49 protein-coding genes and 1 pseudogene (1 of these 50 running past the window's edge) are annotated in these 56,645 nt (G+C 71.6%); 31 read left to right on the forward strand and 19 right to left on the reverse strand.

Annotation, left to right across the window (positions count from 1 at the left end; translation table 11 throughout):
- Window positions 1-147 precede the first annotated feature (147 nt).
- The 5 genes from MTQ01_RS11205 (at window position 148) to MTQ01_RS11225 (ending at window position 4,915) form a co-directional block, all read left to right on the forward strand.
- The gene (locus tag MTQ01_RS11205; protein ID WP_247489253.1) at window positions 148-1,320 is read left to right on the forward strand and encodes an acetoin utilization protein AcuC; all 1,173 of its coding nucleotides are present in this window, start codon (window positions 148-150) and stop codon (window positions 1,318-1,320) included.
- Window positions 1,321-2,058: 738 nt separating this feature from the next.
- Window positions 2,059-2,268 carry a helix-turn-helix domain-containing protein gene (locus MTQ01_RS11210; protein WP_155540548.1) on the forward strand — a complete coding sequence of 70 codons (210 nt, stop codon included), beginning with the start codon at window positions 2,059-2,061 and terminating at the stop codon, window positions 2,266-2,268.
- Window positions 2,269-2,389: 121 nt separating this feature from the next.
- On the forward strand, window positions 2,390-2,488 hold the full coding sequence (locus MTQ01_RS11215) for a 30S ribosomal protein bS22 (protein ID WP_003948845.1): 99 nt from the start codon (window positions 2,390-2,392) through the stop codon (window positions 2,486-2,488).
- 299 nt (window positions 2,489-2,787) lie between these two features.
- Window positions 2,788-3,822, forward strand: coding sequence for an NAD-dependent epimerase/dehydratase family protein (locus MTQ01_RS11220; RefSeq protein WP_247489255.1), 1,035 nt, complete (start codon window positions 2,788-2,790; stop codon window positions 3,820-3,822).
- Complete coding sequence (locus MTQ01_RS11225; protein WP_247489257.1) at window positions 3,815-4,915, forward strand: lysophospholipid acyltransferase family protein; 1,101 nt, start codon at window positions 3,815-3,817, stop codon at window positions 4,913-4,915. The genes MTQ01_RS11220 and MTQ01_RS11225 overlap by 8 nt, the downstream gene beginning before the upstream one ends.
- 189 nt (window positions 4,916-5,104) lie before the next feature.
- On the opposite strand, the gene MTQ01_RS11230 is transcribed toward MTQ01_RS11225, so the two are convergent.
- The 3 genes from MTQ01_RS11230 to MTQ01_RS11240 form a co-directional block, all read right to left on the reverse strand.
- Window positions 5,105-6,352: a DUF5667 domain-containing protein gene (locus tag MTQ01_RS11230; RefSeq protein ID WP_247489258.1), complete on the reverse strand. Its 1,248-nt coding sequence runs from the start codon at window positions 6,350-6,352 to the stop codon at window positions 5,105-5,107.
- Window positions 6,353-6,861: 509 nt separating this feature from the next.
- Entirely contained in the window at window positions 6,862-7,713 is an 852-nt protein-coding gene (locus MTQ01_RS11235) for an ECF subfamily RNA polymerase sigma factor, BldN family (RefSeq protein WP_247489260.1), read from the reverse strand.
- Window positions 7,714-8,215: 502 nt separating this feature from the next.
- Window positions 8,216-9,238 (reverse strand): HAD family phosphatase, encoded by a 1,023-nt coding sequence (locus tag MTQ01_RS11240; RefSeq protein ID WP_247489262.1) that lies wholly within the window; start codon window positions 9,236-9,238, stop codon window positions 8,216-8,218.
- Window positions 9,239-9,317: 79 nt separating this feature from the next.
- On the opposite strand from MTQ01_RS11240, the gene MTQ01_RS11245 reads away from it, so the two are divergent.
- From MTQ01_RS11245 to hemB, 6 genes are all read left to right on the forward strand, one after another.
- Window positions 9,318-9,554, forward strand: coding sequence for a glutaredoxin family protein (locus tag MTQ01_RS11245; protein WP_247489264.1), 237 nt, complete (start codon window positions 9,318-9,320; stop codon window positions 9,552-9,554).
- 256 nt (window positions 9,555-9,810) lie between these two features.
- Window positions 9,811-10,671, forward strand: coding sequence for a redox-sensing transcriptional repressor Rex (locus tag MTQ01_RS11250; protein ID WP_247489266.1), 861 nt, complete (start codon window positions 9,811-9,813; stop codon window positions 10,669-10,671).
- The gene (locus tag MTQ01_RS11255) at window positions 10,668-12,077 is read left to right on the forward strand and encodes a glutamyl-tRNA reductase (protein ID WP_247489268.1); all 1,410 of its coding nucleotides are present in this window, start codon (window positions 10,668-10,670) and stop codon (window positions 12,075-12,077) included. The genes MTQ01_RS11250 and MTQ01_RS11255 overlap by 4 nt, the downstream gene beginning before the upstream one ends.
- Before the next feature lie 67 nt (window positions 12,078-12,144).
- Window positions 12,145-13,101 (forward strand): hydroxymethylbilane synthase, encoded by a 957-nt coding sequence (gene hemC, locus MTQ01_RS11260; protein ID WP_282613575.1) that lies wholly within the window; start codon window positions 12,145-12,147, stop codon window positions 13,099-13,101.
- Window positions 13,098-14,801: a uroporphyrinogen-III synthase gene (locus MTQ01_RS11265; RefSeq protein ID WP_247489270.1), complete on the forward strand. Its 1,704-nt coding sequence runs from the start codon at window positions 13,098-13,100 to the stop codon at window positions 14,799-14,801. Before hemC ends, MTQ01_RS11265 begins: the two co-directional genes overlap by 4 nt.
- Window positions 14,798-15,787: a porphobilinogen synthase gene (hemB, locus tag MTQ01_RS11270; RefSeq protein ID WP_247489272.1), complete on the forward strand. Its 990-nt coding sequence runs from the start codon at window positions 14,798-14,800 to the stop codon at window positions 15,785-15,787. Before MTQ01_RS11265 ends, hemB begins: the two co-directional genes overlap by 4 nt.
- Window positions 15,788-15,911: 124 nt before the next feature.
- Here hemB and argS read toward each other — a convergent pair whose 3' ends face one another.
- Window positions 15,912-17,684 carry an arginine--tRNA ligase gene (gene argS, locus MTQ01_RS11275; protein ID WP_247489274.1) on the reverse strand — a complete coding sequence of 591 codons (1,773 nt, stop codon included), beginning with the start codon at window positions 17,682-17,684 and terminating at the stop codon, window positions 15,912-15,914.
- A gap of 141 nt (window positions 17,685-17,825) precedes the next feature.
- Between argS and lysS the strand changes: the two genes are divergently transcribed.
- Entirely contained in the window at window positions 17,826-19,568 is a 1,743-nt protein-coding gene (lysS, locus tag MTQ01_RS11280; protein ID WP_247489275.1) for a lysine--tRNA ligase, read from the forward strand.
- Window positions 19,569-20,107: 539 nt separating this feature from the next.
- Here lysS and MTQ01_RS11285 read toward each other — a convergent pair.
- Complete coding sequence (locus MTQ01_RS11285; RefSeq protein WP_247489277.1) at window positions 20,108-20,665, reverse strand: nuclear transport factor 2 family protein; 558 nt, start codon at window positions 20,663-20,665, stop codon at window positions 20,108-20,110.
- Between the two features lie 188 nt (window positions 20,666-20,853).
- Between MTQ01_RS11285 and MTQ01_RS24940 the strand changes: the two genes are divergently transcribed.
- On the forward strand, window positions 20,854-20,985 hold the full coding sequence (locus MTQ01_RS24940; protein WP_282613562.1) for a hypothetical protein: 132 nt from the start codon (window positions 20,854-20,856) through the stop codon (window positions 20,983-20,985).
- A gap of 147 nt (window positions 20,986-21,132) precedes the next feature.
- Entirely contained in the window at window positions 21,133-21,930 is a 798-nt protein-coding gene (locus MTQ01_RS11290) for a helix-turn-helix transcriptional regulator (RefSeq protein ID WP_247489279.1), read from the forward strand.
- 299 nt (window positions 21,931-22,229) lie between these two features.
- On the opposite strand, the gene MTQ01_RS11295 is transcribed toward MTQ01_RS11290, so the two are convergent.
- The 3 genes from MTQ01_RS11295 to MTQ01_RS11305 all read right to left on the reverse strand — a co-directional run bounded on the left by MTQ01_RS11295 (window position 22,230) and on the right by MTQ01_RS11305 (window position 25,984).
- Window positions 22,230-23,930: a DUF2637 domain-containing protein gene (locus MTQ01_RS11295; RefSeq protein WP_247489978.1), complete on the reverse strand. Its 1,701-nt coding sequence runs from the start codon at window positions 23,928-23,930 to the stop codon at window positions 22,230-22,232.
- A gap of 287 nt (window positions 23,931-24,217) precedes the next feature.
- Window positions 24,218-24,988, reverse strand: coding sequence for a DUF3558 domain-containing protein (locus MTQ01_RS11300; RefSeq protein ID WP_247489281.1), 771 nt, complete (start codon window positions 24,986-24,988; stop codon window positions 24,218-24,220).
- A 66-nt stretch (window positions 24,989-25,054) separates the two neighbouring features.
- The gene (locus MTQ01_RS11305) at window positions 25,055-25,984 is read right to left on the reverse strand and encodes a DUF3558 domain-containing protein (RefSeq protein ID WP_247489283.1); all 930 of its coding nucleotides are present in this window, start codon (window positions 25,982-25,984) and stop codon (window positions 25,055-25,057) included.
- A 236-nt stretch (window positions 25,985-26,220) separates the two neighbouring features.
- On the opposite strand from MTQ01_RS11305, the gene MTQ01_RS11310 reads away from it, so the two are divergent.
- On the forward strand, window positions 26,221-27,414 hold the full coding sequence (locus MTQ01_RS11310) for an RtcB family protein (RefSeq protein ID WP_247489285.1): 1,194 nt from the start codon (window positions 26,221-26,223) through the stop codon (window positions 27,412-27,414).
- A gap of 157 nt (window positions 27,415-27,571) precedes the next feature.
- Here the strand turns inward: MTQ01_RS11310 and MTQ01_RS11315 are convergent, their stop codons facing one another.
- The gene (locus MTQ01_RS11315) at window positions 27,572-28,336 is read right to left on the reverse strand and encodes an SDR family NAD(P)-dependent oxidoreductase (protein WP_247489287.1); all 765 of its coding nucleotides are present in this window, start codon (window positions 28,334-28,336) and stop codon (window positions 27,572-27,574) included.
- 316 nt (window positions 28,337-28,652) lie between these two features.
- On the opposite strand from MTQ01_RS11315, the gene MTQ01_RS11320 reads away from it, so the two are divergent.
- Entirely contained in the window at window positions 28,653-29,108 is a 456-nt protein-coding gene (locus MTQ01_RS11320) for a MarR family transcriptional regulator (RefSeq protein ID WP_247489980.1), read from the forward strand.
- A 97-nt stretch (window positions 29,109-29,205) separates the two neighbouring features.
- On the opposite strand, the gene MTQ01_RS11325 is transcribed toward MTQ01_RS11320, so the two are convergent.
- From MTQ01_RS11325 to MTQ01_RS11340, 4 genes are all read right to left on the reverse strand, one after another.
- Entirely contained in the window at window positions 29,206-30,441 is a 1,236-nt protein-coding gene (locus tag MTQ01_RS11325; RefSeq protein WP_247489289.1) for a cytochrome P450, cyclodipeptide synthase-associated, read from the reverse strand.
- 79 nt (window positions 30,442-30,520) lie between these two features.
- The gene (locus tag MTQ01_RS11330; protein WP_247489291.1) at window positions 30,521-31,249 is read right to left on the reverse strand and encodes a tRNA-dependent cyclodipeptide synthase; all 729 of its coding nucleotides are present in this window, start codon (window positions 31,247-31,249) and stop codon (window positions 30,521-30,523) included.
- A 414-nt stretch (window positions 31,250-31,663) separates the two neighbouring features.
- Window positions 31,664-32,125, reverse strand: coding sequence for a MarR family winged helix-turn-helix transcriptional regulator (locus MTQ01_RS11335; RefSeq protein WP_247489293.1), 462 nt, complete (start codon window positions 32,123-32,125; stop codon window positions 31,664-31,666).
- A gap of 355 nt (window positions 32,126-32,480) precedes the next feature.
- The gene (locus tag MTQ01_RS11340) at window positions 32,481-34,754 is read right to left on the reverse strand and encodes a cation-translocating P-type ATPase (RefSeq protein WP_247489295.1); all 2,274 of its coding nucleotides are present in this window, start codon (window positions 34,752-34,754) and stop codon (window positions 32,481-32,483) included.
- Between the two features lie 278 nt (window positions 34,755-35,032).
- On the opposite strand from MTQ01_RS11340, the gene MTQ01_RS11345 reads away from it, so the two are divergent.
- Both MTQ01_RS11345 and MTQ01_RS11350 read left to right on the forward strand, forming a co-directional pair.
- Window positions 35,033-36,028, forward strand: coding sequence for a hypothetical protein (locus MTQ01_RS11345; RefSeq protein ID WP_247489298.1), 996 nt, complete (start codon window positions 35,033-35,035; stop codon window positions 36,026-36,028).
- 53 nt (window positions 36,029-36,081) lie between these two features.
- Window positions 36,082-36,648: an AAA family ATPase gene (locus MTQ01_RS11350; RefSeq protein WP_247489301.1), complete on the forward strand. Its 567-nt coding sequence runs from the start codon at window positions 36,082-36,084 to the stop codon at window positions 36,646-36,648.
- A 138-nt stretch (window positions 36,649-36,786) separates the two neighbouring features.
- On the opposite strand, the gene MTQ01_RS11355 is transcribed toward MTQ01_RS11350, so the two are convergent.
- Complete coding sequence (locus tag MTQ01_RS11355) at window positions 36,787-37,410, reverse strand: hypothetical protein (RefSeq protein ID WP_374207727.1); 624 nt, start codon at window positions 37,408-37,410, stop codon at window positions 36,787-36,789.
- Window positions 37,411-37,726: 316 nt separating this feature from the next.
- Between MTQ01_RS11355 and hemL the strand changes: the two genes are divergently transcribed.
- The 6 genes from hemL to ccsB all read left to right on the forward strand — a co-directional run bounded on the left by hemL (window position 37,727) and on the right by ccsB (window position 44,447).
- Window positions 37,727-39,043, forward strand: a complete 1,317-nt coding sequence (gene hemL, locus MTQ01_RS11360) for a glutamate-1-semialdehyde 2,1-aminomutase (protein ID WP_247489305.1) — start codon at window positions 37,727-37,729, stop codon at window positions 39,041-39,043.
- A gap of 46 nt (window positions 39,044-39,089) precedes the next feature.
- Window positions 39,090-39,803, forward strand: coding sequence for a histidine phosphatase family protein (locus MTQ01_RS11365; RefSeq protein ID WP_247489308.1), 714 nt, complete (start codon window positions 39,090-39,092; stop codon window positions 39,801-39,803).
- Between the two features lie 179 nt (window positions 39,804-39,982).
- Window positions 39,983-40,660 (forward strand): TlpA disulfide reductase family protein, encoded by a 678-nt coding sequence (locus tag MTQ01_RS11370; RefSeq protein ID WP_247489310.1) that lies wholly within the window; start codon window positions 39,983-39,985, stop codon window positions 40,658-40,660.
- 19 nt (window positions 40,661-40,679) lie between these two features.
- Window positions 40,680-41,471: a cytochrome c biogenesis CcdA family protein gene (locus tag MTQ01_RS11375; protein ID WP_247489312.1), complete on the forward strand. Its 792-nt coding sequence runs from the start codon at window positions 40,680-40,682 to the stop codon at window positions 41,469-41,471.
- Between the two features lie 3 nt (window positions 41,472-41,474).
- Complete coding sequence (locus MTQ01_RS11380) at window positions 41,475-43,346, forward strand: cytochrome c biogenesis protein ResB (RefSeq protein WP_247489314.1); 1,872 nt, start codon at window positions 41,475-41,477, stop codon at window positions 43,344-43,346.
- Between the two features lie 3 nt (window positions 43,347-43,349).
- Entirely contained in the window at window positions 43,350-44,447 is a 1,098-nt protein-coding gene (gene ccsB / locus MTQ01_RS11385; RefSeq protein WP_247489316.1) for a c-type cytochrome biogenesis protein CcsB, read from the forward strand.
- Between the two features lie 125 nt (window positions 44,448-44,572).
- Here the strand turns inward: ccsB and MTQ01_RS11390 are convergent, their stop codons facing one another.
- Window positions 44,573-45,886, reverse strand: coding sequence for a hypothetical protein (locus tag MTQ01_RS11390; RefSeq protein WP_374207704.1), 1,314 nt, complete (start codon window positions 45,884-45,886; stop codon window positions 44,573-44,575).
- A gap of 217 nt (window positions 45,887-46,103) precedes the next feature.
- Window positions 46,104-46,526, reverse strand: a complete 423-nt coding sequence (locus MTQ01_RS11395; protein WP_247489320.1) for a PLD nuclease N-terminal domain-containing protein — start codon at window positions 46,524-46,526, stop codon at window positions 46,104-46,106.
- A 214-nt stretch (window positions 46,527-46,740) separates the two neighbouring features.
- On the opposite strand from MTQ01_RS11395, the gene MTQ01_RS11400 reads away from it, so the two are divergent.
- Together MTQ01_RS11400 and mqnP are read left to right on the forward strand one after the other, a co-directional pair.
- Window positions 46,741-48,186 (forward strand): menaquinone biosynthesis decarboxylase, encoded by a 1,446-nt coding sequence (locus MTQ01_RS11400; RefSeq protein ID WP_247489322.1) that lies wholly within the window; start codon window positions 46,741-46,743, stop codon window positions 48,184-48,186.
- 146 nt (window positions 48,187-48,332) lie between these two features.
- A pseudogene (gene mqnP, locus MTQ01_RS11405) lies at window positions 48,333-49,226 on the forward strand (menaquinone biosynthesis prenyltransferase MqnP); the annotation flags it as partial.
- A 44-nt stretch (window positions 49,227-49,270) separates the two neighbouring features.
- Here mqnP and MTQ01_RS11410 read toward each other — a convergent pair.
- A complete protein-coding gene (locus MTQ01_RS11410) occupies window positions 49,271-49,861 on the reverse strand; it encodes a TetR/AcrR family transcriptional regulator (protein ID WP_247489324.1) in 591 nt (196 codons plus the stop codon).
- A gap of 87 nt (window positions 49,862-49,948) precedes the next feature.
- Here MTQ01_RS11410 and MTQ01_RS11415 point away from each other — a divergent pair, with 87 nt between their 5' ends.
- Window positions 49,949-50,437: a PH domain-containing protein gene (locus MTQ01_RS11415; protein WP_247489326.1), complete on the forward strand. Its 489-nt coding sequence runs from the start codon at window positions 49,949-49,951 to the stop codon at window positions 50,435-50,437.
- Window positions 50,434-52,092, forward strand: a complete 1,659-nt coding sequence (locus tag MTQ01_RS11420; RefSeq protein WP_247489328.1) for a PH domain-containing protein — start codon at window positions 50,434-50,436, stop codon at window positions 52,090-52,092. The genes MTQ01_RS11415 and MTQ01_RS11420 overlap by 4 nt, the downstream gene beginning before the upstream one ends.
- 124 nt (window positions 52,093-52,216) lie before the next feature.
- On the opposite strand, the gene MTQ01_RS11425 is transcribed toward MTQ01_RS11420, so the two are convergent.
- Window positions 52,217-52,858 carry a rhomboid family intramembrane serine protease gene (locus MTQ01_RS11425; protein WP_247489330.1) on the reverse strand — a complete coding sequence of 214 codons (642 nt, stop codon included), beginning with the start codon at window positions 52,856-52,858 and terminating at the stop codon, window positions 52,217-52,219.
- A 136-nt stretch (window positions 52,859-52,994) separates the two neighbouring features.
- A complete protein-coding gene (locus tag MTQ01_RS11430) occupies window positions 52,995-54,146 on the reverse strand; it encodes a hypothetical protein (RefSeq protein ID WP_247489332.1) in 1,152 nt (383 codons plus the stop codon).
- Between the two features lie 134 nt (window positions 54,147-54,280).
- Here MTQ01_RS11430 and MTQ01_RS11435 point away from each other — a divergent pair, with 134 nt between their 5' ends.
- The 3 genes from MTQ01_RS11435 to mqnE form a co-directional block, all read left to right on the forward strand.
- Entirely contained in the window at window positions 54,281-54,958 is a 678-nt protein-coding gene (locus tag MTQ01_RS11435) for a UbiX family flavin prenyltransferase (RefSeq protein ID WP_247489334.1), read from the forward strand.
- 201 nt (window positions 54,959-55,159) lie between these two features.
- A complete protein-coding gene (locus tag MTQ01_RS11440) occupies window positions 55,160-55,612 on the forward strand; it encodes an Lrp/AsnC family transcriptional regulator (protein WP_247489984.1) in 453 nt (150 codons plus the stop codon).
- A 226-nt stretch (window positions 55,613-55,838) separates the two neighbouring features.
- A protein-coding gene (mqnE, locus tag MTQ01_RS11445; RefSeq protein ID WP_247489336.1) for an aminofutalosine synthase MqnE crosses the window boundary here: on the forward strand, window positions 55,839-56,645 show its 5' portion. 360 nt of this gene lie beyond the right edge of the window; the window shows 807 of its 1,167 coding nt (coding positions 1-807); its start codon is at window positions 55,839-55,841; the stop codon falls past the right edge of the window.

Consider the following 56,645-nt stretch of genomic DNA (forward strand, 5'->3'; position numbering starts at 1 on the left):
GAAGCTAAGCCTGTCCGCGCCGATGGTACTGCATGCGGGAGCGTGTGGGAGAGTAGGTCACCGCCGAACAATTTTTGAAGGAAAGGGTCGTACCGGATCGCCGGTACGGCCCTTTTCTGCGTTGTCCCCGATGGATACGGTGTCGCTATGAGTGGCGGCGCGCAGGTGATGTGGGACAACGCGGTGACCGGTTACGACTTCGGCACCGGTCATCCGATGGATCCGGTCAGGCTGGCCTTGACGATGGATCTCGTCAAGGCTTTCGAGCTGGACCGCAGGGCTCCCGTGGTGGCGGCGAAGGCCGCGGGGGAGTCCACGCTTCGGCTGGTTCATCGGGAGAGCTATATCGAGGCGGTGCGAAATGCCTCGCTCGACCCCGGCCGCGCCGACGAGTCCTTCGGCCTCGGGACGACTGACGATCCGGCGTTCGCCGGTATGCACGAGGCCAGTGCGCTGATCGCCGGCCAGTCCGTGGGGGCGGCCGAGGCGGTGTGGCGGGGGACGGTGCAGCACGCGGTGAACTTCGCCGGCGGTCTGCACCACGCGATGCCCGGTTCCGCGTCCGGGTTCTGCATCTACAACGACGCCTCCCTCGCCATCGCCCGCCTGCTGGAGCTGGGTGCGGAGCGGGTGGCGTACGTGGACATCGATGTGCACCACGGGGACGGAGTGGAGTCCGCGTTCTGGAACGACCCCCGGGTGCTGACCATTTCGCTGCACGAACACCCCAGGGTGCTGTTCCCCGGTACCGGCTGGCCGGAGGAGACCGGTGGCCCGGACGCCCCGGGCTCCGCGGTCAACGTGGCGCTGCCGCCGGGGATTTCGGACGGCGGCTGGCTGCGGGCGCTGCACGCGGTGGTACCGGAGCTGCTGGAGGCGTTCGCGCCGACGGTGCTGGTGACGCAGCACGGTGCGGACACCCACATCGAGGATCCGCTCGCTCACCTCGCGGTGACGGTGGACGCGCAGCGGGAAGCCGCGATGGCGCTGCACGACTGGTCCCACGCGCACGCGCAGGGCCGCTGGGTGGCGCTGGGCGGCGGTGGTTACTCGGTGGTCGACGTGGTGCCGCGCACCTGGACCCATCTGGTCGCGGTGGCGGCGGGTGCGCCGATCGATCCGGCGACGGAGGTGCCGGAGGCGTGGAGGCAGCGGGTGTACGCGCGTACCCGGGCAACTGCCCCCAGGCGCATGACGGATGGGCGCAAGCCAGTGTGGCGGGACTGGGAGGAGACCGGGTACGACCCCGGCGACGCGCTGGACCAGGCCGTGCTGGCGACCCGTCGTGCCGTCTTCCCCTCGCACGGGCTGTTGCCCTGAGCGGTCGCGAGTCTTTCATCGGAGTGTTTGCGGCGGCCGGGCGTGCTCCCGGCTCGCGCGAGGCGGTGTTCGAGGCGTCAACTTGCGGGTGTGGGCGGGTGGTTGGGGCTCCAGCCGCCGTCCGGCCGGTCGGGAGCACCGGGCGCGGGTACGTCGGCTGCGGGAGTTCGCGTCCATGGTCTGCGGCACCCGCCCCGCTCTGAGTGTCCGTCAGATGTGCGCTCGCGGTGGGCTGTTGTGCGTACGTCGCGATGAACTCGGGCGGGTGTCAGGGGTGGTGTGGAACTGTGGAGAGGCGCACGGGCGGGGGTCATATGCGCCCCGCGCACACCAATGCGTTCACCCTTCTCCCAACAGGCGTTTCCCGCACCGCTGTTGACACGGCGGCCGGGGTGCGCGGGGCAGGTGTCACGGAGGTCGGCGGGCCGGAACCGCAGGTCAGTCGAGCGATCCACGTGGTCGGGGCGGAGCTGCCGGGGGAGTGGTGACCGGCGCTGCGGGGCGGCTGCGGAGGGGTGTTGGGCGATGTTCACGTGCTTACGCTGAGCCCTGCGGGGGCTACTGAACGCTCATGCGGTATGTACTCAAACAAACACGTCTGTCACAGTAGGGGACTGATCGCGACTCCTCTTCCCCCCTTGCATCACCCGCCCCGAATCTGGGGAGGTACGCGCATGGGAGCTGGAGACACCGGAGGGGAAGCCGGTGCCCTACATGTGCGGAAGGTTCAGGTGTGAAATGGCTGCTGGTGAGAAGCCTCTGAGCGAGGTCAACTTTCTGACGGTGGCGGAAGTCGCCGCCGTGATGCGGGTGTCCAAGATGACCGTCTACCGCTTGGTGCACAGCGGACATCTGCCGGCGATCCGGGTGGGAAGGTCCTTCCGGGTGCCGGAGAACGCGGTGCACGAGTATCTCCGTCAGTCCTACGTGGGGGTGGAAAGCGCCTGAGAAGGTCGTGATTCCGGCCCTCGGTTACGAGCATTGACTCCAGGCGGGTAGGCTGAGCCGATGTAGGTAGTGTGGGCTCGGACGCCCCGCACCGAGTGAATCGAAGTGAGCGAGGGTAGTCGTGGGCTCAGTTATCAAGAAGCGGCGCAAGCGGATGGCCAAGAAGAAGCACCGCAAGCTGCTCAAGCGCACGCGTGTGCAGCGTCGTAACAAGAAGTAGTCGCTCGGGTTCGGGCGACCGCGTCACGCGGGTCTTCTGACCACAACACGGGGCTCTCTCCTCAGCAGAGGAGGGGGCCCCGTTTGTTGTGTGCGGCGGAAGTCGGGCGGCGGAAGCCGGGGCGAGCGGGAGCCCGCCGCGTGGGCGGGCTGTGCGGAACGTGGGGAACCCGTCGCTTTGTGTCATCTGTTCCCGCGGTGCTCCCGCGGGCAACCGATACGGTGTCCAGTGGCCCGGGGCGTGTACCGCAGATGTACTCGCGCCCCGTGGGCCCCGTACACAGCGGCATGGGAGGGGCTTTGGGCAGAGTCGTACTCGTGACGGGCGCCGGACGGCAGCTGACGGCGCGCTTCATCCGCCGGGTGCAGCGGGACGGCGACATCGACCGGCTGATCGCCGTCGATGTGCAGCCGCCTGCGCACCAGTTGGGGTCGGCCGAGTTCATCGCCGCCGACATCCGCCAGCCGGCGATCGGGCGGCTGCTCGCGGAGCACCAGGTCGACACCGTCGTCCACATGGATGTGAACGGAACGCCGATCGGGCCCCGCGGCAGTCGGACGTCGGTCAAGGAGACCAACGTCATCGGCACGATGCAGCTGCTCGGGGCCTGTCAGAAGGCGCCCTCGGTGCGCAGGCTCGTCGTCAAGTCCAGCACGAACGTCTACGGTTCGGCGCCGCGCGATCCCGCGGTCTTCGTCGAGTCGACGGTCGCCAAGGCGCTGCCCAGCGGCGGCTTCGCCAAGGACGCGGTCGAGGTCGAGGGGTATGTGCGCGGCTTCGCCCGCAGACGTCCCGACGTCTCGGTCACGGTGCTGAGGTTCGCCAACATCCTCGGGCCCACCGCGGACACCCCGCTCGCGGAGTACTTCAAACTCCCGGTGCTGCCCACCGTGTTGGGCTACGACCCGCGGCTGCAGTTCGTTCACGAGGACGACGCGGTCGAGGTGCTGGCGCTCGCCGCGGGGGAGCCGAGGCGCGGTTCCTACAGCGCGGGCACCTTCAACATCGCCGGCGGCGGGGTCCTGCTGCTGTCCCAGTGCGCCCGACGGCTCGGCCGGCCGACGGCCCCGATGCTGCTGCCGGCGATCCGCTGGGCGGGCAGCGCGCTGCGTGCGGTGGGGGTCACCGACTTCTCGCCCGAGCAGATACGGCTTCTCACGCACGGCCGGGTCGTACGGACCTCGCAGATGCGCGAGATGCTGGGTTTCACACCGATGTTCACCACGGCGGAGGCGTTCGGGGACTTCGCCGCGAGCCAGCCGCCGGGGCTGCTGCCGCCGCGCACCATCGCCGGCGCCGTCGACCGCATGCAGGAGGCCGTACGCCATGGCTGACGCCAAGGTCATTCCCTTCGACGACGACCGCAGGGGCACGGGCGGCCGTGCCTCCGGACGCACGGGGCGACCGGCCGCCCGCAGACGCAGCCGCGAGCGCGGCGACGCCGGGCTCGCCCCGGTCGGGGAGGCCCCCGGCGCCGCCGAGGACCGGGACGCCCCCACCGGGCCCGAGACGGCCGAAGGCGGGCCGCTGTCGGCGGGGGCGCCCGGTTCGTCCGCCGGGCCGCCCGTGCTGGACCGTCTGCTCGGCGAGGGCTGGGACGCCCGCACCGCCCGCGGGCTCTCCTTCCTGCGCCGCAGGCTCACCGGTGAGTACGAGGTGGACGACTTCGGCTACGACGCCGAGCTCACCGACGCGGTGCTGATGTCACTGGTGCGTCCGCTGTACGAGAAGTACTTCAGGGTCGAGGTGCGCGGGGTGGAGAACATCCCGGCCGACGGCGGCGCGCTCGTGGTGGCCAACCACTCGGGCACGCTCCCGTGGGACGGGCTGATGCTCCAGGTCGCGGTGCACGACCACCACCCCGCGGAGCGCACTCTGCGGCTGCTCGCCGCCGATCTGGTCTTCATGCTGCCGGTGGTCAACGAGCTGGCCCGCAAGGCCGGTCACACCCTCGCGTGTGCGGAGGACGCCGAGCGGCTGCTCGAGCGCGGTGAGGTCGTCGGTGTGATGCCGGAGGGTTTCAAGGGCATCGGCAAGCCGTTCTCCGAGCGGTACAAGCTCCAGCGCTTCGGGCGGGGCGGGTTCGTCTCGACCGCGCTGAAGGCGGGTGCGCCGATCGTGCCGTGCTCGATCGTCGGGGCGGAGGAGATCTACCCGATGATCGGCAACTCCCGTACGCTCGCGCGGCTTCTGGGCTTTCCGTACTTCCCGATCACGCCGACGTTCCCGCTGCTGGGGCCGCTGGGAGCGATTCCGCTGCCGACGAAGTGGACGATCCAGTTCGGCGAGCCGATCCCGACGGACGGCTATCCGCAGGAGGCGGCGGACGACCCGATGCTGATGTTCAACCTGACCGACCAGGTGCGGGAGACGATCCAGCACACGCTGTACAAGCTGCTGGTGCAGCGGCGTTCGGTCTTCTTCTGAACCCGCCTCTCTCCGGGGGAGCAGCAGAAACGTCTGTGCAGGCCGTGACACGTGCTCTCCGCGAGCGTGTGCGGGGTGCAAGGCGTGTGCGGGGCGGGTGGTTCGTGGGTTTCCGACGAACGGTGGGAGCAGCACGGTGGCCCGGCATCCGGGAGGACGCCGGGCCACCGATTCGGGATGGCGGGAGGGTCAGTCGTCCCGCTCGCTCTCCAGCCCGAGCCCGGGCAGGCCGCCGGGCAGCAGCGGCGGGATGGTGATGTCCGGCGCCGAAGGACGGGAGGGCGAGTCCTCCGAACCCTTGCCTTCGCCCTTCGCGGGCGGATTGAGCAGCCCGCCCGTACCGCCGCCGAGCAGGCCCTCCTGCGAGGCGTCCGGGCTGGGGCCGGACTTGTCCGGGGCGGCGTCGTCCTCCGGGCCCCGGCTGCCGTCCTCGGCACCGCGGCCGTCCGCGTCCTCGGAGGCGGAGGGGCGTCCGTCGTCCTTCCCGGGGCCGCTGCCGTCCTCCGGCCCGGGGCTCCCGCCGGGGGTGCCCGGATCGGGCTGGCTCGGGGCCAGCTTCCGCACCGCGTAGGCGTCCCGGTTCATCGCCTCGAACACGGAACTGACCTCGTCGCTGATGTCCTGGAGCTGGACGGGCAGCCGGCTGCGCATCGAGGTCCAGGTCTCCTGGTGCGAGTCGGCAAAGGAGGAGAGCGAACGCAGCGGGCCGAGGTCGCCGTCCCTGGAGTGTGCGTCGCTGAGGAGCCGACGGCCCTCGGCGGCGTTGCTGCTCATCGCGCCGAGTGCCTTGCGGACCTCGGTCACCGAGGTGTGGTCCAGCTCGCCGGACCTGCCGCGCTCCAGCAGCCGCCTGGCTTCGTGCATACGGTTGGAGGCGTGGTCGAGGTGGACCTTGCCGCGAGCGGTGTCGTCGCCCGCCATGTCGAGCTTGAAGTCCTCCATCCCGCGCTTCAGGCCGTACAGGCGGTCGCCGGGCAGGGCGTCCGTGCTGGCCGCGGCGACTCCGCCGAAAGCGCCGGCGGCCACGCCGACGGTCAGCCCGCCGGCAGCCAGCCCTTTGCTCAGACGGGACTTGGGACGCAGCCGGCTCATCGCGCTCCGGGGCTCCGCCCGGTGGGCACCGCGGCCGGATCGGCCGCGCTGCTCGGGCACCTGGCCGCCACCGGCCAGTTCGCGCTCCATCGCGGCGATGAGCTGCGCCCGTTGGACGCTCTTCACTTCGGGGTCCAACGCGGGCTTGGGCAGTGCACCCAGCTCCTCGGCAACGGCGAGCAGCAGACTGTGCTCGCCGGTCTCCGCCCGCTCGGCCTCGGAACCTTCCGGCGGCGTCGGGTCGCTGCCCGCGGCCTCGGGCGGCTCCTCCTCCGATCGCGCGGAAGCGTCGAGGGCCTGGGCGAAGGCGTTGGCCCGCCGGTTGGTGGACACGGATGGAATCAAGGCGGCACCTCCTCTCATCAGCACGGTGGACTCCGGGCCTCAGGGGGAGGGTTCCACGGTCTGCTCAATGCCACCCGATCGAGTGAACGCGGGTGGACAGAGAGAGCCCACGGGGAGTCTGCCAACCCGACAACGAGCGGCAGCGCACTCGGGTTACGGAGTGGCGATGATGTGACCGCAACGTGACGCAGGGGTGTTGAAGCCTCACCGGGGGTGAGTGAAAGGCGCCGATTCGGGGCCGTGAACGGTGAGTTCGCGGCGCTGCGGGATGCGGCGCTGCGGAACGGTGCGCCGCGGATCGGGGCGTCGCCGGTCGGTGTCCGGGACGCCTCCGCCCCGAAGCCGCCGGTGCTCCCGACACCACCGCCGCCACCGGTGCGGCCACCGTCGGCCGTGCGAACTGCGGTGCCGTCACCGTGGTGCGCCGGCACCGCAGTGACGGGCCGGTGCCGGCGCACCGGTGACTGCCGGGTCGCGCGCGGGCGTTGTCGTCCGCGGAGGGTCTGCCGTCAGCGCGCCTCTTCCGGGAAGAGGCGCGCCAGCGTACGGACCGCGCGGTACTGGAGCGTCTTGATCGCGCCCTCGTTCTTGCCCATGATCCGCGCGGTCTCCGCGACCGAGAGGCCCTGGAGGAAGCGGAGCGTGACGCACTCCTGCTGCTGCGGGTTGAGCCGTCGCACCGCGTCCAGCAGCGCGGCGTTGGAGAGCGACTCCAGGACCGAGTCCTCCGGGCTGCGCTCGACCTCGTTCGCGTCCAGCATCTCGCCGGTGGTGACCTCCAGTCGGAAGCGACTGGACTTGAAGTGGTCGGCCACCAGATTGCGGGCGATGGTGACGAGCCAGGCGCCGAAGTCGCGGCCCTGCCAGGTGAAGGTGCCGATGCGGCGCAGCGCGCGGAGGAAGGTTTCGCTGGTCAGATCCTCGGCGGTGGCTTTGCTCCCGACCCGGTAGTAGATGTACCGGTAGACCGTGTCCGAGTAGTGGTCGTAGAGCTGGCCGAACGCTTCGGTCTCGCCGTCCTGGGCGCGTTCGACCAGGTCCATCATCCGCCGGCTGTCGCTGTCGGCGGTGGGCCTGCGGGCGTTGCCGCGGGCCTGGGGACGGGGGCGTTTTCCGGCGGTGCCGGTCGTTCTGGCCGCCTGGGCGGTCGGCGCGCTGGTGGTGCGGTCGGCGAGCGCGTACGCGGGGGGTGTTGCGGGTGCCGCTGCGAGGCCCGTAGCGGCGTGCGGTGCGGGGACTGTGTGCGCGACTGCTGGGACAGCGTTCGCGGCGGGGACGGGGACAAGTGCGCACAACCGTTGGACGAGAGTGGTGCGCAACGTAGCCAGGCCCGAGGCGTCAACCCCGACGTGTGGGTACACGGGACTCCCAGAGGCAGAGCTTCCATCATGTGCGGGTTCGACACGAGTTGCCCTGGGACGGGCGTACGGGTGCCGTATTGCGTCTGAGGAGAATAACGCTTCGTGCAGGAGCTACTACGCGTGGTTGCGGAAATCGCTGTTTTGCTTCGATCTCTTATGGAATGCTGCTCGGTTGATCACCGATCCGGTGTTTGTTTCTGACCGTTTGGTGCGGGAAAGCTGCCCGCATGCCACCGAGTTGAGCCGGATCGCCGTGCGGACGACTGGCGTGCGGCGAGGTTGGGTAAGTGGCGGTGTCGCAGGAGTGATCAGAAGTCGGCTGTCGTGCGACGCCGGTGATCGCGGCGTGGTGGAACGGGGTGCGGTGCCGCGCCGTCGGAGGGCCGGCCGTGCCGGGGTGGCAGGGCCGACCGGTGGGGCGGCAGGGCGGCGTGCGGTGGGGACGCGGGACGCCGATGTGCGGTGCGGACGCGGGGCGCGGGACGCCGATGTGCGGTGCGGGTCAGCGCCGGCGGCGCTGGAGGGCGACCGCGGCGGCTGCTCCACCCGCGACGGCGCCCACGCCGGCCGCGGCGGGGATGCCGATCTTCGCCGCCTTGCGGCCCGTTCGGTAGTCGCGCAGCCGCCAGCCGTGCTCCCGGGCGTGGTTGCGCAGCGCGCTGTCCGGGTTGATCGCGTACGGGTGGCCGACCAGCGAGAGCATCGGGATGTCGTTGGAGGAGTCGCTGTACGCGGCGCAGCGCTCCAACTCCAGGCTCTCCGCCTCGGCGAGGGCCTTGACCGCCTCCGCCTTGGCCGGACCGTGCAGCGGTTCGCCGACGAGGCGGCCGGTGTAGACGCCGTCGACCGATTCGGCGACGGTGCCGAGTGCGCCGGTCAGGCCGAGGCGACGGGCGATGATCGTCGCCGTCTCGACGGGGGCCGCGGTGACGAGCCACACTTTCTGGCCCGCGTCCAGGTGTGCCTGGGCGAGCGCGCGGGTGCCCGGCCAGATGCGGCTGGCCATGTACTCGTCGTAGATCTCCTCGCCCATCTCCATGAGTTCGGACACCCGGTGGCCTTCGACGATGGACAGCGCGCTGGCCCGTACGTCGGCGAGGTGCTCCGGGTTCTCCGAGCCCGCGATCCGGAAGTACGCCTGCTGCCAGGCGAAGCGCAGCAGTTCGCGTGTGTCGAAGAACTCACGCTTGTACAGGCCCCGGCCGAAGTGGAAGATCGAGGCGCCCTGCATCACGGTGTTGTCGAGATCGAAGAAGGCGGCGGCGCGCACGTCGCCGGTGACCGGGAACTCCGGCTCCTCCGGCGGGTCTTCGGCCGACTTCCCGGCGTCGGGCAGCGCCTCGGAGTCCGGGGCTTCGGCCTGCTTGGACCTGCGTGACCTGCGCGATCCCCGGTCTGCGTCGTCCTGCTCGGCCCGGCCCGCGCGTTCCGCCTCGCGGGCCGCCTCGGCCGCGGCCTCACCGGCCAGGACACTTCGCGGTGTTGCCAAGTGCCTACGACGCGTGAGCCATGCCAGTCCGCTCATGTGGTGAGCATAGCCATCCCGTTCCGGTGCTCCGGTGAAGCGCGGATGTCGCGGCCGCAACGGGCGCGACAATGGCGGCATGAGGACTGTGACGCTCATCGGGAAGCCTGGCTGTCATCTCTGCGACGACGCACGGGAGATCATCGCGGAGGTCTGCGCGGAGGTGGGGGCCGCGTGGGAGGAGAAGGACATCAACACCGACGAGGAGCTGTACCGCAAGTACTGGGAGCAGATCCCGGTGGTGCTGGTGGACGGCGCCCAGCACGACTTCTGGCGGGTGGACCGGGGTCGGTTGCGGCGCGCGCTGGGTGCCTGAGCGGGGCTCCGGCGACGATTGGGCGCACGGGCCCGGCTCGACTACCATCGAGTACGTTTTGCCGCTCGGGGGGCTGGTCGTAAGGAGTCTGCAGGTGCTCGCTTCCGTGTGTGTGGCACCTGTCACTTCCAAGGGGCAAACTGGACACAATCTTTGTGCACGCGTTCACAAAGGCATAGCCTGTGGGGGATGGGGCGGCCGCCGCGCACGCTGTGCACAGGGTCGCTCACCGCTTTGCGTAAACGGCAGGAGCACCGTGGCAACTGGCCGAACTCACCGACCGGCGACCCGAAGCCGAGGGATTCCCGAGGCAACTGTCGCCCGACTTCCGCTGTATCTGCGGGCCCTCACCGCGCTCTCCGAGCGCTCGGTGCCCACGGTCAGTTCGGAGGAGCTGGCGACCGCCGCCGGCGTCAACTCGGCCAAGCTGCGCAAGGACTTCTCCTACCTCGGCTCGTACGGCACCCGCGGTGTCGGCTACGACGTCGAGTACCTCGTCTACCAGATCTCGCGCGAACTTGGCCTGACCCAGGACTGGCCGGTCGTCATCGTCGGCATAGGAAATCTGGGCGCGGCGCTCGCGAACTACGGGGGGTTCGCCTCCCGCGGTTTCCGGGTCGCCTCTCTGATCGACGCCGATCCGGAGATGGCCGGCAAGGTCGTCGCGGGTATCGAGGTCCAGCACAGCGACGGGCTCGAGCAGGTCATCGAGGACAACGACGTGTCGATCGGCGTGATCGCCACGCCCGCCGCCTCCGCCCAGCCGGTGTGCGACCGTCTCGTCGCCGCGGGCATCACCTCCATCCTCAACTTCGCCCCGACGGTGCTCTCCGTGCCGGACGGGGTGGACGTGCGCAAGGTCGACCTCTCGATCGAGTTGCAGATCCTCGCCTTCCACGAGCAGCGCAAGGCGGGCGAACTCTCCGACGAGGACGCCGAGGAACTGCCGCAGGGCGCCGGGGAGGTGACCGCTTCGCCGGTCGCTCCGCCCGCGGCCTCGGTCACCAAGCGCGGCAGCGGCTCCGGCAAGTCCTCCGGCGGCGCGTCGGGCGGCGCGTCCGGCCGCAACAGCGAGCCGGGAAGTGACGGGGACGTCCCCGCCGTGATGCCGGCATGAGTCTGCTCGTCGTCGGACTGAGTCACCGCAGCGCGCCGGTCAGCGTGTTGGAGCGGGCGGCGCTCGCCCCCGCGGCCCGCGGCCCGCTGCTGGCCGATGTGCTGGGCGCCGAGCCCGCCACCGAGGCGGCGGTGCTCTCCACCTGCAACCGGATCGAGCTGTACGCGGACGTGGACAAGTTCCACGCCGGCGTCGCCGAGCTCTCCACGCTGCTCGCCCACCACAGCGGCGTCGGCCTGGAGGAGCTCACTCCCTATCTGTACGTCCACTACGAGGACCGCGCGGTCCACCACCTCTTCTCGGTGGCCTGCGGCCTGGACTCGATGGTGGTCGGCGAGGGCCAGATCCTCGGTCAGATCAAGGACTCGCTGGCGTGTGCCCAGGACCAGCACAGCGCGGGCCGACTGGTCAACGACCTCTTCCAGCAGGCGCTGCGGGTCGGCAAGCGGGCCCACAGCGAGACCGGCATCGACAAGGCCGGGCAGTCGCTGGTCACCTTCGGTCTGGAGCAGCTTGCCGAGGGCTCGGAGATCGCGGGCTGGGCGCGCGGCAGACGCGCGCTGGTCATCGGCGCGGGTTCGATGTCCTCGCTCGCCGCGGCGACCCTGGTCCGTGCCGGCGTCACCGAACTGGTGATCGCCAACAGGACGTTGGAGCGTGCCCGCCGGCTCAGCACCTCGCTCAGCGCCTACCTCCCGAACCTCCCGGACGCAGCGGGTCTGCCGGACGCCGCCCCGGACACCGGGCGGAACGCTTCGGCAGACCGGCGGCTCGACGTCGCGGCCGTCGCGATGGACGCGGTGACCGACGAGCTCGCCGGTGCGGACATCGTGGTGTCCTGCACGGGCGCCACCGGCCTGGTCCTGTCCACCGCGGACGTCGAGGCGGCCGTCTCCCGGCGCGGCGCGGACGCTCCGCCGCTCAGCCTGCTCGACCTGGCGATGCCCCGTGACGTCGACGCCGGTGTGCACCGCCTCGCGGGCGCGCGGCTGGTGGACATCGAGTCACTCGCCGACGCCGCGGCCGACGCCCCGATGTCGGCCGACGTCGACGCGGTGCGGACCCTCGTCGGCGAGGAGGTCGCCGCCTTCGGCGCGGCACAGCGGGCGGCGACGATCACGCCGACCGTGATCGCCCTGCGGGCCATGGCCTCCGAGGTGGTCAGCTCCGAAATGGCGCGGCTCGAGGGCCGGTTGCCCTCGCTCGCCGAGCGGGAGCGCGCCGAGATCACCCAGACCGTGCGGCGTGTGGTGGACAAGCTCCTCCACGCGCCGACCGTGCGCGTCAAACAGCTCGCGGGGGAGCCCGGTGGCGCGGGCTACGCGGACGCGCTGCGGGAACTGTTCGACCTTGACCCCGAGACGGTCGCTGCCGTCAGCAAGCCCACCAGGAGCGGCCGTGAGTGAGTCACCCGTCACACCTGTCCCATCCGTCGACCCGACCGCCGGCGACACCGGCTCCGGGCAGCCGCCGCTGCGGCTCGGCACCCGCCGCAGCCGGCTGGCGATGGCCCAGTCCGGGCAGGTCGCCGAGAAGATCACCGAACTGACCGGCCGTCGCGTCGAGTTGGTGGAGATCACCACGTACGGCGACGTCTCCAAGGAGCAGCTGGCGCAGATCGGCGGCACGGGGGTCTTCGTCTCCGCGCTGCGGGACGCCCTGCTCGCCGGCGAGGTCGACCTCGCCGTGCACTCGCTCAAGGACCTGCCCACCGCGCAGCCCGAGGAGTTGGTGGTCGCGGCGATGCCGCCGCGCGTCGACCCCAGGGACGCCCTGGTCGCACGCGACGGGCTGACCTTCGCCCAGCTGCCCGACGGCGCGCGGGTCGGCACGGGGTCGCCGCGCCGCATGGCGCAACTGGCGTCCTGGGCGCGGGCGCTGGGCCGGGAGACGGAAATCGTGCCGATCCGAGGGAATGTCGACACCCGTATTGGGTACGTGCGCTCCGGGGAACTCGACGCAGTCGTCCTCGCTGCCGCGGGCCTCACCCGGGTGGGCAGGATCGACGAGGCCACCGAGCTCCTCGATCCCCATGAGATCCTGCCGGCTCCCGGCCAGGGGGCACTCGCAGTCGAATGCGTCGCCTCGAGCACGCAACTCGCTGTCCAGCTCGGCAAGCTCGACGATCCGTTCACCCGGCTCGCCGTGACTGCCGAGCGAACCCTGCTCGCCCGGCTCGAAGCCGGTTGCAGCGCGCCCGTGGGTGCGCTCGCCGACTTCTGGGTCAACGAGCAGGACGTCACTGAAATGCGCCTGCGCGGCGTCGTCGGGACCACCGACGGATCCACGCAGGTGCAGCTGTCCACCACCGGTTCCGTACCGGCGTCCGCCGACGAGGCGACGGCCCAGTCCATACTGCTGGGCCGTGACCTTGCCGACGCGATGCTCGCCAAGGGTGCGGCCGGTCTGATGGGGGAGCGAGCACATTGAGCCCCACAACCGCCCACAACGCCACCGCGTCTGCCGGCACCACCGCAGGCTCGGCAGTACCGAGTGCGCAGGCCGCGCATCGGCACTTCTACGGCGCGAACGGTCACGTCACCTTCCTCGGCGCAGGGCCCGGGGACCCGGGGCTGCTGACACTGCGGGCTGTGGAAGCCCTCTCGCAGGCCGACGTGCTGGTCGCTGATCCCGAGGTCCACGACGTCGTACGGACCCATGCGCGGGCAGGCGTGGACACGCCGCTCCAGGCCGTCGCGGACGAGACATCCGCCACAGCCGGTGGTGCAGCAGATCTTGTCATGCGGGCCGCGCGCTCCGGCAAGCGGGTCGTACGAGCGGTGCTCGGGGACCCGGGGCTGGACGCGGGCGCAGGTCAGGAGATGCTCGACTGCGCCACCGAGGGCATCATCTTCGAGGTCGTGCCGGGTGTGGCCAACGTCGTGGGGGTGCCCGCCTACGCGGGTGTCCCGCTGCGGGACGCGCACGGCACCGACGTCCGTTTCATCGACTTCCGCAGCGCGGACAGCCGATGTTGGACGGAGGTCGGCGCGAGCGACGCCACCGTGGTCGTCTCCGCGACGCTGGAGACCGTCACCGCGGCTGCCGCCGAGCTGGTCACCGCGGGCCGCAAGCCGGACACCCCGTTGACGGTGACCGTCGCCGGCACCACCACCCGGCAGCGGACCTGGTCGGCGACGCTCGGCAGCATCGCGCAGACCTTCAAGCAGGCCAAGGTGCTGCCGACCGCCGACGGCGGACAGCCGGCGATAGTGGTCGTCGGCGAGCGCAGCGCCCCCGCGCAGCGCGACCGGCTGGCCTGGTTCGAGTCCAAGCCGCTGTTCGGCTGGAACGTACTGGTGCCGCGCACGAGGGAGCAGGCCGCCTCGCTCTCCGACCAGCTGCGCTCCTACGGCGCGGTGCCGGCCGAGGTGCCGACGATCGCCGTCGAACCCCCGCGCACCCCGCAGCAGATGGAGCGCGCGGTCAAGGGCCTGGTCACCGGACGGTACGAGTGGATCGCCTTCACCTCGGTGAACGCCGTGAAGGCGGTGCGCGAGAAGTTCGAGGAGTACGGGCTGGACGCGCGCGCCTTCGCCGGTATCAAGGTGGCCGCGGTCGGCGACCAGACGGCCAAGTCCCTGGTGGAGTTCGGCGTGAAGCCGGACCTGGTGCCCAGCGGTGAGCAGTCGGCCGCCGGCCTGCTCGAGGACTGGCCGCCCTACGACCCGGTCTTCGACCCGATCGACCGCGTCTTCCTGCCGCGTGCCGACATCGCCACCGAGACGCTGGTGGCGGGGTTGATCGAGCTGGGCTGGGAGGTCGACGACGTCACCGCGTACCGGACGGTGCGTGCGTCGCCGCCGCCGGCGGAGACCCGCGAGATGATCAAGAGCGGTGGCTTCGACGCGGTGCTCTTCACCTCCTCCAGCACGGTCCGCAACCTCGTCGGCATCGCGGGCAAGCCGCACAACGTGACGGTGATCGCCTGCATCGGCCCGGCGACGGCCAAGACCGCCGAGGAGCACGGGCTGCGGGTGGACGTACTCTCTCCGGAGCCGTCCGTGCACAGACTCGCCGCCGCGCTCGCCGAATTCGGCACCGCCCGAAGGACCGCGGCCATCGAGGCGGGCGACCCGGTCAAGCGGCCGAGCGAGAAGCGACCGACCCGCAGGAGGGCACGCACGTGAGTGACTACGGCAGCTATCCGGCCGCCCGACCCAGGCGGCTCCGCACCACCCCGGCGATGCGCCGGATGGTTGCCGAGCACCGGCCGCACCCGGCCGATCTGATCCTGCCCGCGTTCGTGCGCGAGGGGATCGAGGAGCCGGTTCCGGTCTCCTCGATGCCCGGCGTCGTCCAGCACACCAGGGACACGCTGCGCAAGGCGGCCGTGGAGGCCGTGGAGGCCGGCATCGGAGGGCTGATGCTCTTCGGGGTGCCGCTGACCAAGGACGCGGTCGGCTCGCAGGGCACGGACCCCGAGGGCATCCTCCAGGTCGCGCTGCGGGACGTACGGGCCGAGGTGGGCGACGAGTTGGTGCTGATGTCCGACCTCTGTCTGGACGAGTACACCGACCACGGCCACTGCGGAGTCCTCGACGAGCAGGGCCGGGTGGAAAACGACGCCACCCTGGAGCGGTACGCGGAGATGGCGCTCGTCCAGGCCGAGGCGGGCGCCCACACGCTGGGCCCCAGCGGCATGATGGACGGTCAGATCGGCTTCGTGCGGCGGGCGTTGGACGAGGCGGGCCACACGGACGTCTCGCTCTTCGCCTACACCGCCAAGTACGCCTCGGCGTTCTACGGCCCGTTCCGGGAGGCCGTCGGCTCCTCGCTGCGCGGGGACCGCAAGACGTACCAGCAGGACGCCGCCAACGCCCGTGAGTCGCTGCGGGAGTTGGCGCTCGATCTGGCCGAGGGCGCGGACATGGTGATGGTCAAGCCCGGGCTGCCGTACCTGGACGTGCTGAAGACCTTCCGCGAGCACGCGGACGTGCCGGTGGGCGTCTACCAGATCTCCGGCGAGTACGCGATGGTCGAGGCCGCGGCCGAGAAGGGCTGGATCGACCGCGAGGCGGCGATCGTCGAGACGCTCACCAGCTTCCGCCGAGCGGGCGCCGATCTGGTGCTGACGTACTGGGCGGTGGAGGCCGCGCGACTCCTGCGCCGCTGAGGCACCCACGGGCGCAGCGGAGGCGCTGGACGCAACGGGGACGGCCCCGGACGACTTCTCGTCGTCCGGGGCCGTCCGTTGTCTCTTCAGCGGCGGCTGTGCGGGGCCGGCCGCGGCCCTGTGCTCAGAGGCGCTCGGGGGTGCGGATGCCGAGCAGCTCCATGCCCTGGTGCAGCGTCCTGGCGGTCAACTCGCAGAGGAACAGGCGGTTCTCGACGGTCGCCGGGTCCTCGGCCTTGAGCACCGGGCACTGCTCGTAGAAGCTGCTGTAGAGCGTGGCCAGCCCGTACAGGTAGGCGGTGAGCCGGTGCGGCTCGTACGTCTGCGAGGCGGTCGCCAGGGTCTGGGCGAACTCGTCCAGGTGCAGGCCGAGGGCCCGCTCCGCCGGGGCGAGCGGCAGCTCGGCGTGTGCGCGGGGGCCGGCCTCGCCCGCCTTGCGCAGGATGGAGTGGATCCGGGCGCAGGCGTACTGGAGGTAGACGCTGGTGTCGCCGTTGAGCGAGACCATCCGGTCCAGGTCGAAGACGTAGTCGCGGGACATGGAGTTGGAGAGGTCCGCGTACTTGACCGCGCCGATGCCGACCTGCGCGGCCCGCTCGGCGATCTCCTCCTCGCCCAGGTCCCGGGCCTTCTCCCGCACGACGTCCTCGGCGCGCTGGACGGCCTCGTCCAGCAGATCGACCAGCCGGACGGACTCGCCGGCGCGGGTCTTGAACGGCTTGCCGTCCTCGCCGAGCACGGTGCCGAACGCCAGCTGCTTCGCGGCGCCCTCGGGCAGCCAGCCGGCCCGCTGCGCGGTCTCGAAGACCATCCGGAAGTGGAGCGCCTGCCGTACGTCGACGACGTAGAGCAGGGTGTCGGCGTGCAGGTTGCCGATCCGGTCCCGGATCGCGGCGAGGTCGGTGGCGGCGTATCCGAAGCCGCCGTTGGACTTCTGCACGATGAGCGGGGTCGGGCTGCCGTCCGGGCCCTTGACGTCGTCGAAGAAGACGCAGAGGGCGCCGTCGGAACGGACCGCGACACCGGAGGACTCCAGCTCCTTCACGACCTGCTGGAGATCGTCGTTGTAGGCGCTCTCGCCGACGACGTCCTCGTCCCGGATCTCGACGTCGAGCTGGTCGTAGACGGCCCGGAAGTAGATCTTCGACTCGTCGACGATCTTGTGCCAGAGGTCGAGGGTCTCCTTGTCGCCGGACTGGAGCGGCACGACGCGGTCCCGGGCGCGGGCCTTGAACGCCTCGTCGGAGTCGAAGAGCGCGCGGGAGGCCTTGTAGACCCTGTTCAGCCGGGCCATCGCGGCCTCGCCGGCCTCGCCCGTCCCGGCGGCGTCGGACTCGTGGTCCAACTCGTGCGGGTTCTCGATGAGGTACTGGGTCAGCATGCCGAACTGGGTGCCCCAGTCGCCGATGTGGTGCCGCCGGATCACCTTCTCGCCGGAGTGCTCCAGGATCCGCATCACGGAGTCGCCGATGACCGTCGACCGCAGATGGCCGACGTGCATCTCCTTGGCGACGTTCGGCTGCGAGTAGTCGATGACCGTGGTGCCGGGCGACGGGGCGTACGGGACGCCCAGCCGGGAGTCCTCGGCCCGGGCGGCGAGCGTGGCGACCAACGCCTCGTCGGAGACGGTGATGTTGAGGAAGCCGGGGCCCGAGACCTCGACCTGCGCGATCGGCTCGCCCGCACCGGTCGCCAGCCGCTCCACGACCTGACCGGCCAGCTCGCGCGGATTGCCCTTGAGCTTCTTGGCCAGCGCCAGCATGCCGTTGGCCTGGAAGTCGGCCCGGTCGCTCCGTCGCAGCAGCGGGTCGGCTCCGGCGGCCTCCGGCAGGGCAGCCGCGAGTGCGTCGGCGACGCGCTGGTCGACCGTGGTGGCGAGCGAGGGGACCGAAGCCATGAGTGCAGCAGCCGTTCCGTCGAAGTGGTGGATTCCGGCCAGTATCCCACGGGCCGCCCACTGGCAGGCCACTGCTTTTCCGGATGGGACACTGGGACACGTCAGACGTGTACGCGCAGAGCACAGAAGGAAGTACCGCACGTGGCTGAGAGCACCCCCGAGGCCGACTGGGTCTCCCGATTCGCGGACGAGGTCATCGCCGAGGCGGAACGCCGCGCCCCCGGCAAACCGATCGTCTGCGCCTCGGGGCTGAGCCCCTCGGGCTCCATCCACCTGGGCAATCTGCGCGAGGTGATGACCCCGCACCTGGTCGCGGACGAGGTCCGGCGGCGCGGGTACGAGTGCGTCCACCTCATCTCCTGGGACGACTACGACCGCTACCGCAAGGTGCCGGCCGGGGTCGACCCCTCCTGGGAGCAGCACATCGGCAAGCCGCTGACCGCGGTGCCGGCGCCGCCCGGCAGTGAACACCCGTCCTGGGCCGCCCACTTCAAGGCCGCGATGACGGAGTCGCTGGCCGAGCTGGGCGTGGAGTTCCACGGGATCAGCCAGACCGAGCAGTACACCTCCGGGGCGTACCGCGAGCAGATCCTGCTGGCGATGCGGGAGCGCGCCACCATCGACGGTGTGCTCGCGCGCTACCGCACCAAGGCCAAGGACGGCGGCAAGCCGGGCGCGAAGGGCCAGAAGGGCCAGAAGGGCCAGAAGCCCGTCGACGAGGCGGAGCTCGCCGCGGCCGAGGGCTCGGGCGCCGCCGGCGAGGACGACGGCAGCGGCGGCGGTGGCGGGTACTTCCCGTACAAGCCGTACTGCACCGTCTGCGGGACGGACTTCACCACCGTCACCGCGTACGACGACGAGAGCACCGAGCTGCGCTACGAGTGCCGATGCGGCCACAACGAGACGGTGCTGCTCAGCGAGTTCAACCACGGCAAGCTGGTCTGGAAGGTCGACTGGCCGATGCGGTGGGCGTACGAGGGCGTCGTCTTCGAGCCCTCCGGCGTCGACCACTCCTCGCCCGGCTCCTCGTTCGTCGTCGGCGGGCAGATCGTGCGCGAGGTCTTCGGCGGACAACAGCCGATCGGGCCGATGTACGCCTTCGTCGGCATCAGCGGGATGGCGAAGATGTCCAGCTCCAAGGGCGGGGTGCCGACCCCGGCCGACGCGCTGGAGATCATGGAGGCGCCGCTGCTGCGCTGGCTCTACGCACGGCGCAGGCCCAACCAGTCGTTCAAGATCGCCTTCGACCAGGAGATCCAGCGCACCTACGACGAGTGGGACGCGCTGGAGCGCCGTATCGCCGAGGGAGCGGCGCAGCCCGCGGACCTGGCGGCGCACTCCCGGTCGGTGCGTACCGCGGCCGGCGAGCTGCCGAGCACGCCGCGTCCGCTGCCGTACCGCACGCTGGCCTCGGTGGCCGACGTGACGCAGGGCGCCGAGGACCAGATCCTGCGCATCCTGGGCGAGTTGGACCCGGAGCGGCCGATCGTCTCGCTGGCGGAGACCAGGCCGAGGCTGGACCGCGCCGAGCGCTGGATCAGCACCCAGGTGCCGGCCGAGCAGCGCACCCGGGTGCGGGAGGAGCCGGACGGCGAGCTGCTGGCCTCGCTGGAGGACGAGCAGCGCGAGAGCCTGCGCCTGCTGCTGGAGGGTCTGGACGAGCACTGGTCGCTGGACGGGCTGACGACGCTCGTCTACGGCGTGCCCAAGATCCGGGCGGGGCTGGCGCCGGAGGCGAAGCCCACTCCCGAACTGAAGGTGGCGCAGCGGGCGTTCTTCGCGCTGCTGTACCGGCTGCTGGTCGGCCGGGACACCGGTCCGAGGCTGCCGACGCTGCTGCTGGCGGTCGGAGCCGACCGGGTGCGCAAGCTCCTGGGCGCCTAGCCCGACGGCTCGTGCCGCTCGGCGGCTCGTGTGCGTCGGAGACTTGCCGGGGTCGGCGACGCGTGAGGGTCGGCGGCTCGTGAGGGTCGGCGGCTCGCGGGTCGACGACGTACGGGGCCGACGCCCGAACTCCCGGACCGCTCCGGGGCGTTGCAGACCACTGCACGCCCCGGAGCGGTTCTTCTCGTGTGCACGGTGCCGGCGTACGGGTCGCGGATGCGCGAGAGCGCGGGCAGGGGCCGGCCGAACGGGCCCGGCCGGTGAGCCGGGCGGTCTCGCCGTCGGGCGGTCTCGCGGCGGACCGACCACCAGGGCCCGCCCTGCGGCCGACGACCGGCGCCGAGCACCGGCGTTCGTCCTCACCGCCGGCCGGGCCGGTGGCGCTCCCGCTGCACGGGCGGCGCGGCCCGCTTGCGCGGTCCCGCCCCCGTGGACGGCCCGGCCCCCGCGGACGGGTCCCGCACCGGTCGGGGCGCGCCCCGACCCTCCCGGGCGTGGGTGCGCCGGTGGGCGACGGGAGCGGGGGCGCGGCTGTGCCGTCACCGGCCGGATCGGGCGGACATCGTGGGGGAGATCATGCGGCCGACAGCCCGGAGGGCGCCCCGCCGTTCGGGCCCGTTCGGCGGGATGAGCAGCCCCACGTACATGAATGCGTTCCCGTATTCGGCGATTCGGACGATCTTCCCGTTCTCGATGTCGAACCGAATCACATAGATGTTGCGGTAGGGCTTGCCCGTGCGGGCGACAGTCATATCGCCCTTTCCGTAGAAATGGGCCTCACGGCCGCCTTCCGCTGCGGTCCATCGCTGGTCGCGCCATCTCAGCGGGGTGAATTTGTCGAAGAGCGCTTTCGTGTACCCGAGAACGTCCTTCTTCCCCTTGATGTCGGCCACGCAGAAGCCCTTCACCCTGCCGGCGATGATGTCCTCGACCCCTTCGGCGGTCTTGGCCCGATGTGTCTGCATGAAAAGCTGGCGCGCCTCCGGGGCAAGGAGCCGGTCGGCGGTTTCGAGGTCCTTCGACTCGACGGCGTGGATGAATTCCCTGGCGGCATCGAGTGCGGCGTGCGGCTCGGGCGTTGGTGTCCGGTCAGACATGGAACCCTCTGGTGATCGGTGAATTGATGCTCGGGCTGCGACGTCCCACGGCAGGAGGAGCGGCTCGTCGAACGCACTCGGGGGCCGGAGGGGCGCGGGACGCGGTGTCCGCCGGTGCGTGAACTCCGATTCGTGCGCCCACCTCCGTTCGGTGAACGTCCCGACATCCACGCCTCATCGAACTCGCGGTGGGCGAGGAGTTCCGCGCTCTCGTGCTCGTTGCGCGGGAGCCGTTTCCGTTTCCGGTGATGTCCGGCCGCCTTTGCTCGTTCGGCGAGTTCGGACCGGTTCTGGTTCAGCTCGCCGAGCAGCTCGCGTGATTCCTGAATCGGGCCGTGGGATGTGTCGCCGTGCGACTTCGAGTTTCCGCGAGTCCGTCTCGACGAAGAAGACCTCGCCGAGCCTGGTACTGCGAAGACCACGCAGCCGGGCTGTCGACCGGTGGCGCCCCTGACAGGATGGTCTGCATGGCTGGCAGCGATCGGACGCAGTTCGGGGAGTACCTGCGGCGCCGGCGGGCCGCGATGACTCCGCCGGAGCCGCCGGGCGGCGTGCGCGCGTCGCGGCGGCGGGTTCCCGGCCTTCGGCGGCACGAGCTGTCCGACATCGCCGGGATCTCGGTCGAGTACTACACCCGTCTCGAACAGGGCAGGGCGCCGCGGCCCTCGAAAGAGATCCTCCTCGCCCTGGCACGGGCCCTCGATCTCTCGGGTCCGGAGCGGGACCATCTGTTCCGCCTCGCCGGAGGCCCTGTCCCCGGGCCCGAGTCGCCCGACGAGGTGATTCGGCCCGGACTGCTGCGGATGATGGGCACTCTCGACGACACGATGCCGGTGACGGTCCATGACGGCCGCCTGGACCTGCTCGCCCTCAACCGAGCGGCGGAGGAGCTGCTCGCCCCGCTGGCAGGCAGCGGCCGGTTCAGCCGCAACGTCGCCCACCAGGCGTTCACCACCACGGGAGTTGCGGACCTCCTCGGTCACGACGGAGCGAGGCAGTTCCTGCGCGTCGCCGCCGCGGAACTCCGCAGCGCGCTCAGCCGTTATCCGGACGACCCGTATCTCCAGGACATCCACGCGGAGTTGACGGCCAACAGCCCGATCTTCCCGGAGTACTGGGAACGCGGCGAGGTCGGCGCCCGGCGGTCCGCGATCAAGCACTTCAACCACCCGGACCGGGGTCGGCTGGGCTACGACATCGAGATGCTCCACGACCCCGAACGCGATCACTGGATCATGCTCTACACCCCTCGGCCCTCCGCCTGACGGACAGCCGGTGTCCGTCCGCCGAATCGGCTCCGGGACGCGCCGCGGCGACTGCCCGGACCGGCCGCCCGGACCGTCTCGCAAGGCCGCCGCCGTACGGGGGCGACGCCGTACGGGGCCGCCGCCGTACGGGGCAGACGCCGAACTCCCGGGCTGCGGCGAGGAGTTGCCGACCCCCGGGCCCGCGCCTCCGGTCGGTCATTCGTGCACACCGCGGGGCGCGGCGGCGTACGGGGGCACGGGGAGTGCGGGCCGTACGGTGCGCGGGCACACGGCCGCGGGGTGCGGCGGGGCCGGGGTCAGCCGCTGACGCCCATCTCGGCGTTGTAGCGGTCGCGGAACTCGGTGAGGTGGGAGCGGAGGTAGGGCTCGCTCAGCAGGGAACCGTCGTTGTTGGTCACTCCGAGCTGGTCGTTGAGCGCGCGGCTGAGCTGGCGTGCGCTGGGGCGCTCGCCCTTCTCCGCTATGTACTGGCGGTAGACCGAGTAGTAGACCTCTTCGCGCTGCTCGCCGTCGGGTATGCCGACCGGCACCAACTCGGTCTCCTCCTGCGGGGATTCGGGCTCGGGGTGCCGCGGCGCGGGCTCCGGCCGGCGTCGCCGCGGCTCGGGTACGGGTTCCGGCTCCGGTACGGGCTCGGGCTCGGTCTGCGCATGGCCGAGCGCACGCACCCGGCCGGGACCGACGGGCACCGTGACGGCCGGTTCGCCCTCCGGCTCCGGCTGCGCCGGGAACGCCAACTCCTCCTGGTGCGGGGCGCGTTCGGCCGTCCGCTCGGGGTGGTCCGCAGGGCCCGGACGGTCCGTCGGACGGGCGTGGGCGGGTGGCGTCGCCGCCCCGGAGTGCCGGGCGGCGGGGGCGAACCGGCCGGTGTCCGCAGCCTCTTCGTACCGCCCGTCGTCGTCCGGTGCCGAACCGTGCCCGTGGGCCGGTGAGTTGACGGGCCGTCCGTCGTGCACCGGGGTGCCGGCCTCGGGCCGCGGGCCGTCGTGGGGTCGGGCGGGGGCCGCGTGGTCCGACGCCCGGGCTCCACCGCGCTGCCGCGGCTCGTTCTCCCAACGCCCGTTCGCGGCCTGCCCGTTCGGTGCCTGCCCGTTCGCGGCCTGCCCGTTCGGCGACTGCGCGTCGGTGGGCGGTCGGTCGGAGGGGGCGGGGGCGGCGGCGGACCCGGGGTGGGGCCGTTCCTCGGGTGCGGACACGCGCTGCGTACGGGCGGCGGTGTCCTCGGCCGACTGCCGGGGCGCCGCGCCGCCGGTGAGCGCGGGGCGTCCGCGACCGTCGAGGGCGGCGGTGTCCGGTGCTCCTGTGCGTGTGGCCGGGACGGTGATGCCGGCCGCGTCGAGGCCGGCGGGTCCGGTCTCGGCGAGGGGGATGCCGTACTTGGCGAGTTTGAGCGGCATCAGCGACTCGACCGGTGCCTTGCGCCGCCAGGCCCTGCCGTATCGGGCGCGCAACCGGGCCTGGTAGACGAGGCGTTCCTGTTCGAGGCGGATGACCTCCTCGTAGCTGCGCAGCTCCCAGAGCTTCATCCGCCGCCACAGCAGGAAGGTCGAGGGGAAGGCGAGCAGCCAGCGGGAGATCCGCACGCCCTCCATGTGCTTGTCCGCGGTGATGTCGGCGATCCGGCCGACCGCGTGCCGGGCGGCCTCGACGGAGACGACGAACAGCAGCGGGATGACGGCGTGCATTCCCACGCCGAGCGGATCCGGCCAGGCCGCGGCGCCGTTGAAGGCGATGGTGGCGGCGGTGAGCAGCCACGCGGTCTGCCGCAGCAGCGGGAAGCCGATGCGCAGCCAGGTGAGCAGCAGATCGAGCGAGAGCAGCACGACGATGCCCGCGTCGATGCCGATGGGGAAGAAGGGCGCGAAGTCACCGAAGCCCTTGCGTTCGGCCAGATCCCTCACGGCGCTGTACGAACCGGCGAAGCCGATCGCGGCGATCACCAGCGCGCCGACGATCACCACGCCGATCAGGACGCGGTGCGTGCGGTTCAGTTTCATCGCGGCCACCCGCGATCTCCTCCCACCCAGGCGACACCGAGCGGCGCCAAGCCTGGCACATCTGTCGCTTCCGTGTTCGAGCGGGAGTGTGCAGCGGTCTCGCCGGTGTGCTCGCGGCAGCTCTCGGCAGAGCTGTCACCAGCGTCAACTCCGGTGCGGAGCAGGGTGGTCGAAGGAGGCGGCCGGGCGGGTCGTCCGGGTGGCGCGTTCGGCGGCGCGCACCGCCCCCGTACGACCGTCCGACCCGCGCTGCGCCGGGGGTGCGCCGAACGCGCCGCGCTCCGCCGTCACTTGACGGCGGTGAGCGCCTCCTTGGCGACCTTCTCGGCGTCCTTGCGCACGGAGTCCGCGCTCGGGCGCTTGGCGCCCTCGAAGCCCGCGCCGGAGTAGTCCACGGTCAGGACGACGTTGCTGCTGAGGACGACGATGCGGTGCTCGCGGTAGTCCTCGGACTTCTTGCCGTCCTTCTTCTCGGTGTCGTAGCTGATGCCGGTGGCCTTGTCGCCGACGCCGTCGAGCTTGGACTCCTTGATGGCCTTGTTGCTGCCGTCGGCCGAGACGGAGTCCTGGAGCTGGGCGGCCTGTTCGCGGGCGCGCTTGTCGCCGGAGGCTCCGCCGCTCTCGGACTCGAAGCGGTGGAAGGAGACCGTGAGCGAGCGGTAGTCGTAGTCGTCCAGGCCGGTCCACAGGCAGCTGTTGTAGCGGTCCTGGTCGGCCGTCTTCAGCTTCTTGCCGGTCTCCTTGTCGACGCCGGGGACGACGTCCTTGACCGTCTTGGCCGCGATCGCCTTGCAGGGGTCGGGCAGGCTCTTGAACTTCACCGGCGCAGGGCTCGCCGCCGAGGACTCGCTCGCGCCCTCGGACTTGTCGTCGTCGCCGGCGTCGTCCGAGCCGAAGCAGCCGGTCAGCAGCAGCGCGGGTACGGTCGCGGCGGCCAGCAGACGGGCCAGCCGCCGGGGGGAGCGTGCGCGGCCGGCCGGCGCGGCGCGTCCCGGGGCGTCCGGGCCCGCGTCGGTGGCAGCGGTCGCGGGGGTGGGGTGTGTCGCTCGGTTCTTCACGGGTTCGTCGCTTTCAGGTGTGGATCAGCTGTGCGCTCGGGGCTGTCGGCCGGTGTGGACCGGTGGTCAGTTCTCCAACTGCCCGACGAGCTGCTTGGCGAGCTTCTGCGCCTTCTCCTGGAGTTCCTCGCTGCCCGGAATCAGGCGTTTGTCGGTGGACCACTGGTCGTACTCGACCGTGACGATGACGTTCCCCGCCCGGAAGACGAGGGTGATGTCGCGGTGCAGACCGGAATCGGCGGTGACCAACTCGTCGTTGAGGTAGGCCACATCGCCGATCGCCTCCAGCGGTCGGGGTACGAGTGCGGGGTCGGCCGCGGGGTCGTCCGGGTCGGCGGGGTCGGTGGCGTCGGCCGAGCCGTCGTCGGACGGGCCGGTCCCGTCCTCGCCGCCCTGGGGCTCCTCGGAGCCGCCGGTGTCCTCGTCGTCCGGGGTGTTCCCGGCGCCGTCGGGCTCGGCGTCCTCGGTGCTGCCGTCGCCGTCGGAGTCCTCGGAGTCCTCGGAGTTCTCGTCCTCCTCGGAGTCCTCGTCGACCGGCGGGGCCTCGTCGGGGATCTTGTCCTTGCGCGCCCGGGCGTCGTAGAGCTCCGCGGCGCGGTCGTCGTCGCTGATCTCGCCGTCGTAGGAGACGACGCGTTCGAGGTCGATCGACAGGTGGTGGCTGCCGAGGGTGCCGGTCGACTTCCACTTGCAGCCGACCCGGCGCTCGATGTCGTACGTGACGGCGGCGGTGCCCTCGGGCAGCGGCCGGTTGGTCGGCGAGGCGCTCTCCGCGCCGTCGGCGACGAGGAGTTCGCGGAGGGTCTCCTCGGAGACGGCCCCGCACGGCTCGGGGAGCGAGGCGTGGGTGCCGGGTTTGGCGGGGCCCGTCTGGGAGCTGCCGCCGGACTTTCCGTCGCCCTCGTCCTCGCCGTCGGAGCCGCCCGTACAGCCGGTCAGGCCGAGGGTGAGCGCGATGAGCGCCGCCGTCGCGCTCCTGCGTGCTCTTCGCTGCACGGTGCCTCCCGAACCTCTGAACCCACTGTCGCCTCGCTCGCGCCCGCGGCGGCGTGCGCGTACTCGGCCGCGTCGAAAACATGTTGCCGCCTCGCGGGGCGAGCAGAACACAATGTCTACCGCACACCGCGCACAGCCGTCCGGTTCGGCGGGGGCTATGTACGTCCAAGTCCGGTTATTACCGTTTACTCGACGGTGTGGCGAATCACAGCATTTTCAGGGGGAGCTGAGCAGTCATGTCGTACACCGAGATGCCCGGCGCGCGCGTGCCGATCCGCATGTGGGCGGACCCGGCGACCGTCGAGGACGGCGCCCTGCGACAGCTGCAGAACGTGGCGACGCTGCCGTGGATCAAGGGTCTGGCCGTCATGCCGGACGTGCACTACGGCAAGGGCGCCACGGTCGGTTCCGTCATCGCGATGAAGGACGCCGTCTGCCCGGCGGCGGTCGGTGTGGACATCGGCTGCGGCATGTCGGCGGTGCGCACCTCGCTGACCGCCAACGACCTGCCCGGCGACCTCTCCGGGCTGCGTACGCGCGTCGAGGCGGTCATCCCGGTCGGCCGCGGAATGCACGACGAGGCCGTCGACCCCGGTCGGCTGCACGGCTACCCGACCGCGGGCTGGGACGACTTCTGGTCGCGGTTCGACGGCGTGGCCGAGGCGGTGCACTTCCGCCAGGGGCGGGCGGCCAAGCAGATGGGCACACTCGGCGGCGGCAACCACTTCGTGGAGATCTGCCTGGACACCGAGGGCGCCGTGTGGCTGATGCTGCACTCCGGCTCGCGCAACATCGGCAAGGAGCTGGCCGAGCACCACATCGGCCGCGCGCAGAAGCTGCCGCACAACCAGGGCCTGGTCGACCGCGATCTCGCCGTCTTCGTCGCGGACACCCCGGAGATGGCGGCCTACCGGCACGACCTCTTCTGGGCGCAGGAGTACGCCAAGCACAACCGCGCCGTGATGATGGGCCTGCTCCAGGGCGTCGTCCGCAAGGAGTTCAAGAAGGCGAAGCCGACCTTCGACCGGGTGATCTCCTGCCACCACAACTACGTGGCCGAGGAGCGGTACGACGGGATGGACCTGCTGGTCACCCGGAAGGGGGCGATCCGGGCCGGCAGCGGCGAGTACGGGATCATCCCCGGTTCGATGGGTACCGGTTCGTACATCGTCAAGGGGCTGGGCAACGCGGCGTCGTTCAACTCCGCCTCGCACGGCGCCGGTCGCCGGATGAGCCGGAACGCGGCCAAGCGGCGGTTCACCGCCGGGGATCTGGCGGACCAGACGCGCGGCGTGGAGTGCCGCAAGGACTCCGGTGTGGTCGACGAGATCCCGGCCGCGTACAAGTCGATCGACCAGGTCGTCGAGCGGCAGCGGGACCTCGTCGAGGTCGTCGCGAAGCTGAAGCAGGTCGTCTGCGTCAAGGGCTGACACCGACGGGCCGGCCCCCGCGAGGTGCGGGGGCCGGCCCGTGCGTGTGCGTGGCCGTGTGCGGTCCGTCCGTTGCGGGCCCGTGTGTGCGGCCCGTCCGTGTGCGTCCGAGGGGTTGCCGTGTGCGTCCCGGCTCCGCGGGCGTCCCGGCGGGCGGCTACTGCTCGCGGTGGAGCTTGCGGTTGGCGGCCTGAGCACGGGGGCGCACGACGAGCAGGTCGATGTTGACGTGCGGCGGCCTGGTGACCGCCCAGGTGACCGTGTCGGCGACATCCTCGGCGGTCAGTGGGTCCGGTACGCCCGCGTACACCGCGTCGGCCCGCTCGGTGTCGCCGCCGAACCGGGTCAGCGCGAACTCCTCGGTCTTCACCAGCCCGGGCGCCACCTCGATGACGCGCACCGGCTCGCCGCACAGCTCCAGCCGCAGCGTCTCGGCGAGCGCGTGGGCGCCGTACTTGGCGGCCGAGTACCCGCCGCCGCCCTCGTACACCGCGAGCCCCGCGGTGGAGGAGAGCACCACGACGGTGCCGTCGCCGCTCGCGGTGAGCGCCGGCAGCAGCGCCTGGGTCATGTGGAGAACACCGAGGACGTTGACCTCGTACATCGTCCGCCAGTCCGCGGGGTCGCCCTCGGCGACCGAGTCCAGTCCGAGCGCTCCGCCCGCGTTGTTGACCAGTACGTCGACCGAGCCCTGCGCGGTGAGTTCACCGGCGAGCGCGTCCACGGCGGCCCGGTCGGTGACGTCCAGCGGACGGGCCAGCGCCTGGTGCCCCGCGCCGGTCAACTCCTCGGCCAGCGCCTCGATCCGCTCCGTGCGGCGTGCGGTGAGCACCACGCGGTAGCCGGCGGCGGCCAGCCCGCGCGCGGTGGCGGCACCGATGCCGCTGCTCGCTCCGGTGACGACGGCGGTGGGGGCGGACATCTGGACTCCTCTGCGCGGGGCGACGGGGACGGCCGTACGGGGCGCCCGCACCGGTCGTGACCGGTCGGCACCCTGCCCCGAAGGCTAACGCGCTGCTCCGACCCCGCGCGGGCGTCCCCCGCACCGGGCCGCGGCACTGCGGTCCGGCGTCGGGGCGGCGGGCTGTGCGGTGGGACGAAGGGGCGGCGGGAGGGAACGGCGGGAACGGAGGGTGCCGGGCCCTGGCGGATCGACGTCGGATCGGGTATTCGCGTGCGGAGGACGATGCTCGGGACACGTGCGCTGCGCACGCTATTCTGACGGGGTGGATCGTGATGTGGAGACCGAGGTCGGGCACGAAGTGGCCCGCGCGCTGGGCCAGTTGCTCAAGCGCAGCGCACGCACCTGGCTGTACGCCGGGTTGACCGAGGGGCTGGGGGAGGGCGTCGACGAGGTCACCTACCCGGTGCTGAGCGGCCTCGCCAGGACCGGGCCGTGCAGCGCCGCCGAGCTGGCGTGGGAGGTGGGCCTGGACCGCTCCGGCATCAGCCGTCGCGCGGGCCGGCTGGAGTCGGCGGGGCTGCTGCGCCGGGAGCCCGATCCGCACGACGGCCGAGCGGTGCTGCTGGTGCTCACCGACCGCGGCGTGGAGGCGAACGACCTGCTGCGCAGACGACTGGTGCGGCGGATAGAGGACTCGCTGGCCGAGTGGCCGCCCGAGGAGGCGCGGGCGTTCGCCGCCGGGCTGCGGCGGTTCGCCCTGGAGGGCCCGTTCGCCGAACCCCTGGCGTGAGGCCCGCCGCACCGGGACGGGCGCGGCGCGGCCCGTCCCGTGCCGGGGTGGCCGTCCCGCAGTCGCTCCGGTCGACTCCTCGGCGGCCGACCGCCGTTCAGCGCGCGTCGGCGCCCGGGCGGGGCCGGAACTCCACCGGCAGCGCGACCGGTCCGCGGGTGTACACGCCGCTCTCCTCGTAGCGGAACCCGGAGGCGTACCGCACGTCCTCCAACAGCGGCAGCAGCAGCCCGGCGACGGTCTCGATCTCGGTGCGCACGAAGGAGGCGCCGACGCACATGTGCAGACCTGCGCCGAACGCCAGATGCTGCGCCGCCGCGGTGAACGACCGTGCCGCGCCCAGGTCCTGGCGCTCCATGTCGAAGCGGTCGGGCTCGTGGAAGACCTCCGGGTCCCGGTTGGCCGCTCCGATCACGCAGAACACAGTGGACCCGGCCGGCACCGTCGTGCCGGAGAGCTCCACGTCGGCCACGGCACGACGCGGGATCAGCTGTACGGGCGGCGTGCAGCGCAGCGTCTCGGCGAGCGCCGCGGGCAGCAGCTCCGGACGGGCGCGGAGCCTCGCCAACTGGTCCGGGTGGTCGATGAGATGACGGAAGAGCAGCCCCAGCGTCTTGTCCGCCGGCTCGGTGGCGGCGGCGAGCACGTTGATGATGAGCGCCGTGACGTCGCCGGTGGTCAGCGCCGTCCCGTCGTACTCGGCCGCGCACAGACGGGAGATGAGGTCGTCGCCGGGACGGGCTCGGCGCTCCTCGATGATGGGGACGAGGTACTCCTCCAGCTCCTCGGCGCAGTGCACGCAGTGCGCCCGGCGCTCGGGCGTCATGACGATGCTGGTGATGAACTCGGCGACTCCGCTGTGCCAGGCGGCGACCTTGCGCCAGTCCCGTTTGTCCAGCCCCAGCACCTCCAGGGTGACCTGGATGGCCAGCGGCTTGCCGAACTCGCCGACCAGGTCGACGCGTCCGCGGGGGAGGAACGGCGCGATCAGGGCCTGTGCGTTGGTGCGGATCGCCTCCTCCTGGTCCTTCAGCGCCGAGCCGGTGAAGGCGCGCACCACGATCTTGCGCTTGGCGGTGTGCTCGGCGCCCGCCATCTGTGCCAGCACCGGACCGCGCATCACGGGCTCGGCGCGCACCCGCAGCGTCTCGGTGGTGAACGTCTCGTGGTCGGTCAGCACCCGGCGCACGTCCCGGTGGCGGGAGACGAACCAGCTGTCGACGGCGGGTTCGTGGTGGACCGGACGTCGTTCCCTCAGCTCGGCGAAGCTGCGGTAGGGGTCGTGCGCGTAGTCCGTTGACAGCACGCTGAAATCTGAGATGACGGTGGGCATCCGAACTCCTCTGCCGCGACTGCGTGGAAGGCTGCGGCGTGGCCGAATTGCGTACAACACGCGTGTCGTCGACGGTAGTTCAGATACGCGCGGATGCATCCTCGGTGACGGTCAGATAGCCCTGGTGCGGACCCGCGGTGAGCGAGAACGCCCCGGCGAAGATCCGCTCGCCCAGTTCCCACCGCTGGTGGTAGGCGAGCAGCGACTCCTCCACGCCGAGCAGCGCGGGAGTGTGCAGAAAGAAGGGCAGCTCGGCCAGTACGTAGGGGGCCGCGTGCTCGGCCTGGGCGGCGGTGACCGGGGTCGAGCGGCCGTGCACCGTCCGCAGCCTGCCCAGTACGGCCTTGGCGGCCATTTCCAGACAGGCGCCGCGGAAGGCGGGATCGTTCTCGTACGCCGTGGTGGCGAGCGCGAGGAAGCGGCGGTAGGCCGGCTGCTCCTCGAAGTCGGAGATCTGGTGGACGCCGATCTCTCCGCCGCGCACGCCGAGGCGGACCAGCGCCTCCTCGACGGACCTGCGGTTGCGGCGGATCGCGCGCCGGGCCTTGTAACGGGCCTTGCCCTCGGGGGTGTCGAGCGCCTCCAGCTGGAGTGCGGCGGTCCGTTCGCCCGCGAGCAGTACGTCGACCCGGGCGAAGGCGGCGTGCGCCCAGCGCACCAGCCGCGCGACGTAGGCGTCGGAGAACCGGCTGTTGAAGGGGCTCACCCCCAGCAGCACATGCCTGCCGCGGCGGTGGATGTCCCGGCAGTTGGCGGTGGCGGGAGAGGTCAGGAAGGTGCTGGTGTCCGCGTGGACCGTCGTGGACATGGGGCCATCCTCTCGGCGGGGGCATCTGGACGGAGCCGCGCGGTGTGCCGCGGCGGGTGCGGGACGTGCGTGCGGGTGCGGGCCGGCGGTGCCGGGGCGTGCGGAGGTGCCGTCGACCGGGGCTGTGCTGCGGGGAGTTGCGGGTCGCGGGGGAGCGGGGATGTTGCGTACGAGCAGTGCGGGCGGTGCGGGCGGTGCGGCGGTGCTGACTGTGCGGGCGGTGCCGGCGTACGGGTGGTGCCTTGCGGTGCCGGCGTACGGGTGGTGCCTTGCGGTGCTGACGTACGGGCGGTGCGGACGTACCTGCGGTGCGTACGGGCGGTGCTGGCGTACGGGTGGTGCTGGCGTACGGGCGGTGCGGTGCGGTGCGCGGGCGGCGGGCCCGGGCGGCTGCCGGGTGCCCCCGACGGGCCGTCAGGCGCTGTGCGGATCGGTGAAGAGATTGCTCTCGACGAAGCGGCGGAAGATCTTCACGAAGACGGCCACCTCCTCCTCCGACCACTCGGCGAGGTAGTCGCCGATCAGCGAGGCGAGCCGCTCGCGCATGACCGTGACGGCCTCCTGCCCGCGGGGCGTGAGGACGAGCAGGGTGCCGCGGCTGTCGCGGGGGTCGGTCGTGCGCGCCAGGAAGCCGTAGTGCTCCAGCGTGGTGGCGCGGCGGCTGACGACGGAGCGGTCCACGCTCACGTCCTGGGCCAGCTCCGCCGAGGTGCAACTGCCGCGTCTGGCAAGGCCGCTGATGACCGGATAGGTGACCTCGTCGATGCCTTCGCCGACGCCTCTGGTGAGAGCTCCGTACACCCGGGATCGCATGTCGCGCCGCAGCAGCACGGTGAGTGCCTCCGACACATCGGCTCCGTAGCCCCCGTCATCCATGTCGCCCAACTTAGCGTGCCCTGTGCACGCTTAGTCGTGCGCGCACAGGACTGTGGCAAGTGTCACGTTGCTGTGCGGGCGGGGCTCGGTACGGGGCTCCGGGCCGGGCGGGTGGTGCGCCCCGGTTCTCCCGCGGTCCGCACTCCGTACGGCACCCCTGTGCGCCCGCGCGGCAACGACCCGTACGCCCGCGCACACCAGGCCCGACGGCAGCGCGGCCGGGCAGCCGGGGTCCCGCAGCCGCGGCCGGACACGCGCGGCCGGACACGCACGGCGGCGGCCCCGAACTCCCGTTGCGCGGTGTGGAGTTCGGGGCCGCCGGTCGGAGGTGCGGTTCGGCCGGGGACGGCCGGGGTCAGCCGTCGAGCGCCTTGAAGCGGCGCAGCCGCAGGCTGTTGGCGACCACCGAGACCGAGGAGAACGCCATCGCTGCTCCCGCCAGCATCGGGTTGAGCAGACCGGCCGCGGCCAGCGGCAGCGCGGCGACGTTGTAGCCGAAGGCCCACACCAGATTGGAGCGGATCGTCGACAGCGTGCGTCGGGACAGCCGGATCGCGTCGGCGGCGGCCCGCAGGTCGCCCCGTACGAGAGTGAGGTCGCCGGCGTCGATCGCCGCGTCGGTGCCGGTGCCCATCGCCAGCCCCAGGTCCGCCTGGGCGAGGGCGGCGGCGTCGTTCACCCCGTCGCCGACCATCGCGACCGAACGGCCCTCGGCCTGGAGGCGTTTGACCACCTCGACCTTCTCCTCCGGCAGCACCTCGGCGACGACCTCCTCGATGCCGACCTGCGCCGCGACGGACTCCGCGACCGCCCGGTTGTCGCCGGTCAGCAGGATCGGGGTCAGCCCGAGGGCCCGCAGCCGCGCGACGGCCTCGGCGCTGGTCTCCCGTACCGCGTCGGCCACTTCGAGCAGCGCGCGCACCTCGCCGTCCCAGGCGACCAGCACCGCCGTACGGCCCGCCGCCTCCGCGCGCTCCCGGGCCGCGACGAGCTCCGGGGGCAGCCCCGACGAGCTCTCGCCGAGCAGCTGTTCGCGGCCCACCAGCACGGTGCGGCCCTCGACCGTGCCGCGCACGCCGAGCCCCGCGACACCCGCGAACTCCTGCGGCACGGGCAGCTCGCCCACCCGCTCGGCCGCCCCGGCCGCGACGGCGCGCGCGATCGGGTGCTCCGAGGCGTGCTCCAACGCCCCGGCGAGCCGCAGGACTTCGCGCTCGTCCTCGCCGTCGGCGAGCGTGACGCCGAGCAGGGCCATCGTCCCGGTGGTCACGGTGCCGGTCTTGTCCAGCACGATCGTGTCCGCCCGGCGGGTGTTCTCCAGGACCTCCGGGCCCTTGATGAGCACGCCCAGTTGGGCGCCGCGCCCGGTGCCGACCATCAGGGCCGTCGGGGTCGCCAGCCCCAGTGCGCACGGGCAGGCGATGATCAGCACGGCGACCGCGGCGGTGAAGGCGGGGGTGAGCCCGGCGCCGCTGCCCAGCCAGAAACCCAGGGTGGCGAGCGAGAGCAGGATCACCAGCGGCACGAAGACGGCGGAGATGCGGTCCGCGAGGCGCTGGGCCGCGGCCTTGCCGTTCTGCGCGTCCTCCACCAGCCGGGCCATCCGGGCCAGTTGGGTGTCCGCGCCCACTCGGGTCGCCTCCACCACGAGCCGTCCGCCCGCGTTCAGTGTGGCGCCCGTGACGCTGTCGCCCGCCGCGACCTCCACCGGCACCGACTCGCCCGTCAGCATCGAGGCGTCGACCGCGGACGAGCCCTCGACCACGGTGCCGTCGGTGGCGATCTTCTCGCCGGGCCGGACCAGGAACCGGTCGCCCACGACCAGCTCGCCGGTGGGGATCAGCCGCTCGCGGCCGTCCCGCACCACGGTGACCTCCTTCGCGCCCAGCTCCAGCAGCGCCCGCAGCGCGGCGCCGGCCTTCCGCTTGGAGCGGGCCTCGAACCAGCGCCCGGCCAGGATGAAGGTGGTGACGCCGGCCGCGGCCTCCAGATAGATGTTGGCGGCGCCGTCCGTGCGCGCGACGGTGAGTTCGAAGGGGTGCGTCATCCCCGGCTCGCCCGCGGTGCCGAAGAAGAGCGCCCACAGCGACCACAGCAGCGCCGCCGAGGTGCCCACCGAGATCAGGGTGTCCATCGTGGCCGCGCCGTGCCGGGCGTTGGTCCAGGCGGCGCGGTGGAAGGGCAGCGCTCCCCAGACCACCACCGGGGCGGCGAGGGTGAGCGAGAGCCACTGCCAGTAGTCGAACTGGAGGGCGGGCACCATCGCCATCGCGACGACCGGCACGGACAGCGCGATCGACACCAGCAGCCGCTGCCGCAGCGGGCCGAGCCCGTCGTCCTCCCGGCCGCCGTCGGCCGCACCGCCGCCCGCCGACTCGTCGCCGCCCGCGGTGCTCGGCTCGGGCGGGGGAGCGGCGGTGTAGCCGGCCGCCTCGACGGTCGCGACGAGCTCGTCCACGGCGACGCTTCCGTCGTGGCTCACCCGGGCCTTCTCGGTGGCGTAGTTGACGGTCGCCTCGACGCCGTCCATGCGGTTGAGCTTCTTCTCGATCCGGGCGGCGCACGAGGCGCAGGTCATGCCGCCGATCGTGAGCTCCACCTCGGTGGTGTCCCGGGCTGTGGTCGTCATTTCCGCTCCTCGTACGTCCTCTCAGGATGTCACTGCCGTCCGGCGCGCCCGCACCTGCGTCGCGCCCGGTCAGGCCGGGCCCGGTGGTGTGCGCGTGCCCCCGGGCCTGTCGGACACTGCTTCGTGAACATACCCACAGGGGGTATTGTTCCCGCCCTGTGCGGCATACCCCCGTGCCGTATCTGCCTGCCGGGCGGAAAGCTTAGCGTCTCATACCCCGAGGGGGTATGTTGAACTGCGCAGGACGCGCCTCGCGCGGTCATTCGAAGGAGTACGGGATGAACACCGGAACGAAGATCGGCGCCTTCGCGGGTGCCCTCGCGCTGACCTTCGGCGCCGCCTGGGGCGTCGGGGCCGCGGCGGGGCCCTTCTCGGCGGACCGGCCGAAGGCCCCGCACGGAAGCGGCCACGACGCCGGCCGCGAGGACCGCGACGGGCACGGCGGGGAACGGGGCGCGGAGCACGGCGACCGGGCCCACCCGGAGACCGCGCCCGGCGGACTGGAGATCAGCAAACAGGGGTACACGCTCGACCTCCACACCCCGAGGATCACCGCCGACGGGTCGAAGAAGTCCGAGCTGCGCTTCCGGATCCGCGACCGGGACGGCGATCCGCTGACCTCCTACGCCGTCGAGCACGGCCGGGAGCTCCACCTCATCCTCGTCGACCGCGACCTCGACACCTTCTGCCATCTGCACCCCACCCGCGCCGCGGACGGCACCTGGAGCACGGACGTCTCGCTGCCGCGGGCCGGGGCCCACCGGCTGTTCGCCGACTTCAAACCGGACCGCGAGGGCGCCGAGGCTCTCACCCTCGGCGCCGATCTGGCCGTCGCCGGTGCGTACGAGCCGGCCGAACTCCCCGAGCCGTCCGACGTGTTCGAGCTGAAAGACGGCTACCGGGTCGAGCTGGACGGTAGGTTGACCCCCGGACGCCCCGAGAGGCTGACCCTGCGGGTCGGCAAGGACGGCGAGCGGGTCACCGATCTCCAGCCCCATCTGGGCGCGTACGGCCATCTGGTCGCCCTGCGCGCCGGCGATCTGGCGTACCTCCACGTCCATCCCGAGGACGATTCCGGCGACGGCGGGGCCGAAGCCGGGCCGGCGATCTCCTTCTCCGCGACCGCGCCGAGCGCGGGCGACTACCGGCTCTTCCTGGACTTCCGCCACGAAGGCACCGTCCGCACCGCCGAGTTCACCGTTTCGGCCGGTCCCGGCCGGGACGGAGAAGAGGACCACGACCGCTCGCCGAAGGACCGGCACCACGACCACTGAGCCGCGGGCGCACTGTCGTGCCTGCGGCCGAACTCCACGGAGGGAAACGGCAGATGACCGATACGGCGGGTTCGCGCATCGTGTTCACCGGAGGCCCGGGCTCGGGGAAGACCACGCTGGTCGAAGCCCTGGCCGCCCGCGGTTTCGCCGTTGTGCCGGAGGCCGGCCGCAGCGTCATCCGCGATCAGCTGTCGGTCGGCGGGCCGGCGCTCCCGTGGCAGGACGCCGCGCTGTACACGGAGTTGATGCTGGCGGAGGCGCTGCGCGCGCATCGTGCGGTCGAACCGGGCGTCCGGCCCGTCTTCTTCGACCGCGGCGTGGTGGACGTGCACGCCTACTGCCGGCTCCGCGGCGCGTCACCGGCGGCGCATCTGCGGCGCGCGGCGACCGAAGTCCGGTACGACACCCGGGTGTTCCTCGCGCCGACCTGGCCGGAGATCTATGTGCGGGACAGCGAACGGCGCCAGACGTACGAGGAGGCGGTGCGCACCGAGGAGGCGTGCGCCGAGTCCTACCGGCTGCACGGCTACGAGGTCGTCCCGCTGCCGCGTGCCACGGTGGCCGAACGCGTCGACTTCGTGCTGGCCGCGCTCAACCCGCCCCGCACACCGGACAACTGAGAACACCACCGCCGCCGAGCCTCGCCCCTGCCACCGGGCGCCGAACAGCTCCGCCACCGAACAGGCCCCGGGCCTGCGGCCCGCCCCAAGTCCCCGGGCGCCGTCGGGAGTCGACCTCGCCGCCGGGAGTCGACCGGGCTACGGCCAGACCAGGCAGTACGGCTGGTGGCCGGCCTCGTGCAGACGGTGGCTGAAGTCCTGCCACTCGCCGAGGAGTTTGTACACGTCGAAGGCGTCCCGGGGGCCGCCGCGGTCGGGGACGGTGGACCAGATGAACGCCGCCGCACCGACCGACTCCTCGCCGACGCCGCGCAGCGGATCGACGACCGTTGTGGGCAGCTTGACCACCGCGTAGTCGGGGTGGAGGACGACCAACTCCAGGGGTGGGACGCGGTGCAGAGGTATGCCCTCTATGCCGGTGAGCACCATCGCCGCGACCGTCTCGGGCTTGATCTTGGTGAACAGCCCGCCCTGGCCCAGCTCGTCGCCGCCCAGCTCCTCCGGGCGCATCGAACGGGGAACGCGGGCAGCCGTCGCTCCGTCGGGTGCGCCGAAGTACTTGTAGGTCACCCCCACGAGGCTGCCACCCCTGCTGTTCTCCGTGCTCGACCTGTCGTCGGACCTCTTGCCGGATCCGTCGACGGGTCCGTCGTCCGACCTGTCGGGGGACCTGTCGTTCGACCTTCTGCCGTCTGCGGCGTTTCTCCGGTGTCTGCCGCGCGGAACGCTCCCCGGCCCGAGGTCACCCGAGCCGTCGCCCAGCCCGCCACCGCGCTGCATGTCACCACCTGCACTCGTTCGCGGCCTCACCGCGCGACCCGGTCATCGTGTGTCAGAGACCTCCCCCCGATCCGACGGGCGAAACGCCCCGCCGTCACCGCGCGCGGCGCTCTGACACCATGGCTTGTGTGAGCTGTCCCGACCCGGCACCAGTTTCGCAGATCGGCGCCCCGGAGAGGCACAGCTTTCGGCAGCCCGTTCCGGTTGCCGGCTTGCGCGCCTCCACCGGTGGGGATCTTCGTCGAGAGTAACCGCCCGGGGCGCGGCCGAGTGTCCGTATCAGCAGGTCAGGAGCAAAGTGCCTTATCCAGTTGAAGCCCCGGTGTCCCAGTCGCTCTTCGACCGCGCCGACCGGGTCACCCCGGGCGGGGTGAACTCCCCGGTGCGGGCCTTCCGCGCCGTGGGCGGAACGCCTCGCTTCATGGTCTCCGGTTCCGGTCCCTGGCTCACCGACGCGGACGGCCGCGAGTACGTCGACCTCGTCTGCTCCTGGGGCCCGATGATCCTCGGCCACTCCCACCCGGCCGTGATCGAGGCCGTACAGGCGGCGGTCGCCAGGGGCACGTCGTTCGGCACGCCCGGCGAGGGCGAGGTCGAGCTGGCGGAGGAGATCGTCGCGCGGATCGCGCCGGTCGAGCAGGTGCGGCTGGTGTCCTCCGGCACCGAGGCCACCATGTCGGCGATCAGGCTGGCGCGCGGCTTCACCGGGCGGGCCAAGGTCGTGAAGTTCGCGGGGTGTTACCACGGTCACGTGGACGCGCTGCTGGCCTCGGCCGGGTCGGGCGTCGCCACCTTCGGCCTGCCGGACACCCCGGGCGTCACGGGTGCGCAGGCGGGCGAGACGCTGGTGCTGCCGTACAACGATCTGGACGCGGTGCGCGCCGCGTTCGCCGCGCACCCGGGCGAGATCGCCTGTGTGATCACCGAGGCGTCGCCGGGGAACATGGGCGTCGTCCCGCCCGGCGAGGGCTTCAACGCCGGGCTGAAGCAGATCTGTTCGGACAACGGCGCGCTCTTCGTCTCGGACGAGGTGATGACCGGTTTCCGCGTCTCGCAGGCCGGTTGGTACGGAATCGACGGGGTGGCGCCGGACCTGATGACCTTCGGCAAGGTCATGGGCGGCGGCTTCCCGGCAGCCGCCTTCGGCGGTCGGGCCGACGTCATGGCCCACCTCGCCCCGGCCGGCCCCGTCTACCAGGCCGGCACCCTCTCCGGGAACCCGGTCGCCACCGCAGCCGGTGTCGCCCAGCTCCGGCAGCTCGACGCGACGGCGTACGAGCGCGTCGACGCCGCGGCGGACGCCGTACGGGCCCTGACCGCCGAGGCGTTGGAGAAGGCGGGCGTGGCGCACAGCCTGCAGAGCGCCGGCAACATGTTCTCCGTCTTCTTCACGCCGGACGGCGCACCGGTGACCGACTACGCGAGCGCGAAGACCCAGGAGGCGTACCGCTTCACCCCGTTCTTCCACTCGATGCTCGCCGACGGGGTGTACCTGCCCCCCTCGGCCTTCGAATCCTGGTTCGTCTCGGCGGCCCACGACGAGCGGGCGATCGAGCGCGTCGCCGCCGCCCTGCCTGCCGCCGCGCGAGCCGCCGCGCAGGCCGAACCCGCCTGAGCGACCCCGGCACGTGTCCACAGCAGCCACCAGCGGAGCGGAAGTCATGAGCAGCAGCACCACTTCGGGAGCCGGCACCGGCGTGCCCGACAAGACCGTCACCGTCGTCCACCTGATGCGCCACGGCGAGGTCGACAACCCCGAGGGCGTCCTCTACGGGCGGCTTCCCGGCTACCACCTCTCCGAGCTCGGCCACCGGATGGCCGAGCGGGTCGCCGAGCACCTGGCGGGCAACGACGTCACCGCCGTCGTCGCCTCGCCGCTGGAGCGTGCCCAGGAGACGGCCGCGCCCATCGCCAAGGAGCACAGCCTCGACCTGACGACGGACGAGCGGCTGATCGAGGCCGGCAACGTCTTCCAGGGCAAGACCTTCGGCGTCGGCGACGGCGCGCTGCGCAAGCCGGGCAACTGGAAGCATCTGCGCAACCCCTTCCGCCCGTCCTGGGGCGAGCCGTACATCGAGCAGGTCGTACGGATGAAGGCCGCGCTCGACGCGGCGAAGGACGCGGCGCGCGGCCACGAAGCGGTGTGCGTCAGCCACCAGTTGCCGGTGTGGACGATCCGCAGCTTCGTCGAGCGCCGGCGTCTGTGGCACGACCCGCGCAACCGCCAGTGCACCCTCGCCTCGCTGACCAGCTTCACCTACATCGGCGACCGGATCGTCTCGGTCGGCTACTCGGAGCCGGCCCGCGATCTGGTGCCCGCGCACCTGCTGGCCGGCGCCAAGCCGGTCAAGGGGGCCAAGGGCTTCGGCGCCTGAGTCGGGAGCGAGCAGGTCCGCCGGTGCGCAGGCACGACCCGTACCGGCGGGCCCGGCACCCGCTGTACCGCTTTCGGCTCCGGTCCGGCCACCGCGTCCGGCGGTCGTTGACCAGCCAGGACGATCGGGACAAGGGGGGGCGGGGCGGACCGCTTCAGGGTGCATGCGAAACTTTTCACATGAGTCTCCGTCGTACCCCCCGGCGCCTGCCGAACCGCCGCGCCACCATGTACGCGGCGGTCGCGGTGAGCGGGGTCGTACTGCTCTCCGGCTGCGGCACGCAGGACAAGCCGTCCTCCGACGGGGAGGACAGCCAGTACCTGGCCGGCACCGGCCGGGTGACCACGGTGCCCAAGGAGAAGCGGCAGAGCGCCCCGGACCTGTCCGGCGAGACGGTCGACGGCGAGCAGCTCAAGCTCTCGGACCACGAGGGCAAGGTCATCGTCCTCAACGTCTGGGGCTCGTGGTGCCCGCCCTGCCGCAGCGAAGCCCCCGGCTTCGCCAAGGTCTCCAAGGAGATGGAGAAGAAGAACGTCCAGTTCATCGGGATCAACACCAAGGATCTCGACGTCGCCAACGCCAAGGCGTTCGACCGCACGTACGGCATCACCTACCCGAGCTTCTTCGACCCCAGCGGCAAGCAGGTGCTCCGCTTCCCCAAGGGCAGCCTCAACCCGCAGACGATTCCCTCCACCCTGGTCCTGGACACCGACGGCAAGATCGCCGTACGGGCGCTCAAGGACCTCAGCGAGGAGGAGCTGCGCGAGATCCTGAAGCCGGTCGTCGCGGAGGCCGGCGGCAGCGGGGACGACGCGAAGGCCGGGGGCGCGGAGTCGCCTCCGGCGGACGCGAAGTGAACCGGGGAAGCGCCGCCTCATGCAACTGACAGCAGCCGCCGCGGTTCCCGAGCTGGCGTTCCTGGCGACCGCGCCCAACGAGACCGTGCTGAGCGGAGCCCTGCTCCTGGCGCTCCCGGTCGCGATCCTCGGCGGACTCGTCTCCTTCTTCTCGCCCTGCGTGCTCCCGCTCGTCCCCGGCTATCTGTCCTACGTCACCGGGGTCGGCGGTACGGACCTCGCGGACGCCCGGCGCGGTCGGATGCTCGCCGGTGCGCTGCTCTTCATCGCGGGCTTCACCGCGGTGTTCGTCTCCGGCGGCGCCCTCTTCGGCTACTTCGGCTCGACGCTGATGGAGCACCGGGACGTCATCTCCAAGGTGCTCGGAGTGCTCACGATCCTGCTGGGTCTGAGCTTCATGGGCGTCATCCCGCTCTTCGGCCAGCGCGAGTTCCGCATCCACAAGAAGCCGGTGCTGGGACTTGCCGGGGCGCCGATGCTCGGAGTGCTGTTCGGCATCGGCTGGACGCCCTGCTTCGGCCCGACACTGGTCGCGGTCCAGGCACTGGCGATGAACGAGGGAAGCGCCGGTCGCGGCGCGCTGCTGATGGTGGCGTACTGCCTGGGACTGGGCCTCCCCTTCGTACTGGTCGCGCTCGCGTTCCGCCGGGCGCTCGGGGCCTTCGACTGGGTCAAGCAGCACTACGCGTGGGTCATGCGGATCGGCGGGCTGATGCTGATCGCCGTCGGTCTGCTGCTGGTCACCGGAGTCTGGGACCGGATCGTCTACGACATCCAGGTGTGGTCGAGCGGCTTCACCGTGGGGATCTGAGCTATGAGCGACACCACTGACAGCAACGGCAGCAGCTACGGCACCGGCACCGCGGACGCCGACGGCGCCACGGCGCGCACCGGCTCCACGGCGGCCGGCGGCCCGGGCTCCGAACCCGCCTCGGGCCCCGGCTCCACGGAGGAGGCCACCGAGGCGGCGGCGCAGTCGCAGTTGAGCACGGCGCCCGTCGAGGAGGCGCCGAGCGGTCCGAAGCTCTCGCTGTTCGGCTGGCTGCGCTGGTTCTGGCGGCAGCTCACCTCGATGCGGGTGGCGCTGCTGCTGCTTCTGCTGCTCTCGCTCGCCTCGGTGCCCGGTTCACTGATCCCGCAGCGCAACGCCAGCCCGTTCCGGGTCGCCGAGTTCCTCCAGAACAACCCGAAGCTCGGGCCGGTCTACGACAAGCTCCAGCTGTTCGACGTCTACAGCTCGGTCTGGTTCTCGGCGATCTACCTGCTGCTGTTCGTCTCGCTGATCGGCTGCATCGTCCCGCGCACCTGGCAGTTCGTCGGGCAGCTGCGGGCGAAGCCGCCGAAGGCCCCGAGCCGGTTGAAGCGGATGCCCGCGTACACCACCTGGCGGACGGAGGCCGAGCCGGCCGAAGTCCTCGGCGGTGCGCGGAAACTGCTGCGCGGCAGGCGCTTCCGGGTCGCCGACGGCGAGGGCTCGGTCTCGGCGGAGAAGGGCTATCTGCGGGAGCTGGGCAACCTCTGCTTCCATCTCGCGCTCATCGTGATGCTCGTCGCGTTCGCGGTGGGGCAGCTCTGGAGCGTCGAGGGCGGCAAGCTCGTCGTCAAGGGCGGCGGCTTCGCCAACACCCTGACCCAGTACGACGACATCAAGTCCGGCGCCCTCTACGACTACGACGACCTCGACGGTTTCGGCTTCACTCTGGAGGAGTTCCACTCCAGCTTCGAGGAGAGCGGCCCGGAGCGGGGCACGCCTCGCGACTTCCGCGCCGACATCAGCTACTGGGAAGGCGCGGACGGGCCGGAGAAGAAGGCGTCCATCGAGGTCAACAAGCCGCTGACGGTGGGCAGTTCCAAGGTCTACCTGCTCGGCCACGGCTACGCCCCGGTCGTCACGGTCAAGGACGGCAAGGGCGACGTCGCCTTCCGCGGCCCCGTTCCGTTCCTGCCGCAGGACGGCGACCCCAACCTGACCTCCCAGGGCGTGGTGAAGGTCACCGACTACCAGGACGCCAAGGGGAAGAAGGAGCAGCTCGGCTTCGTCGGCATCTTCACCCCGACGTACGGGATCGACGAGGTGCGCGGCCCGCACTCGACCTTCCCCGGGATGAAGTACCCGGCGATCTTCCTCTCCGCCTACCGCGGCAACCTCGGCATCGACACCGGACTCCCGCAGAGCGTCTACCAGTTGAACCAGCGCGGGATGGAGCCGTTCGAGACCGAGGACGGCGACATCCTGCGCCAGAGCCTGCGGCCGGGCGAGACGATGAAGCTGCCGGACGGCGCCGGCTCGCTCACCTTCGAACGCGTCGAGCGCTGGGCGACGTTCCAGATCTCCCAGAAGCCGGCCAGCGGTTGGGCGCTCGGCGGCGCGCTCGTCGCCATCGGCGGCCTCGCGGCCTCGCTCTTCCTCCAGCGCCGCCGGGTCTGGGTGCGTGCGTACGCGGACGAGGACGGGCGTACCGTCGTGGAGATGGCGAGTCTGGGACGCAGCGAGTCGGCCAAGGTGCCGGAGGAGCTGGGCACCCTGGCCGAACGTCTGCGCGCCGATTCGGCACCGCTGCCCCCCGCGCCCGAAGCGAACGACGCCGTACCCGAACGGGGCGACGCCGCGGGCCCCGACGACACCAGTGGCAACAACGACTCGGTGGGTCCTTCTGCCGACGACGACGGCCCACGAAGGAGCTGACCAGTGAATCTCGCCGCGGCGGACAATCAGTCGCTCGCCGACCTCAGCCGGGTGCTGATCCTGTCGGCGATGGCGGTCTACACCTGCGCCTTCGTGGCGCACATCGCCGAGTGGGTGTTCGGCAGTCGCAGCAAGGTGGCCCGTACGGCCGCCGCGCTGGCACCGAAGAAGAAGTCGCCGTACACCCGGCCGACGGAGAAGGAGACCGAGGCGGCGGCCGGCGCCGGCACTGCGGTGCTGGAGAAGCCCGAGGTCGTCACCCGCTCCGCGCTCGGCGGCCGCCCCGACCTGCCGGACGGCACCGGCGGCGGCTCCGGCGGTGACGCACAGGGCGACGTCTACGGCCGGGTCGCCATCGCGCTGACCGTCCTCGCCTTCGCCCTGCACGCGGCCGGCGTCCTCACCCGCGCGTTCTCGGTGACCCGGGCGCCGTGGGCGAACATGTACGAGTTCTCCATCACCTTCTCCATGGTGGTCGTCGGCGCCTACCTGGTGCTGCTGGCGGCGAAGAAGAACGTGCGCTGGCTCGGTCTGGTGCTGGTCACCACGGTGCTGCTCGACCTCGGTCTGGCCAACACCGTGCTCTACACCGAGAGCGACCAACTGCCGCCCGCGCTCGACTCGGTCTGGCTCTGGATCCACGTCTCGCTCGCCATCCTCTGCGGCGGACTGTTCTACCTCGGCGCGGTCGGCACCGTGCTCTACCTCTTCCGGGACAGCTACGAGAACAAGCTGGAACAGGGCGGCAAACCGGGCGTCTTCGCCACCTCGGTGCTGGAGCGGCTGCCGTCGGCGGCCTCGCTGGACAAGTTCGCGTACCGGATCAACGCGGCGGTCTTCCCGTTCTGGACCTTCACCATCATCGCCGGCGCGATCTGGGCCGAGGACGCCTGGGGCCGCTACTGGGGCTGGGACGCCAAGGAGGTCTGGTCCTTCATCACCTGGGTCGCCTACGCGGGTTATCTGCACGCGCGGGCGACGGTGGGCTGGAAGGGTCGCAAGGCCGCGATGCTTGCGATCGTCGCCTTCCTCTGCTTCCTCTTCAACTACTACGGCGTCAACCTGTTCGTGAACAGCCTGCACAGCTACAGCGGCGTCTGACCGAGCAGTTCAACACGCGAGCGACTCGGCGCGCGTACGACTCACCTGCGAGCGGCCCGGCGGAACCTCTCCCGCCGGGCCGTCGCGCCGCGTGCCGTACGGGCCGACCGACCGCCCGCTCGTGTTCACGGTGCCTGGGCACCCGCACCCTCCGGCTGACCGGACGCCCCCTCGGTCGCACCGGCCGTCTCACCGCCGCCCGTGCTGCCGCCTGTCTCGCCGCCGCCCGTGCTGCCGCCTGTCTCGCCGCCCGTGCCGCCGCCGAGGAACGTCTTCCAGCCCTCGGCGGGCGCCTGGCCCACGTTCAGCCCGCGCAGCTTCGTCAGGACCGCCGGGTCCTGGGCGTCCAGCCAGTCCACCAACTGGCGGAAGGACACCATGCGCACGTCCTTGTGGCCGGATTCGGCGATCCGCTTGATGGTGTCCTCGACGGCGTCCATGTAGATGCCGCCGTTCCACTGCTCGAAGTGGTTGCCGATGAACAGCGGTGCCCGGTTGCCGTTGTAGACGCGCTCGAAGCCGCCGAAGTACGCGTCGGTGGCCTGCTTGCGCCAGGCCGGGTAGTTCTCCGGCGGGCCCTTGGTGGAGGCGTTGGACTGGTTGGCGAGGATGTTGTAGTCCATCGAGAGGACCTCGAAGCTCTTGCCGGGGAAGGGGATCGATTGGAGCGGCAGGTCCCACACCCCCTGCTTCTTCGCGGGCCAGATCTGGAGCCCGCCCGAGGAACTGGAGTCGTAGCGCCAGTTCAGCTCGGCGGCGGTCGGCAGCAGGTTCTCCTGGCCGAGCAGACAGGGCGTACGGGCGCCGATCAGCTCCTTGCGGTAGTCGAACGGCAGTGGCTCCAGATCGTCGAAGCCGGTGTTGGTCCGCCACTTGTTGACGAAGTCCATCGCCTGGTCGATCTCCGAACGCCACTGCTGCGGAGTCCAGTTCTCCACCGAGCCCTGGCCGCCGCAGAAGTGGCCGTTGAAGTGGGTGCCGACCTCGTGGCCCTCCAGCCAGGCCGCACGCAGGTTCTGCAGCGTGAGCTTGATGTTGGCGTCCTTGAGGTACCCGATGTCGGAGGCGCCGACCGGGTTGTTCGGCGGCTTGTAGAGCTTGGCCTTGGACTCCGGCAGCAGATAGAGGCCGGAGAGGAAGAAGGTCATCGCCGCGCCGTGCTCCTTGGCCACCTTCCTGAAGCGCGGGAAGAGGCCGTTGCCCACCTCGCCGGCGCCGTCCCAGGAGAAGACCACGAACTGCGGCGGGGTCTCGCCCGGTTCGAGCCGGCGCGGTTTCTCCGGCTGGTTGGGCTGCGGCCCGGTGTCGGCCGTGGAGCCGTCGCCGATCGGCTTGGCCTGCTCCTTCTTCCCGCCGTCGCCGTCCTTGCCGTCGCCCTTGCCGGGCTTGCCCGAGCCGGACTCGTCCCCTGTGGAGCAGCCGGCGACACCCATGGCCATGAGGGCGGTAGCCCCCACACCGAGCAGGCCGCGTCGGCTTATCCCGCCATCCGACATGTACGTGTTCCCCTCACAACGGTGCAGATCTCTCGTTCTCGTGCAGGAGAGGATCGCCGCCGGAAGGGTCCGGGTTCCAGAGCGGGAGCGGATTTGCGGAAACTTTGCTGGGACCTTCAGGCCGTTGAAAACGGCACCGGAAGCGGGTGCGGAAGCCGGGTCAGCTCTTGGCGGGCGGGGGAGGAGTGTCCTCCGGGCCGCCGGTGTCGCCCTTGCCCTTGCGGTTGCGGCGGAACTCCTCCTCCCAGCGGTCGAGGGACTCCTCCGCGTCCGGCTTGCGGGGCCGGCCCCCGCCGGAACCCGAACCGTCGTCCTCGCGCAGGGACTTGAGGAAGTCGGGGTTGTCGTCCGGCGCGACCCAGCGGCGCTCGTTCGCCTTGGTGGAGCCGTACGCGGTCTTGCGGGGGCGGCCCACCGCGAACCAGGCGATCGGCCCGATCAGCACCTGGCCGAAGAGCAGGACGATGATGACCCACATCACCTTCGGCAGCTTGCGCACCTCTTTCTCAGGGGTGTTCAGGCAATCGATGAAGGCGTAGATCCACACTGCCAGGACCAGGAGGAACGGCAGGTACTTGATCATGGGGAACGCTCCTCTGGTACGTCCTGCTGCGACCGCGCTACCAGTCCAGCGTAATGGGCGCACCGCCCCGACGGGGCACGGGTGCGGACCGGACTTTCCGGCACCGCGGGTCACGAGCCGGACATCGGCCCGTGAAACGCCCGCCGCGGTCGTCCGAACCGCCAAGGCGCTCCCGGCCACGGACGGGTCGGCCCGGTAGCCGATACTGGGTCGCATGGCTTATGACGATCTCCGCTCGCTGCTGCGGGCGTTCGAGCGCGACGGTGAACTGAAGCGGGTCAAGGCCGAGGTGGACCCCCACCTGGAAGTCGGCGAGATCGTCGACCGGGTGAACAAGGCAGGCGGACCCGCCCTGCTCTTCGAGAACGTCAAGGGCTCCTCGATGCCCCTGGCCATGAATGTCTACGGCACCGACAAGCGCCTGCTCAAGGCGCTCGGGCTGAAGTCGTACTCGGACATCAGCGACAAGATCGGCGGGCTGCTCAAGCCCGAACTGCCGCAGGGGTTCGTCGGTTTCCGCGAGGCGTTCGGCAAGCTCGCCGGCGTCAGCCACGTGCCGCCGAAGAAGGTGAAGGACGCCCCGGTCCAGGAAGTCGTGATGACCGGCGACGAGGTGGACCTCGACCGGCTGCCGGCCACCTTCACCTGGCCCGAGGACGGCGGGTCCTTCTTCAACCTGGGCCTGACCCACACCAAGCACCCCGAGACCGGTGTGCGCAACCTCGGGCTCTACCGGCTCCAGCGCCACGACCGCCGCACCATCGGAATGCACTGGCAGATCCACAAGGACAGCCGCAACCACTACCAGGTCGCGGCCAAACGCGGTGAGCGCCTGCCGGTCGCGATCGCTTTCGGCGCCCCGCCCGCCGTGACGTACGCCTCGACCGCACCGCTGCCCGGCGACATCGACGAGTACCTCTTCGCCGGCTTCCTCCAGGGCAAGCGGGTGGAGATGGTCGACTGCAAGACCGTGCCGCTCCAGGTGCCCGCGCACGCCGAGGTCGTCATCGAGGGCTGGCTGGAGCCGGGCAGGATGCTGCCCGAGGGCCCGTACGGCGACCACACCGGCTTCTACACGCCGCAGGAGGACTTCCCGGCGCTGACCATCGACTGCGTCACGACCCGCCGGCGCCCGCTGCTCCAGTCGATCGTGGTCGGCCGCCCGCCGACCGAGGACGGTCCGCTGGGCCGGGCGACCGAGCGGTTCTTCCTGCCGCTGCTCAAGATCATCGTCCCGGACATCGTCGACTACCACCTGCCCGAGTCCGGCGGCTTCCACAACTGCGCGATCGTCTCGATCGACAAGAAGTACCCGAAGCACGCGCAGAAGGTGATGCACGCCATCTGGGGCGCGCACATGATGTCGCTGACCAAGCTGATCGTGGTGGTGGACAGCGACTGCGACGTCCACAACCTGCACGAGGTCGCCTGGCGCGCGCTAGGCAACACCGACTACGCCCGCGACCTCAGCGTCGTCGAGGGCCCGGTGGACCATCTCGACCACGCCTCGTACCAGCAGTTCTGGGGCGGCAAGGCCGGTATCGACGCCACCACCAAGTGGCCCGAGGAGGGCTACGCCCGCGGCTGGCCGAACATGGTCCGCTCCGACCCGGCAACCGCCGCACTCGTGTCCGGGCGCTGGCGGGAGTACGGCCTGTGAGTGCGGCCGGCGGTTCCCCTGCCGGTGGTTCCCCGGGCGCCGGGGGCAGCCCCGCCGGCGCCCCGGGCGGCTCCGGGACGGCTTCCGACGGGCCCGGCGGGTCCGCGGCGGCCCTCGACGGGGCCGCCGCTCCGGCCGCCGGGGCTCCCGCTCCGGCCGCCGGCGTCGGTGGCCGGGTGCGCGCCTTCCTGCGCGTGGTGATGATCGAGCACTCGGTCTTCGCCCTGCCGTTCGCCTACATCGCCGCGCTCACCGCGATGTACCGGGACAGCGAGTCCGTGCACTGGTGGACGCTGCTGGTGGTCACGGTCGCGATGGTCGCGATGCGCACCTTCGCCATGGCCGCGAACCGGATCATCGACCGCGAGATCGACGCCCGCAATCCGCGCACCGCCGGCCGGGAGCTGGTCACCGGAGCGGTGTCGGTGCGCACCGCGTGGACGGGCGCGCTGATCGCGCTGGCCGTCTTCTTCGCCGCGGCGGCACTGCTCAACCCGCTCTGCCTGATCCTCTCGCCGCTCGCGGTGGTCCCGATGGTGGTCTACCCGTACGGCAAGCGCTTCACCGACTTCCCGCACGTCATCCTGGGGCTGGCCCAGATGATCGGCCCGGTCGGCGCCTGGTTCGCGGTGACCGGCAGCTGGTCCTGGGAGGCGGTCGTCCTCGGCCTCGCCGTGGGCGTCTGGATCGGCGGCTTCGACCTGATCTTCGCCTGCCAGGACGTCGAGGCCGACCGGGTCGAGCGCGTCGGCTCGGTGCCGGCGCGGTTCGGGATCGCCGCCGCGCTGTACGCCTCCCGCGTCAGCCACGTCGTGACGCTCGGCCTGTTCGTCTGGTACGGCCTGCTCACGGACGCGGGGCTGTTCTTCTGGGCGGGCCTGGTGGTCGTCGCCGGGGCGTTCGTCTACGAGCACTCGTTGGTGCGGCCGGGCGACCTCTCCCGGCTGACCCGCGCGTTCTTCACCGTCAACGGCTTCATCGGAATAGCGCTCTTCGTCTTCGCGCTGGTCGACCTCGTGGTGCGCGGGCTGACTCCCTGACGGTCGTTGCGGGCCCCGGGTCGAGGTCCGCGCGGCCCGGGGGCTCAGCCGTTGCGGTTGAGCAGCCCGCCCTCCAGCAGCCGGACCACTCTGGCGATGGCCTGGTGCTTGGTCAGCTTCTGCTCGCCGACGGCTTCCAGGCCGGCCATCATCGAGTACCAGAGGATGCGAACGAACCAGTCGTCGTCGATCTCCGGGTCGAAGTAGCCCTCCTGGCGGCCCCGGTGGAAGAGCATGCCCACCGGGATGTGCGAGGCCTCCCAGGCGCGTTCGTCCCAGTCGAGTTCGGAGTGCTCCAACTCGTTGAAGAGGAAGCCCACCCGCGGGCCGAGGTCGAACATCGCGGGCACCAGCCGGTGCAGCGCCTCCTCGGGCGTGCCCGAATCCAACTCGGCCTCGACGAAGGCGATTTCGGTCGCGCGTGAGGCGTCCTTGACCAGAGCGCCCACCAGGGCGGCACGGTCCGGGTAGTAGCGGTGCAGCGTGCTGCGACCCACCTCGGCGGCCTTGGCGATCTCGCTGAACGGCGCGTTGCGGTCCTGGCTCATCACGGTGACGGCGGCGTCCAGGATCGCCCGCCGGGTGCGGGAGGTGGTGCCGGGAGTCTGCGAGGTGGAGGAAACCGATCGAGCCATGACGGGGATGATACGCAGCCTGCCCCATGGAGAGACGTACCGATCCACTGTGGAACAACACCGTCTCTTTGTGAGACAGTGTGTTCCATGGAGATACAGTTGCGTCCACCGCACCACCGCGTCGAGCGGCGCGCCGTCGGCCTGTGGACGGCCCGCGCGCTCTCGCTGGTGCTTCCCGTCGTCCTCGCGCTGGGCGCCGCCGCGACGATCTGGCCCGCCTCGCGCACCTGGACCGTGCCGCTGCTGGTGGTCGCCGCGGTGCTCGGAGCGCTCTACGCCGCGGTCATGCCGTCCTGGCGGTACGCCGTGCACCGCTGGGAGGTCACCGACGACGCGGTGTACGCCGCCGCGGGCTGGTTCGTCCGCGAGTGGCGGATCGCGCCGCTGTCCCGGATCCAGACCGTCGACACCGTCCGCGGTCCGATGGACCAACTGCTCAACCTCTCGACGCTGGTGGTGACCACGGCCTCCTCCAGCGGTGCGGTCACCATCCGCGGTCTCGCCCCGGGCGTGGCCCGCGAGGCGGCCGACCGGCTCAACACCTCCACGCAGCTCACGCCGGGAGACGCCACATGAGCGAGCCCACCGCCACCGCTTCCGCATCCACCGCGGCGCCCGCCGTCGCCGTCGCCGGCGAAGAGCCCGCCACCGCCGAGCCCGTCCACACCGAGCCCGCCACCGCCGCGCCCGCCGATGTCGAGCCCGCCGTCGAGGTCGGTGCCGCACCGGCGGCCGATGCTCCCGACGTGCCGTGGCTGCGGCTGGACAAGCGTGTCGTCTGGGTCAACGCCCTGCAGTTGCTGCTCTCCCAACTGCCGGCGATCGTCGCCCTGTTCGTCGTCGGCGCCAACCCGGGAACGGTCTGGCCGCTGGCGATCATCGCCGGCTGGGGAGTGGTCCGCTCGACCGCGGATCTGGTCCGCTGGCTGCGGACCCGCTACCGGATCACCGAGGCGTACGTCGAACGGCGCACCGGCCTGTTCGTACGGGAGTTCCGCTCCGTGCGGCGGGACCGCATCCGCAGTGTGGACGCCGACGCCAAGCTGCTCCAGCGGGCGGCCCGGCTGCGGCGCGTCACCATCGGCGCGGGGCAGGCCAACACCGCCGGTGAGAGCGCACTCACGCTCAACGCGGTCTCCCTCACCGAGGCGAGGGCGCTGCGCCACCAGCTGCTGGGCGCGGCCGAGGGCGCGGACGGCGAGTCCGAAAGCCCCGCCGGCACCGTGCGGTTGGCCGGATTCCGCTGGTGGTGGGTCTGCTACAACATGTTCAGTGTCTGGGCCTACCTCACCGCCGCCGGTCTGCTGTGGGGCGCCTACTGGATGACGATGATGTTCGGCCTCGACCTCGGCGGCTGGATCACCGGGCTCGCCGACTGGGACGCGCTGGGACTGCCGCTCACCGTGCTGCTCGCCCTCGCGGGCACCGGCACGCTCGGTGTGCTGGGCATGGCGGTGGCCTTCTTCACCGAGCACGCGAACTTCCGCCTGGAGCGGGTGCCGACGCCGGACGGGACCGTACTGCGCACCAGCCAGGGGCTGTTCAAGACCCGCGAGGTCACCCGGGACGACAAGCGGCTGCGCGGGGTGACCCTCTCCGAACCGCTGCTGTGGCGCTGGATGCGGACGACCGACACCAACGTCGTCACCACCGGGCTGTCGGTGTGGAGCTCGGCGGCCACCATCCTGCCGCGCGGACCGATGGGCACCGCGCGGCGCGTCGCCGACGCCGTGCTCGCGGAGCCCGACAGCCCGTTGGGAGCGCCGCTGCGCCGCCACCCCGCCACCGCACTGCGCCGTCGGGCCGGTTGGGCGCTGATGGTCAGCGGCGCGGTGTGCGGACTGCTGGCCTGGCTCGGCGCGACCACCGCGGTGCCGGACCGCGCCTGGTGGCTGACGGCTCTGGTGCTGCTGCCGCTCACGCTCACGCTCGCCGCGGTCGGGCACCGCGCCCTCGGCCACACCATCGCCGGACGTCATCTCCTGGTGCGCTCCGGCGCGCTCAGCCGGACCACCACGGCGCTGCGACGCGACGCGGTCAGCGGTGTACGGGTGCGGCAGTCGCTGCTCCAGCGCCGCCTCGGCCTGGCGACCGTCTCGGTGAGCACCGCGGCCGGCCACGGCGTGTACGAGGCGCCCGATCTGGCCGCGGGCGAGGCCGCCGGCTTCGCCGCGGAATGCCTCCCGGTCCATGTGGAGCCCTTCCGCACCGACCGCCCCGCCCCGAGCTGATCCGATCCGAGCTGACCCGCCCCGCGGCGGCGCCGTCCGCGCTGATCCGTCCCGGGCCGGCCCGAGTCGCGCCGGGCCGGTCAGGCCGGAGCCGCCCCGCGCCGGCGCGGGGCGACGCGGGCGGTCAGCTCCAGGGGCTCGGCCCGATCCCGCCCGGCGGCACCTGCTGCCGGCGGGGCGGGGTGCGTCTGAGCCAGAACGCCGCGAGCACTCCGCCCAGCAGGCCGAAGAGGTGGCCCTGCCAGGAGATGCCGGAGTTCGTCGGCAGCACGCCCCACAGGATCGAGCCGTAGAGGAGCAGCACCGTGATGCCCACGGTGATGTCCAGCGCGTCCCGTTCGACGAAGCCGCGCACCAGCAGGTAGCCGAAGAGGCCGAAGACGACTCCGGAGGCGCCCGCGGTGTTCGATCCGTCGGGGGCGGTCAGCCACACTCCGAGGCCGCTGACGGTGATGATGACCAGTACGACACCGAGGAAGCGCGCCATTCCGCGCACCGCCGCGAGGAAGCCGAAGACCAGCAGCGGCAGCGTGTTGGCCATCACGTGGTCCCAGCCGAAGTGCAGGAAGGCGGCCGGGAAGATGTCCGGCACCTCGTCGAGCTCGCGGGGCCGGATGCCGTACTCGCGGACGATGGGGCCGTCCGGGCCGTCGATCGCCTCCAGGACCCACAGGACGGCGATCCACCCCAGCATGAAGGTCGCCGCCGTCATCGCCCGGGCCCGGCGCGTGCCGGTCTGCCCGGATCCGCTCGGTCCGTACGCCATCGAGCACCCCCGGCGTCGTCATTCGTCTGTCGGCCGCGCGCCCCCCGGTGCACCGGGCGGTGCGCCGCGGGGCCGCGGAAGGCGGCTCGGGAGCCGCGAGACCCCCGAGGACCAGCCTATACAGCCGGAACAACGGCTAGCGCAGGGTCGAGAGTTCCGGGTGGCGGGAGGCGGCGTACGCCAGCGCCTCCAGCAGGTCGTGCGGCGCCAGCAGCTTCGCGTCGACGGGGGCGGCCACCGAGACCACCTCGCCCGCCGCGAAGGTCAGCTTCAGCGGCAGCGCGCCGGAGCGGCCCCGGTCGAACTGGCCCACGTCGACGGTGAGTGTGGACAGGCGCTCGTGCCGGATCGCGAGTCCGACCCGTACGTCCTTGTCGGGTGCGCGCTCCAGCATGTCCAGATCGGGGTCGCCGAGCTGGGCGCGGACCGGAGCGAGGGCCTTGCCGAGCTCGTGGGCGGCGTCCTTGGCGTTGAGCGTGAGGGTGATGTGCTCGGCGCCCTCGCGCTTTCCGGCGGAGGCGAAGCGGGCGCGTTTGCCGAGCGCCTTCTCCACCGCGGACACCACCTGCTGCTGCAGCGCCGGCTCCCGCAGCAGCGCGGTGGCCTGGGCGATCCGGTCGCTGCTCTCGACGGCGCCGTCGCCCCCGCCGCCCAGCGCGCGGCCGATCTCGCCGAACTCGTTCGGGCTGACCCGCACCCACTCGCCGCGCAGCGCCGAGCGGGCGGTCGCCAGCGAACCGGGCAGCTGGCGCGCCAACTCCTCCAGCTCGCCCGCCCGTCCGGCCATCGGGCCGTCGTCCCCGACCTCCCTGGCCAGTGCGGCGAGGTTGACCCGGGTGTAGAGCTTGCGGTCCACGGACTTGAGGGCGAAGACGTCGTTGCCGCCGAAGTTGAGGGCCGCGGCGTTGTCGAAGCGGTCGTTCTTCGCCACGTCGCGCAGCGGCATCCCGGCGCTGACCGCCGCGGCCAGCTCCAGATCGGCGAGCAGCCGGGCGTGCCGGCGCGCGTTGCCGCCCTTGCCGGGGCCCTCGCCCTCCTGGAGGTAGGCGAGGATCTGCTCCTCGGTCGCGTCGAACCGGGCGGTCACCGAGACGCTGTCCCGCTCGCCGAGCTTCTCGACGGCCTGCTTGACCTTCATCGCCGACGTCAGGTGGTCGGCCGCCGAACAGGCGCTGCCGACGCCGACGAGCAGGGCGGCCGAGGTGAGGATCGCGACGGTGCCGCGGCCTCTGCGCGTGGTGTCGATGTCGGCCTCCCCGGGGGCGTGTGCAGATCGCTCGCCCACCATTGTGCGCCCATCGGTCGCGGAGCCCGGTACGCCCCCGCCGTATCCCTTCCCGCCCCGGCCGGGCGGAACGGGCCCGGACGTCACCCCCTAGGGTCGGGGGTGTGACGGAGAGTTCCGAGGGTTCGATACGGCGTATGCCCTGGCTTGTCGGTGTGTCGGGAGCGTCCGGGACGCCGTACGCGGCGGCGGTGATCCGCGGTCTGCTGGACGCCGGCGAGCAGGTGGACCTGGTGGTCAGCCGCGCCTCGCGGCTGACCCTGCTGGACGAGACCGGGCAGCCGTTCCGGGACGCCCACTGGCGGGAGGACCTGCGCCGGTGGCTGGCGCGGGGGGCGGACGGCAGTCCGGAGGCTTTCGCGGATGTGCTCGGGGCGTTGGACGAGCCGGGCCGGGTGCGGCACTGGGCGGCCGGCGATCTGGCGGCGGGCCCCTCCTCGGGTTCCTACGGCTGCCGCGGCATGCTGATCGTTCCGGCGTCGACGGCCTGTGTCGCGGGCGTCGCGCTCGGACTGTCCAAGGACCTGCTGCAGCGCGCGGCGAGCGTGACGCTCAAGGAGCGCAGGCCGCTGGTGGTCGCGGTGCGGGAAGCACCCCTGAGCGGGCAGACCCTCAAGCAGCTGGTCGCCCTCGACGAGGCGGGAGCGGTGGTGCTGCCGGCCTCGCCCGCCTTCTACGCGGGAGCCACCCACATCCAGCACCTGGTGGACTTCGTGGCCGGCCGGGTGCTGGACGCGGTGGGTGTCGAGCACGGTCTCTACCGGCGCTGGGAGGGCGAGTTGGGCGGCGCGGCACGGGGGACCGCGGACGGCTGATCGGCCGCTCCCGAATCGGTGGCACGCTCATGAACGCGCTCTGGGCTGGGTAGTGCAGGCTCAGGCAGTCCGATGCCTTAGATTCAGTTCCGGATTTTGTTTCTGACGGCAGGTCGTGCGGGGCCCGTCGTCGTGCGGCACACCGTCCGGCACAGGCCGTACGGCGACGACGGGATGACGACGAAAAGGGGCACGGGACCGATGGACGCGGTGGACAGACAGCTCATCCAGGCGTTGCGCGAGAACGGCAGGGCCTCGTACGCGGAGTTGGGCCGACTCGTCGGGCTCTCCGGGCCGAGTGTCACCGACCGCATCAACCGGCTGGAGGCCGCGGGCGTCATCACCGGTTACCGCGCGACGGTCGACGCCGCCTCGCTGGGGCTCGGGGTCACCGCGCTGATCGGCATCCAGCTCAGCGACGCCACCGACCACGAGGAGGTCGCGGGGCGGCTGGAGTCCCTGGGCGAGATCGAGGACTGCTGGTTCATCGCGGGGGACGACTCGTACATGCTCAAGGTCCGGGCGAACAACGTGGACGGACTGCAGAGCACGATCCGCAGGCTCTCCCAGACGAAGGGCGTTTCGCGCACCCGCACCACGATCGTGCTCTCCACCAAGTGGGAGAACCGCGTCGGCGAGCGTCCCGAGGACTGAAGCCGCGGGCCCGAGCCGGCCGCGGGGCGTCCGCGCGGACTTCGCGCCGTCCGGACGGGCGTCCGCGGTCTCCGGACGGTGTCCAGAACACGGTCCCGCGGGCGTCCGCGGAGGCCGGTCCGCTGCGCGGCGCACCGGGAGGATTGCGCCGAAACCGGTTGGCGTACGCTCGCATGGGCACGCAGTCGCGCGAGACTGCGCCGGCGAGATTTGGGAGGCGCGACGCATGGACGCTGGACTCAAGCGGGAGCTGGAGGACAAGGTCCGTTCCGGTGAGCGACTGAGCCGCGAGGACGGCATCGCTCTCTACGAGTCCGACGACCTCGCCTGGCTCGGCGGCCTCGCCCACGAGGTGCGCACCGCGAAGAACGGCGACGTCGTCCACTTCAACGTCAACCGCCACCTCAACATGACCAACGTCTGCACGGCCTCGTGCTCGTACTGCTCCTTCCAGCGCAAGCCGGGCGAGAAGGACGCGTACACGATGCGCATCGAGGAGGCCGTGCGCCTGGCCAAGGCGATGGAGGGCGACAACCTCACCGAGCTCCACATCGTCAACGGCCTGCACCCGACGCTGCCCTGGCGCTACTACCCGCGCTCGCTCAGCGCGCTCAAGGAGGCGCTCCCGGAGACGGTCTCGCTGAAGGCGTTCACCGCGACCGAGATCCACCACTTCGAGACCATCTCCGGGCTGAGCGCGAGCGAGATCCTGGACGAGCTGATCGAGGCCGGGCTGGAGTCGCTGACCGGCGGCGGCGCGGAGATCTTCGACTGGGAGGTGCGGCAGCACATCGTCGACCACCGCACCCACTGGGAGGACTGGTCGCGCATCCACCGCCTCGCGCACGAGAAGGGCCTCAAGACCCCGTGCACGATGCTCTACGGCCACATCGAGGAGCGCCGCCACCGCGTCGACCATGTGCTGCGGCTGCGTGAACTCCAGGACGAGACCGGCGGTTTCCAGGTCTTCATCCCGCTGCGCTACCAGCACGACTTCGTCGACATGAAGGACGGCAAGGTGCGCAACAAGCTC

Source organism: Streptomyces sp. XM4193 (assembly GCF_023072595.1).
Taxonomy (GTDB): domain Bacteria; phylum Actinomycetota; class Actinomycetes; order Streptomycetales; family Streptomycetaceae; genus Streptomyces.

Bases quoted from the DNA above. Each gene is read 5' to 3' on its own strand.
- MTQ01_RS11415 (WP_247489326.1), top strand. From the start codon at position 49,949: ATGGAGATACAGTTGCGTCCACCGCACCACCGCGTCGAGCGGCGCGCC.
- MTQ01_RS11290 (WP_247489279.1), top strand. From the start codon at position 21,133: ATGGCTGGCAGCGATCGGACGCAGTTCGGGGAGTACCTGCGGCGCCGG.
- MTQ01_RS11350 (WP_247489301.1), top strand. From the start codon at position 36,082: ATGACCGATACGGCGGGTTCGCGCATCGTGTTCACCGGAGGCCCGGGC.
- MTQ01_RS11340 (WP_247489295.1), bottom strand. From the start codon at position 34,754: ATGACGACCACAGCCCGGGACACCACCGAGGTGGAGCTCACGATCGGC.
- MTQ01_RS11210 (WP_155540548.1), top strand. From the start codon at position 2,059: ATGGCTGCTGGTGAGAAGCCTCTGAGCGAGGTCAACTTTCTGACGGTG.
- MTQ01_RS11330 (WP_247489291.1), bottom strand. From the start codon at position 31,249: ATGTCCACGACGGTCCACGCGGACACCAGCACCTTCCTGACCTCTCCC.
- MTQ01_RS11365 (WP_247489308.1), top strand. From the start codon at position 39,090: ATGAGCAGCAGCACCACTTCGGGAGCCGGCACCGGCGTGCCCGACAAG.
- MTQ01_RS11395 (WP_247489320.1), bottom strand. From the start codon at position 46,526: ATGATCAAGTACCTGCCGTTCCTCCTGGTCCTGGCAGTGTGGATCTAC.
- MTQ01_RS11370 (WP_247489310.1), top strand. From the start codon at position 39,983: ATGAGTCTCCGTCGTACCCCCCGGCGCCTGCCGAACCGCCGCGCCACC.
- MTQ01_RS11285 (WP_247489277.1), bottom strand. From the start codon at position 20,665: ATGTCTGACCGGACACCAACGCCCGAGCCGCACGCCGCACTCGATGCC.
- MTQ01_RS11390 (WP_374207704.1), bottom strand. From the start codon at position 45,886: ATGGCCATGGGTGTCGCCGGCTGCTCCACAGGGGACGAGTCCGGCTCG.
- MTQ01_RS11225 (WP_247489257.1), top strand. From the start codon at position 3,815: ATGGCTGACGCCAAGGTCATTCCCTTCGACGACGACCGCAGGGGCACG.
- MTQ01_RS11380 (WP_247489314.1), top strand. From the start codon at position 41,475: ATGAGCGACACCACTGACAGCAACGGCAGCAGCTACGGCACCGGCACC.
- MTQ01_RS11375 (WP_247489312.1), top strand. From the start codon at position 40,680: ATGCAACTGACAGCAGCCGCCGCGGTTCCCGAGCTGGCGTTCCTGGCG.
- argS (WP_247489274.1), bottom strand. From the start codon at position 17,684: ATGGCTTCGGTCCCCTCGCTCGCCACCACGGTCGACCAGCGCGTCGCC.
- MTQ01_RS11430 (WP_247489332.1), bottom strand. From the start codon at position 54,146: ATGGTGGGCGAGCGATCTGCACACGCCCCCGGGGAGGCCGACATCGAC.
- MTQ01_RS11315 (WP_247489287.1), bottom strand. From the start codon at position 28,336: ATGTCCGCCCCCACCGCCGTCGTCACCGGAGCGAGCAGCGGCATCGGT.
- MTQ01_RS11255 (WP_247489268.1), top strand. From the start codon at position 10,668: ATGAGTCTGCTCGTCGTCGGACTGAGTCACCGCAGCGCGCCGGTCAGC.
- MTQ01_RS11205 (WP_247489253.1), top strand. From the start codon at position 148: ATGAGTGGCGGCGCGCAGGTGATGTGGGACAACGCGGTGACCGGTTAC.
- MTQ01_RS11240 (WP_247489262.1), bottom strand. From the start codon at position 9,238: ATGAGCGGACTGGCATGGCTCACGCGTCGTAGGCACTTGGCAACACCG.
- MTQ01_RS11295 (WP_247489978.1), bottom strand. From the start codon at position 23,930: ATGAAACTGAACCGCACGCACCGCGTCCTGATCGGCGTGGTGATCGTC.
- MTQ01_RS11345 (WP_247489298.1), top strand. From the start codon at position 35,033: ATGAACACCGGAACGAAGATCGGCGCCTTCGCGGGTGCCCTCGCGCTG.
- MTQ01_RS11410 (WP_247489324.1), bottom strand. From the start codon at position 49,861: ATGGCTCGATCGGTTTCCTCCACCTCGCAGACTCCCGGCACCACCTCC.
- MTQ01_RS11310 (WP_247489285.1), top strand. From the start codon at position 26,221: ATGTCGTACACCGAGATGCCCGGCGCGCGCGTGCCGATCCGCATGTGG.
- MTQ01_RS11335 (WP_247489293.1), bottom strand. From the start codon at position 32,125: ATGGATGACGGGGGCTACGGAGCCGATGTGTCGGAGGCACTCACCGTG.
- MTQ01_RS11440 (WP_247489984.1), top strand. From the start codon at position 55,160: ATGGACGCGGTGGACAGACAGCTCATCCAGGCGTTGCGCGAGAACGGC.
- MTQ01_RS11420 (WP_247489328.1), top strand. From the start codon at position 50,434: ATGAGCGAGCCCACCGCCACCGCTTCCGCATCCACCGCGGCGCCCGCC.
- MTQ01_RS11425 (WP_247489330.1), bottom strand. From the start codon at position 52,858: ATGGCGTACGGACCGAGCGGATCCGGGCAGACCGGCACGCGCCGGGCC.
- MTQ01_RS11400 (WP_247489322.1), top strand. From the start codon at position 46,741: ATGGCTTATGACGATCTCCGCTCGCTGCTGCGGGCGTTCGAGCGCGAC.
- MTQ01_RS11435 (WP_247489334.1), top strand. From the start codon at position 54,281: ATGCCCTGGCTTGTCGGTGTGTCGGGAGCGTCCGGGACGCCGTACGCG.
- MTQ01_RS11325 (WP_247489289.1), bottom strand. From the start codon at position 30,441: ATGCCCACCGTCATCTCAGATTTCAGCGTGCTGTCAACGGACTACGCG.
- MTQ01_RS11245 (WP_247489264.1), top strand. From the start codon at position 9,318: ATGAGGACTGTGACGCTCATCGGGAAGCCTGGCTGTCATCTCTGCGAC.